Here is a 55,065-nt window from a genome sequence, read left to right as displayed (position 1 = left end):
TCCACGCGCACCAGGTCGGCGTCACACAACGGGGATGCCACCGCCCGGGTCACAGCGTGATCCCCCCGTCCACCTGGAACACCTGGCCGGTGACGTAGGAGGCGCGCTCGCTGAGCAGGAAGGCGACCATTTCGGCGACCTCGTCGGCCCGGCCGAACCGGCGTACGGGAATCTGGCCCAGCGCCTGCTCGCGGAGCCGGTCCGGGAGCGCGTCGGTCATTTCGGTCTCGATGAAGCCGGGCGCCACCACGTTGACCCGTACGCCGTGCCGGGCCACCTCCTTGGCCAGCGACTTGCTGAACCCGATGATGCCGGCCTTGCTCGCGGCGTAGGCCGTCTGGCCGACGTTGCCGTAGACCCCGGCCACTGACGACATGTTGACGATGGCGCCGCTGCGCTGCTTCATGAAGCGGAACGCCATGGCCCGGCAGACGTTGCGGGTTCCGGTGAGGTTGGTGGCCAGCACGGCGTCCCAGTCGTCCGCGGGGGCCAGCACCAGGGGCGCGTCGCGGGTGATGCCGGCGTTGTTGACGACGAGGTCGAACGTGCCGAGCTGGTCTTCGGCGGCGCGCACGAAGTCCTCGACGGCGGCGGGGTCGGCCACGTCGCAGCGCGCGAAGTAGCACGGCACGCCGAGCAGCCGGACGTCCTCCTCGGTACGCCGGGCGGCGTCGTCGCCGGTGTGGTGACAGCCGGCGACGGCGTACCCCTCGCGGGCCAGTCGCAAGGCCACCGCCCGGCCGATGCCGCGCGACGCCCCGGTGATCAGAGCCCGGTGCTGTTCGGCCATTTCGCCTCCGTCGTAATTTGCGCGCGAACCATTAACAGCCGCATTGATGAATTGGCCTTAAATGGTGGAGATCGCTACTCGCCTACTTTATCGGCCGACCGGCCGGGGTCCCTTCTCTCACGTTGCGACATCGCTTTTCAGCTCGTTGCGGATCTCCGCCGAGTCGGCGCCGGGCGCCGGTGCGCACCGGCGGATCCGGGTCGGGGTACGCGAGAATTTCACCGCCGGGCCGACGAGCGGCGCTGTGGTTCCGTCGCTCAGCACGGTGTCCTGGAGCATCCCGCGGGCCCGTACGTGCGGGTCGGCGACCGACTCGCTCAGCGTCCGGACCGGAGCGGCCACCAGCCCGGCGCCGGTCAGCACGTCGACCGCCTCGGTGACCGGGCGTCCCGCGCACCAGCCGGCCACGACGAGGTTGACCGCGTCGCGGTTGGCGATCCGCTGGTCGCCGGTCCGGAACCCGTCGGCGTCGGCCAGTTCGGGGCGGCCGATCGTGCGGGCCAGTACCCGCCAGTGCTTGTTCAGCGCGACGACGAGGTAGAGATGCCCGTCGACGCACGCGTAGACGTTCGACGGCACCGCGAACGGGGTCTCGTTGCCGTGCCTGCCGGGTGGGGCCCCGGCGGCGGCGAGGGTCGGCAGGCCGCTGCTACCGAACAGCAGAGCGTCCAGCATGGACACGTCGACGTGCTGACCCTCGCCGAACCGGTCCCGGTGGGCGAGCGCGGCAAGAGCCCCGATCGCGGCGTGCAGCCCGGCCAGCTCGTCGGCGATGAAGGTGGGCGCGCGAACCGGATCGCCGTCGACCGGCCCGTTGAGCGCCATCCAGCCGCCGGCCGCCTGCACCACCGGGTCGTACGCGGGTCGGTCCCGGCCGGGACCGTACTGGCCCCACCCGGAGACGGACACGAACACCACGTCCGGGCGGACGGCACGGCAGTCGGCGTATCCGGCGCCCCACCTGGCGAGCGTGCCCGGTCGGTAGTTCTCGACCACCACGTCGGCCACCTGGACCAGCCGCAGGAACTCGGCGCGACCCTCGGGCGTACGCAGGTCGAGGCCGAGGCTGCGCTTGTTGCGGTGCACCGTCTGGCGGAACCAGGACAGCGAGGTGCCCGGGATCACCGGGGGCACCTCGCCGTCGCGGCCGTGCGCCAGTTCCACCCGGATCACGTCCGCGCCCAGGTCGGCCAGGACGCAGGTGGCCAGCGGCCCGGACCACACCTTCGTCACGTCGAGCACGCGGACGCCGTGCAGTGGCCCGGACAGGTCGGTCCGCGCTTCGGCGTAGAAGTCCTCGGCCCGCATGTCAGAGCCGCTGCAGCAGTGAGGCGGTGCCGAGGGAGCCCCCGCAGCACATGGTGATCAGCGCCGACTCCCGGCCGGAGCGCTCCAGTTCGTGCAGTGCGGTCACCAGCAGCCGGGTGCCTGTGGAACCGAGCGGGTGGCCGAGGGCTATCGCCCCGCCGTTCGGGTTGACGCGTTCCGGGTCCGCACCGTACGCCGCCTGCCAGGTGAGCACGACGCCGGCGAACGCCTCGTTGACCTCGTACAGGTCGATGTCGTTGATCTTGCGCCCGGCCCGGGCGAGCAGCCGACCGGTGGCGGCGACCGGACCATCCAGCAGGTAGTACGGGTCAGCGCCGGTGACCACCTGGTGGCTGATCCGCGCCCGCGGGCGCAGGCCGGCGGCGCGGGCCCGCCCCTGGGACATCCACAACACCGCCGAGGCGCCGTCGGAGATCTGCGACGTGGTCCCGGCGGTGTGCACCCCTCCCTCGATGGTCGGCGCCAGCGCGGCCAGCCCTGCGGCGGTCGTCGGGCGCAGCCCTTCGTCGCGCTCGACCAGACGGACCGCACCGGTGGGGCTGCCGTCGCCGTTGAGCACCGGCGCGCGCACCGGCGTCACCTCCTCGGTGAACCGGCCATCGGCCCACGCCGCGGCGGCCCGCCGCTGGGACGCCAACCCGTACGCGTCGGCGTCGGCGCGGGTGATGCCCTCGCGCCGGGCGATCCGCTCCGCGCCACCGAACTGCGCCTGGGGCGGGTCGTCCCACGGATAGTCGGCTGTCTTGTAGTGCCCGGGGCCCTGGTAGAGGTTCGTGCCGACCGGCACCCGGCTCATCGACTCGACGCCGCAGGCGATGCCGACGTCGATCTCCCCGGCCGCGATCAGCGCGGCCACCAGGTGATTGGCCTGGTGGGCCGACCCGCAGGAAACATCCACTGTGGTGCAGCCGACAGCCGGGTCGTGCCCGGTGCTGAGCCAGGCGTTGCGGGTGACGTTGAGGCTCTGCTCCCCGGACTGCGTGACGCACCCGCCGATGATCTGTTCCACGTCGGACGGGTCGGTGCCGGTCTCGTCCAACACCGCCAGCAGCACGTGCCGCAGCAGTTCCACCGCCTTGAGACCGGCCAGCGCGCCACCCCGCCGCCCGATCGGCGTACGGGTGGCCGCGACCATGACCGGCAGTCGCTCACCGGACGCGATCACGCGTCGGTCCGCAGCGTGATGGCGAGCTTGGGGCAGCCCCGGGCCGCGATCTCCGTCGCCGGCCACAGTGCGGGCGCCGGGTGTTCCGCGCGGACCCGGAGCACGTCGTCCTCGCCCAACTCGAACACCTCCGGGGCGGCGTCGGCGCACAGGCCGTTGCCGTCACACTGGTCGAAATCGACGATGACGTGCACGAGTGCCTCCCCGGGTCCGTATCCGACGCCATCGTCGCCGCCCGGCCCGTACTGGCGCATCTTCAAAATTGCCGCCTCGCATTTCCGGTGCCCCTTCTTCTCGCACGTTGCGGAATGCGCCGACAAATGGCGACGCCGGCCCGCGTGGGCATTAGCGTGCCTCTATGCGGCTGGACGACAGCGACGAAGAAGGCGAATTCCGGGCCGAGCTGCGCGCCTGGTTGCGCGCGCATGTGCCGGCCCCCTCCGCGGGTCCGCCACAGCTGTGGCCGGAGCCGGAGATGCGGCAGTGGAGCGCCACCCTCGGTAAGGCCGGGTACGCCGGTCTGACGTGGCCGCGGGAGCACGGCGGGCGGGGCCTGCCACCGCTGTACCAGGCGATCCACGCCGAGGAGAGCACGCTGGCCGGCGCCCCGGACCACCTCAACGTCATCGGCCTGCACATGGTCGGTCCCACGCTGATCCGGTACGGCACCGCGGCCCAGAAGGCCGTCAACCTCCCGGGGATCCTGTCCGGCGACATCATCTTCTGCCAGGGTTTCTCGGAGCCGGAGGCTGGCTCGGACCTGGCCGCGGTGCGCACCCGGGCGGAGCGAACCGCGCACGGGTGGACGATCACCGGCGAGAAGGTGTGGTCGTCGTACGCCCATCTCGCCGACCGCTGTCTCCTGCTGGCCCGCACCGAACCCGACGCGCCCAAGCATCGCGGCCTGACCTGTTTCCTGCTGGACATGCGCGCCCCCGGCGTCGAGGTGCGCCCGCTGCGCCAGATCTCCGGTGACACCGACTTCAGCGAGATCGTGCTGACCGGCGTGGAACTGCCCGAGGACAGCGTGGTGGGTGCGCGCGGCGAAGGCTGGAAGGTGGCGCTCACGACTCTCTCGCACGAACGCGGCACGTTCGGCATCACGCTCACCGCTCGCCTGGCGGTGCAGCTGGACCGGCTGATCCGTACCGCGCACGCGGTCGGTGCCACCGCTGACCAGGCCGTGCGCCGGGAGATCGCCGATCTGCACGTGCGGCTTCAGGGGTTGCGCTTCACCGGTTACCGCGCGCTCGCGCAGCTGGAACGGGGCGGCGAGCCCGGCCCGGAGAGCTCGGTGCTCAAGCTGCGCTGGTCGCAGACCCACCAGCAGATGTGCCGGCTGGGGCTGCGGCTGGTGCAGGGCGACACCGTCGGACACGCCGGGCAGTGGGCGGCGTACTGGCGGCGGGCGCAGCTGCGCAGCCGCGCGAACACCATCGAGGGCGGCACCTCCGAGATCCTGCGCGGGATCGTCGCCGAACGTGTTCTCGGCCTGCCTCGGCACCGTTAGGAGAGCGCACCATGGACTTCGCCACCACCACCGAACAGCGGGACCTGGCCGACGCGGCCCGACGCCACCTGAGCGAGCGCTTCCCACCGTCCCGGCTCGCCGCGACGGCGGATCACGGCCTCCTCGATCCGGAGGACTGGGCCGCGCTGGACCGACAGGGCTGGCTGGACGCGGAGCTCGGACCTGTGGATCTCGCCCTGCTCGCCGAGGAGAGCGGGCGGGCGCTGCTCCCCCAACCCTGGGTCGGCACGGCCGGATCGGCTCTGCCGGTGTACCAGTCGGCGGGGCTGCCGCTACCCGGACCGGCCGCGCTGGTCGATTCCTCGGACACGTGCGCCGCGCACGATACGCCGGACTGGCGGATCAGCGGGAGCGCACCCGGCGTGGTCGACGCGCACCTGGCCACGGAACTGGTGGTGGCCGCCACGACCCGCCAGGGGGTGGCGCTGTTCGGCGTCGCGCCCTCGGAGGTCTCCATCGCCGAGCGGGACGACATCGATCCACTGCGCCGGTACGCCACCGTCCGGTTGCTGCACGCGCCCGCCCGACTGCTCGCCGACCCCGGCCGCACCGCCGAGCTGCTGCCCGCGCTGCGGTTGCGAAGCGCCATGCTGCTGGCCTGCGAGGCGGTGGGTGTCGCGGACGGCGCCCTGGCCGAAGCCGTGCGGTACGCCGGAACCCGGACCCAGTTCGGCCAGCCGATCGGGTCGTTCCAGGCGGTGGCACACCAGCTGGCCGAGGCGTACGCGGAGATCGAGACCGCACGGTCGCTGGCCTACCGGGCGGCGGTGACGCTGAACGGCGAGGGCGCCGCCGAGGCGGTGGCCTGTGCCGCCGTGGCCGGTCCTCGCGCGGCCGTGCTGGCCTGCGAGGTGGCCCTTCAGGTCTGCGGTGGCATCGCCATGACCTGGGAGTTCGGCCTGCACTTGCGCTACCGGCGGGCGCTGTGGCTGGACGCCCACCGGGTCACCTCCGTGCCACCGCACGACGTGCTCGCGGCCCTGCTGCTGAGCTGACCGCCGGCGCTCACCGCCGAATCGAGAGGACGACACATGTCGTTGCAGCTGCACTGGTTCCTGCCCACGCACGGGGACGGACGCGAGGTGGCCCAGCCGTCCTCCGGCCCGCCACCGCCCGGCGCGCGCCGCGACGTCGACCCGGACTACCTGCGTCAGGTCGCCCTCGCGGCGGACCGATTCGGGTTCACCGGAATGCTCGTGCCGTTCGGCATGTTCTGCGAGGACCCGTGGCTGGTGTCTGCCGCGCTCGCCGCGGACACCCGGCGGATCCGCTTCATGGTGGCGATGCGCCCCGGGCTCATCTCGCCGGTGCTGGCCGCGCAGTCGGCGGCGACCCTTCAACGTCTCTCCGGCGGCCGCCTCCAGCTCAACGTGGTCACCGGCGGCGACGCCGACGAGCAGCGGCGCTACGGCGACTGGTTGTCGCACGACGAGCGGTACGCCCGCACCGGCGAGTTCCTTGACGTGTTCCGCCGAGCCTGGACCGGTGAGCGGTTCGACCACACCGGCACGCATTACCGCATCCGCGCGGGCCTGCTCACCCGGCCGTACCCGGTCGCTCCGGAGATCTTCGTCGGCGGTTCCTCCGACGCGGCCCGGGAGGTGGCCGCCGCGCACGCCGATGTGCTGCTGGCCTGGGGCGAGCCGCCGGCGGCCATGGCGGAGGCGATGGGCCGGGCCCGCGAACTCGCCGGCGCGCACGGACGCACGCTGAGCTTCGGCACCCGCTTCCACGTCATCGCCCGGGACACCTCCGCGCAGGCCTGGCAGGTGGCGCGGCAACTGGTCGACGGCATGGACCCGGCGCGGATCCGGCAGGCGCAGCAGCGCTTCCGGTCCACCGAGTCGCAGGGGCAGCAGCGGATGGCGGCGCTGCACGGTGGGCGTACCGACGACCTGGAGGTCTACCCGAACGTCTGGGCCGGGTACGGCCTGGTCCGTCCCGGCGTGGGCACCGCGCTGGTGGGCAGCCACGAGGACGTGGCGGACCGGATCGAGGAATACCACCGGCTCGGCCTGGACCACCTGATCCTGTCGGCGCAGCCGCACCTCGAAGAGGCCTACGTCGTCGGGGAGGGCGTGCTGCCGCTGCTGCGCAAGCGCGGTGTGCTCGCCGGCTGACGCCGGCCCGGACCCGTCGGTGCCCCGGCCCGAAAGGGCCGGGGCACCGAATTTCTTGGATCAGACCTCCGAGGCGGTGCCGACGGCGTCGGGCTGCCACGCCGGCACCTCGGGTGCCGGACGGCGGCTGCGGGTCAGCACCCGGAGCATCATGGCGGGTCGCATCAGGGCCTGTGGCGGCTCGACCAGCCCCGCCACCCGCATGAAGGTCCGCGTCACCTGCGGGTCGCGGGTCGCGGCCGCCTGCATCTTGGCCATGTACGCGTTCGCCATCCGTACCTTGAACGGTCGCGGGCCCTGCACCTGCGGGAAGCTCAGGTCACCACCCGCCGAGATCTCCCAGGGCACGTCGGTCACCGCGGACACGGCCTGTTGGAAGTCGGTCGGCCGGGGTGCCGTGCCGCCGGCCAGGTGGTCGCGCAGGGTCAGCGCCTCCAACGCCGCCACTGTCATGCCCTGGCCGTAGACCGGGTTGAAGCTGCACGCCGCGTCGCCGAGGACCAGGAAGCCGTCCGGCAGCCGGGACAACCGTTCGTAGTGGCGACGGACGCTGGCCGGGTACCGCAGGGACACGGGCTCGTCCAGCGGCTCGGCGTCCTGGATGGCCTGGTAGATGTCCGGAACCGGCAGCGACTTGACGAACTCCAGGAATCCGGCCGGGTCGGCCGGCGCGCTGTCGCCGAGCACCCCGGTCAGAGAGACGATGCACCGGCCACCGTCGATACGGGACAGGAAGGCGCCACGGGGGTGCGACGGCGACGACACCGGGTTGATCGACAGGTCGCCCTTCAGAACATCGTCCGAGGCCAGGCGATAGAGGCGCGTCGTGTAGGTCAGGTCGATCCGGATCCGGTCCTCGTCCGGCCGGCTGTACCCCAGTTCCTCCAGCCAGACCGGGGTGCGCGACCCGCGACCGGTGGCGTCGACCACCAGGTCGGCGGTGATCGTCTCCTCGGCCGCGCCGTCGCGCCCCTGCACCCGCGCCCCGGTGACCCGCCGGCGGTCCCCGGTGGTGGTCAGCCCGACGATGTCGCGCTCTTCGGCGAAGCGTACGGCCGGAAGCTCGGCCACCCGTTGGCGCACCAACTGCTCCAGCACGGGACGGGCGGCCGACACGCAGGTCAGCCCGGTACTGGCCGGCGCCAGCGGGCGCCCGTTGAAGAACCACCGCAGCTCGCCCAGGTCGCCGGTCGGCACCCCGGCGGCCACCGCCTCCGCTGTGAAACCGGGAAACAGTTCGTCGAGGATCTGCTGGCCCCGGGCGAGCAGACCGTGTACGTGCCGGCCCTGTGACACGCCACGTCGGGCCGTGGAGACGCCGGTGAGCCGGTCGCGGTCGACGATGACCACCTCGGCGTACGCGTCGGCCAGCACCCGCGCCGCGAGCAGGCCCGCCATGCTGCCGCCGAGAACGACGGCACGCTCTCCCACCTGTGCGCTCACGGCTGCCCCTTCCTGGCCTGGTTGCTCACGACTCGCCGCGCGGGCTGTTCTGGTAAGCCGCCAGCAGCCACTCGCCGTCGCGCTCGACGAGGATCCAGGACGCCCGGATGGCCCGGGCCGGCGACACGTCCTCGGCGCCGGGCTCCAGGACACCGCCCTCGGTCGTCAGCACCGCGACGCCGGGCGCGATGAGGCGGGCGTCGACCGGCGTGCCGGTGACCCGGGTGCCCTTGAGCTGGCCCTGGAACGCCTGCTCCATGTATCCGCGGATCTTGTCCCGGCCACGGCAGAAGACCCCGGGCAGGATCATGGTCGCGTCCTCGGTGAACGTGCGGGCGAACGCGTCGGCGTCGTGCTCCGCCCACGCGGTGACGATGTGCCGCGGTACCGCGGCCACGGCGGCCTGAGCCTCGGCGTTGAAGGTGCTCGTGGTCATTCTGGTGTCCTTTCTCGGCGGCTCAGAGATAGAGGGTGTCGGGTTCGAGGCCGCACAGGATCCGGCCGTACAGCTCGGTGTTGGTGTCCGGGTTCATCAGCGCGTGCAGGTTGACCGCCTGCACATCGCGGGCGATGCGCTGGATGGGCACGTCGTCGTAGAGCGAGGAGCCGCCGCTGGCGCCGGCGAGGATGCCGACCGCCTCCCTCGCCAGGCGGCACGCGGCTCCCAGGTCGGCCCGGGCACGGGCGCGCTCGGCCAGGCTCCACGGCTGGCCGCCGGCCGACTTGTCGTCGACCTGCGCGGTGAGGCGGTGCACGTGGAACTCGGCCTCGTCGGTCTTCAGCTCCGCCTCGGCCACCTGGCGATGGGTCAGCGGCGCCTCGGCCTGCTTCTCGTACCCCGTGTAGGTGATCTTGCGCTCGGGCAGCCGCTCGAGGAACGTCTCACCGGCCGCGCGGGCCAGGCCCAGCACGGTGCCCACCGACGACGCGGAGGCAACCGGCAGCAGCGGCGCCCGGTACATGGCGGGCGCGCCAGCCGCGTCCGGTCCGGTCCGGCCCTGGAGCACCACCGGCAGCGGCAGGAACCGCTCCGCCGGCACGAACAGGTCCTGGGCGACAGTGCTGACGCTGCCCGTGCCGCGCAGGCCGGACGTGTGCCAGTCGTCGACGATCTGCAACTCGGACGTCGGCACCAGCGCCATCACCGGCATGGGCGGACCATCACCGCCGACCAGCACCGCGATGATCTCCTGCCAGTGGCTGTGCAACGCGCCGCTGATGAAGCCCCACTTGCCGTTGACGACGATGCCGCCATCGGCCGGGACCGCCATGGCGGACGGGCTCAGGGTGCCGCAGATCCGCACGTTCGGCGTGGAGAAGACCTCCTCCTGCACGGCCTCGGGGAACAGGCCGGCCATCCACGTCGGGATCCAGTAGACGGAGGCGGTCCACGCGGTGGCACCGTCGGCCCGGCCGAGCGCGGTCGCGACGTCGGCGAGCGTGCGGGTGTCGGCCTCGTAGCCGCCGAACCGCTTCGGCACCCGCAGCTTGAAGACCCCGGCGTCGGCCAGGGCCTCGATCGTTTCGTCGGGCAGTCGGCGGTCCCGCTCGGCCTGCACGCCGTTCTTGCGCAGCAGCGGGGCGAGGTCCGTGACGCGCGCGACGATCTCCTCGCGCCTGGGTGTGTCGGTGGTGGTCAGCACGGCGGCTCCCTGAGGTCGTCGGTGGATGTCAGGCGGCGGGCACGGGGGCGGTCAGCCGGACCGGCAGCGTCCGGTGGCCGTTCATGATGAAGGTGGGCAACGGCTGCAGGTCGGCGACCGGCACCGCCAACGCGATGTCGGGAAAGCGCTCGAACAGCGAGGAGAGGCCGGTGGTCGCGACCGCCCGGGCCACCCCGGCGCCGAGGCAGTAGTGCGGTCCGTGGCCGAAGGAGAGGTGCTCCTTGTCGGCGCGCTTCAGGTCGAAGCGGTCGGAGTCGTCGCCGTGCAGGGCGGGGTCGCGACCCACCGCGCTGTAGTTGATCAGGATGGGATCGCCCTGCGGGATCGTCACGCCGTCCAGCTCGATGTCCTCGACGGCGTACCGCAGCGGCAGGTGCGCCAGCGGCGACTCGACCCGCAGCGTCTCGTCGATGACGTCGTTCCAGGTGGCCTCGCCGGACAGCACGAGATCCCGCTGCTCCGGGTTGCTGAGCAGGGCCGTGATGGCGTTGTCGAAGAAGTTGATGGTGGTCTCGGAGCCGGCGCCGAGGATGGCGAAGATGGTGTCCGTCAACTCCTCCTCGCTGAGCCGGGAACCGTCCTCGTCACGCGCGGCGATGAGGTCGCTGGTGATGTCCTCGCCCGGGTTCTCCCGCTTGGTGGCGATGAGATCGGCCATCGCGCCGCGCCACCCGGCCAGCACGGCCTGCGCCTGCTCCGGGGTGACGGTGGTGTCGACCATCATGTCGATCACCTTCGCCGTCTTGGCGCGAGCCTCCTCGGACATGCCGATGAGGTCGGCCACCAGGCGGGCCGGCAACGGGTACGCGAACCGCTCACGCAGGTCCACCACCTCACCGGGGGCGGCGGCGGCCAGACCGTCGAGAAGTTCCTCAGTGATCTTGGCGATCCACGGCCGGATCGCCTCCGTACGCCTCGGGGTGAACGCCTTGCCGACCAGCTTGCGCAGCCGCACATGGTCCTTGCCGTACGCGGTGACCATGTTGTCCATCGCGATCCAGCTGATCATTTCCCAGTCCGGCGGGATCTCGCCGTTGATGAACGCCGGCCAGTGGTTGCGGGCGCTCTTCGTCACCCGCGGATCGGTGAGCAGTTGCTTGATCACCGCATAGCTGTTGATCGACCACGCCACCACGCCGCCGGGCAGAACCACCTGAGTAGCGGCGCCCTGCGAACGCAGCTTCGCGGCCTCACCGTGGATATCTTTTCCGGTGGTGTCCAGAGAAAACGGGCAACTGTCCATGGATGACTCCCAGTTTCGGCGGAGTGTTTCGGCCACGCGCCGGTCCGCCCGGCGAAGCCGATGTGCCCGTTCCGTGGGGCGCAGCGGATCGACCGGTGGCGTTGCACGAGCGTGTCATCAGCCGATCCGACGATGCATCTCTCGGTGTGCGCACTCGGCGACGGCCTGCGAGAACGCCCATGTCAGGTTCGGCGAGGCCAGGCAGAACACCCGCGCCGGGCTGAAGGACGATCGTGACGTCGGTCCGCTCAGCCGGGGTCGGCGCAGAGGTGGGAGGTCAAGGCGGGCCACTACAGTGGCCATCATGTCCGTACGTCCGCCTCTTGCCGAACAGTTCGATCTGCGCCCGCACCCTGAAGGCGGCTGGTTCAGGGAAACCTATCGGTCCGCTGTCACGTTCGAGCCCGATGGCTACCCGGGCAGCCGTGCCGCCGCGACGGCGATCCTCTTTCTTCTCGAGCCGGGTGACTCGTCGGCCTGGCACACCGTGCGGTCGGATGAGATCTGGTTCTGGCACTCGGGTGGTCCGTTGGCGCTGACAATCGGTAGGGACAGTCGGCCGACGATCCTGAGTGCCGAGTGCCCGCAGGTCCTGGTTCCGGCGGGCGAGTGGCAGTCCGCGAAACCGGCGGGCGACGAGCACGTCCTCGTCAGTTGTGTGGTGAGTCCGGGCTTCGATTTCGCCGACTTCACCATGCCGTGAGCACGCCCCCGAGCGTCCCCTCATCGCGCCGGGAGGGCAGCGCCGCGGCACCGCCACGCCCCTCCGTTCAGTCGCTGACCCTGCTGCGGGACTGGTAGACCAGATCCTGGTACTCGGGATGCCGGTCGATCCATCCCGCGATGAACGGGCAGGTGGCCAGGACGCGCAGATGCGCGGCACGGGCTTCGTCCAGAGCAGTGCGGGCCAGCGCCGACCCGACCCCCTTGCCCTCGTATTCCGGCGAGACCTCGGTGTGCACGAACGCGACGAGTTCCGCGGTGCGGATGTACTGTGCGACGCCGGCGACCCTGGACTCCCCGTCGACCCGGGCCTCGTACCGGTTGGCCTCGGGAGCGTCCGTCACTTCCACCATCTCGTGCCCTCCATACGACGCGCCGGAATCGACCTTGTCCGCGTACTCGTGAACGTCACAGTTTGTCGGTCCTCACCTAACAGGGCCACGGTGCCACCGGAGGGGGTCGTCCTCCAGCACGGAGCGGTCCCAGTTCCCGAGGTCCGCAGCGGCCTCGTAGGTGGTGCGGAGGAACTCGGCGACCGCGCGGTCGGGGTCCGGTGCGGCGCGGGCGACCTCGTAGGGCAGGAGGAACTGCTGGAACTCGGAACTGTAGTAGGCGCCGTCGGGACCGATCTGCCGCTCGGCGAACCCGTCGGGTGCGGGGTAGGCGTACGAGTAGAAGGCGCCTTCCTCGCCGCCGCCGGGCCAGAACCCGCAGCTGGACAGTTCGCGGGAGTAGCCCTCGACCATCACCCAGTCCCCGCAGTTGGGCACGCCCCCGGGGTGTGGCGGGGCCGACCGGCCGGAGAAGCGTGTGCAGGCGAGGTCCATCCCGCCCCAGAAGAAGTGCACCGGACTGACCTTGCCCACGAAATGCGACCGGAACTCGCCGATGACCCGATTCGCCTGCAACAGCTGACGCCAGAACAGGGCGGCCGCGTCGCCGTCGTAGGAGGCGTGGTCGTGGTCCTCAGCGAACGGGATCGCCGGGTCGACCTCGTTGGGGTACGGCCGGATCGGTGCCTCGATCCCGAGTTCGTCGAGCATGGCCATGACCCGCGAGTAGAACTCGGCGACCGGCATCGGCCGGAGTGCGAGGCTCCGCGCGCCGCCGCCGCTGGTCCGAATGTCGAGCCGATGGCCGATGAAGTCGAACTCGATCTCGAAGGCTCCCGTGCCGTACGGGATGGCGGACGTCGTCAACCCGCGCGGGCTCACGTACAGGGTCACCTGCCACCAGTGGTTGAGAAACGGAGCGTGGGCCATACGGATCTTGCCCACGATCTGGGTCCACATGTGCACCGTGTCGCGGGTGGCGGTCCAGTCCGAGACCCGCAGGCTCGGCCAGGTCATCGTTGCCGGGCTCGTCATCACTACTCACATCCTTGGCGCTGTCACGAGAGGGTGACAGAGGTCGTTGTCGTGGCCGGTCGTCGCGTCAGCGGTACTCGGGGTTGCCGGCGTCCGGATGTGCACCTGCCTCCCAGGCCGTGCGCTGGTTGCCGTAGGCCGGGAATCCACCAGCGCTGCGCATCATCGACGCGAGGTGGAGCAGGTTGTAGGTCATGAACGCGGTATTACGGTTGGTGAAGTCGTTCTCCGGCCCGCCGGAGCCCTCGTCGAGGTAGGACGGGCCGGGGCCGACCTCGCCGAGCCAGCCCGCGTCCGCCTGCGGCGGGACGGTGAAGCCGATGTGCTGCAAGCTGTAGAGGATGCTCATCGCGCAGTGCTTCAGGCCGTCCTCGTTGCCGGTGAGCAGACAGCCTCCGACGCGCCCGTAGTAAGCGTACTGGCCCTGCTCGTTGAGCACGCCGGAGTAGCCGTAGAGCCGCTCGATCACCCGACGGGTCACCGAACTGTTGTCGCCGAGCCAGATCGGCCCGGCGATGACCAGGATGTCGGCGGCGAGTACCCGGGTCAGCAACGCGGGCCATTCGTCGGCGTCCCACCCGTGCTCGGTCATGTCGGGTCGGACGCCGGTGGCGATGTCGTGGTCGACGGCGCGGATCTGGTCCACGGCGACCCCGTTCGCCTCCATGATCGCCGCACTGCGATCGATCAACCCCTGGGTGTGGCTACGCCCTGCGGAACGGTTGAGGGTGCAGTTGATGTACATCGCTCGCAACCCGGTGAAATCGGGCTTCTCGATCAACGACGCGGTCATGGGCGGGTCCTTCCTGGTTGTCGGTCGCGCCCCCGCCCGGCTCGGTCGGCTCAACGAGCGCCGCACCCTGGCAGGGTCCGACGACGCACCGTCCAGCTCCCGAGCGCGGCGGCGCATCCGGTGGATCAACGTAACGAGTGATGTGTCCTGACCTGCGCCGAATCGGCCGGTCAAGAGGTCGGCCACGGCGGACCGGACGCAGCGCCTACGCGCTGAGCGCCCCCGCAGCCGCCGCGATCGACGCGGGTGTGACGCGACGATCGTGCGGTGACCACCCCAGTATTCGGCGCTCACCAGCGAGCGAACAGTGACACCACGTCACAGGCGATCGTGACACCACGCCACTGGCACTTCGAGGAACGGCCAAGCTGCCCCGCCCCGGACGACCGCGTACCGGATCACGATCTGAACGCCGACCGGCCGGGCGGTCGGGGGCACGTCCGCCACGGGCCGCCCTGGGCTCGGGCCGCAACGCATCGCGTTGACCCGGCAGCACCCCGTAGTTAGCGTTAACAAGTCCGTCCAGTTTGGAGACAAACGTAACCGGCCAAGGAGGATCAATTGAGACTGCGACAGCCAAGACCACGTCTCGGGCGGAGTCGGAAGGGCAGAGGTGTCGCGGTCCTGGCACTGGGTGCGCTTCTTTCGGTCTCGATCGCGGCAACGCCCTCGTACGCTGCCGAGGAGCAGCTCACCCAAGGCCTGGTGCACCACTTCGCCCTCGACGAGACCAGTGGAACGACCTTGGTCAACTCGGGTAGCGCGGGTGCGGCAGCGAACGCCACGCTCGTGAATCCCGAGAAGGCGACCCTGACCGGCGAAGGAGTCAGGTTCAACCCCGACTCCTACGAAAGCGCCCTCGACGGCGCATACGTGGCGCTGCCGAACGACATCACCGCCGGCATGTCCAACCTCACCGTGGACTACGACGTGTGGGTCGACCCGGCGAACGTCGGCGAACACCAGATGTGGGGTTTCGGCCGTAAGTCCGGCTCGTGTGACGCCGACACCGGCGCCGAGGGCTCCATCTTCGCGTCGAACACCCAGCGGTTCCGCGTCGCGGTGGGTCCGACGAACCTCCAACAGAACCGGGTCCGCATGCTCGAAAAGGCGTGGACCCACGTCACCTACACCCAGTCACTGAACTCGGACGGGACGAGCTGGACCGGCAGGGTCTACCTCGACGGTGTGCTGCACGCGACGTCGACGAACCTGACGACGGCGCCGTCGGTGAACGCGGCGGGGACCAACTGCAACTTCCTCGGTCGCTCGCAGACAGCGGGCCACTACTCGTTCCGCGGAACGATCCGGGACTTCCGCGTGTACGACCGGGCCGTGAGTCTGGACGAGACACTCCTCCTGGCCGAGAAGACGGTCTCCGACGGCGTTCGCGCCGACGCCGCGGCCATCGACCTCGGCCGCACCAGCGCGGTCGTACGCGACCTCGTTCTGCCCAAGGTCGGCTCCGTGGCGGGCTCGGCCATCACCTGGACGAGTTCCGACCCGTCCGTCGTCGAGGTCAACACCCCGCCGGCCGTCGCCAGCGCACGCAAGGTCGCGGTGACGGGCAGGATCACCCGGCCCGCACAGGGACAGGCCGACGCAACAGCGACGCTCACGGCGACTGTCCGCAAGGGCGCGCAGGAGGTCACCACACGGGAGATCCCCGTGGTGGTGAAGGCCGAGTTCGACGATGCGCAGGCTGTCGACCGTGACGCCTTCGATCTGACAGTTGACGGCGCCGATGGCGTACGCGGAAACCTCGACCTCGCCGCCGAGGGCGAGTTCGGATCCACTATCACCTGGAGGTCGACCACCGGTCTCGTCACCCCGACGGGCGTGGTCAGCCGCCCGGCCTTCGGCCGTGCGGACGTTGCCGCCACCCTGACGGCGACCATCAAAAAGGGTAAGGCCTCGCAGAAGAAGTCGTTCCCGGTGACCATCACCGCCATGCCGCGATCGGAGGAGTACGAGCGGTACTTCATGGGGTACTTCAAGGGAGAGGGGATCGCCGACGGCGAGCAGATCATGTTCGCCACTTCCAACGGAAACACCGCTCTGGACTGGACCGGTCTGACCGGAGGGCGGCCGTCACTCATCTCCCAGCTGGGCGACCAGGGGCTTCGTGACCCGCACATCGTCCGCTCCCCCGACGGCGACACGTTCTACATGATCGCCACCGACCTGAACTGGTACGACCAGGGCGGGTACGCCATCAACGACACTCAGTACATCGAGGTGTTCGAGTCGCACGATCTGGTGAACTGGACCCCTCAGCGGCACGTGAAGGTGGCGCCCGACAACGCGGGCAACGCCTTCGCACCAGAGTCGCTGTGGGTCGAAGAGCTCGGCGCCTACGTCGTGTTCTGGGCCCAGTCGCTGTGGAACGATCCCGTGAACCGCACCGGTCAGGGGAACGCGCAGATGTGGTACGCCACGACGCGGGACTTCAAGACGTTCTCCTCTCCCCAGGTCTGGCAAGATCCGGCCCCGCTGTCGCGGATCGACACGACCGCGATCCGCGTCGGTGACCACTACTACCGGGTGACCAAGAACGAGGCCGGCAACCAGGGCTCGGACATCTTCTCGGAGAAGCACACCGACTTCCTGGACAGCAACATCGCCAACTGGACGTTGGTCGCGCCAGCTCTGGGGCGCACGACGTGGGTCGCCAACCAGGGGTACGAGGGACCGGTCGTCTTCAAGGCCAACCCCGGTGACACCGCCTGCCCCGGCCAGTTCTACCTCTGGGGTGACCGGTACACGAACGGTGGTGGGTACCAGGCCGCGTGTCACGAGAACATCGAGGCTCCGACGTGGAACGCCAAGGCGATCACGATGACCAACGCAGGTGTCGTCCGTCCCCGGCACGGCACCGTGATCCCGCTGACCGTCCGCGAGTGGAACGACATCCGCGGAATCCCGAACAGCGACGTCACCACCACCACAGAGGTGGCTGTCGAGCCGTACGCGAGCGGGGCCCAGACGACCACTGCCACAGTGACGGTAACGGCAGCTGACGGGTTCGAGACCGGGGGCCAGGTACGGATCAGCATCGGCTCGTGGTCGAAACTCGCCCACCTGAGCGACGGTACGGCGACCGTCACGCTGCCGACGGGTCTGCCCGCGGGTGCCCGGACGGTCAAAGCCGAGTACCTCGGCTTCGACTACCTGACGGCGTCGGAAGGTACGGCGTCGATCGAGGTGCCCTCCGGCCCGGCCGCCGTCAAGGTCAAGGCGAAAGCCACGCCGGCGTCCGTTGTCCGCGGGGACATGTTCAGACTGAACGTGACTGTCGGGCCGGCGGGCGGACCGAAGCAGCACGCTCCGACCCCGACCGGCGAGGTCACCGTCACCTTCGGCGGCATCGCGTACGTCGTGCCACTGGCGCACGGCAAGGCCGTCGTCGAACTGCAGACCGCCGACCTGCGGCCCGGGGCCTACCAGGTCCACGTCGCCTACTCGGGCAACCCGACCTATCAGCCCTACGCCGCCGACTACCAGAAGTTGACGGTACGTAAGTAGTAGGCACCCCGACGAGACGCGCCACAGTAGTGGGCGGGCGAGATCGATCTCGCCCGCCCACTGCCCGTCGGCCTGTGTCTCAGGTGACGGACCTGCGGCCGACCTCAGCCCGTTGACTCACGACCCTGGTGGGGAGCCCGTGCAGTCGGGTGCGCACCACCAGATCGTGCAGGGCGTTCACGGCTGCCGGATCTGCGCGTTCGGGCAAGACCGAGGTGTCCCGGGCCGTCTCCAGCTCGGCGCGCAGCCGCGACACGTCGGTAGCGAGCCACCCTGCAACACCCGCGGGGAGCGGGCCATGCTCGGCCTCTCGTTTGGCGGCAATGAGATCCGGTACGTACGACAACCTCGTCCCCAGCACGGCAAGGTTCGTCTCCACGCGGCCGGTCCGCATCAGGTGGATCCCGGTGAGCAGGACCCGCAGCGTATAGAGCGCGGGCTTGAGCTGCCCGGTCCTGGCGTACAACCTCTCCTGAGTGGCCGCGAAACCGAGGTAGTGGTGCGCATGGTGACGGGTGACCAGTCTCGGGGCCAGGGCGATGAGTTCGGCGTGCACCGCGGTAGTCACGACCACCAGCGGTGACAGCAACTGCTCCAGGACGTACCCGTTGCGGCTGTTCAACAGCTTGACGAACTTCAGCAGATCGTGGCTGACCACGTCCAACTCGACGCCGTCGCGCACGCCCATGTGTTGCAGCGTCTGCGGACCGGTGCGCAACCCGACGACCTCCTCGGCCCGGAGCAGGTGCACGGCACGCAGATCCAGATCGGAGTCGATGGACGCGAATCCGTACAGATGCGCACCGCTGACGGTGGCGAACAGCAGCGGGCGGGGCAGGTCGCGGGCTGCCTCGGCGGCCCACGACGGCACCTCGGTGGTCACTACAGGTTCCTCTCCCGTACGGCCGCGAGCAGCCGATCCACGTCAATCTGGTCGGGCTGATCGGGCAGCACTGTGGCGGCGGTCGCGTCGGCGAGCTCGGCAAGTAGGTCCGCCGCCCAGGCGGCAACCTCATCCCAGGGCAACTCGCCGCGCCGCACCGCGAGCAGACGGTCGCGCAGGTGACTGACGTCGACCAGCACCTCCCCCGTACGCAGCACATGCGCCCCGGCGATCAGCAGCCGTACCATGTGCATGGCCTGCTTGTGATTCGTCTCGCCGGTCCGCTCGCGGCGGGCCGCCACCCGGTTGAGCTGATCCCTGGCGTAGTTGCCGTAGGTCTCGGCCACCCGCCTCGACAGGAACGCCTGCCGTGCTGCCAGCAACCATTCCCCGTCGACGGTGATCGTCTCGACCAGCGGGGACCAGAGCACCTCCAGAACTGTCGGGTTGCCCTGCAAGGCCAGGACGCAGAAGCGTTCGAACTCCCAGGAGAACTGCTCCGCCGCCGGACCGTCGAGGTGGGTGGGCGGCTTGTCGAGGTGCCAGAACGCTCGTGTGGGCGCTACATACACACCACGGCGGTCGTAGTCGGAGGCCAGGTCGTGCAGCCCGTACGCCCGGGACCCGACCACAACGGCGAGTGCCGTATGCCGCTCGACAAGCTCGATCACGCCCGGGACGCTACCCAATCACCGTCCCGCACGCGCCACCCTTTTCGAACACTCAGCGTCGGTGACCTCGAACTGAACGACGGACGTCATTTTTGGTAGTACTGCACGACGCAGAACTCGTTGCCTTCCGGGTCGGCCATCACCAGAACCGCGCCTTCCGGGTAGTCGTGCCGTTCGCCGGTCCACCGGCCGCCCAGCGCCCCGATCCGGTCCACCGCTTCACCGGCGTCGGCGACAGCGATGTCCACGTGCAGACGCGCCTTGCCGACCTTGGGCTCCGGTACCGGTTGGAACGTCAGCACCGGCCCACCGTCGGTAACGATGACTCGCCGCCAGCCGGGTAGGGACTCCGTCACCCGGCCGCCGAGCACGGCGGACCAGAAGTCAGCCAGCTTCTGTGGGTCTTGACAATCCATCGTGACGCCGGCAAATCGGCCCAAGGTCGTCGTCATGGGCCCTAACGTAGCCGTGCCACAAGACCCTTGTCAGGGAGCACTCGACTCGGCAGATCAGTACACCGGCTTGGACCTACCGGCTCACAGCGCAGCGCTCGGCTGAGGCCGTCGGATGAACTGTCGGTCGCGGGCGGTCACCGAAGCGGTTGGGCCTGCCGCTCGAAGGACGACATCGAGGACCAGGTCGGGATCCGCTACGTAGGCGCCGCTGGCCCATGCGGCGTTTGCCTCGATCACGGCCCAGTGACCGTCGACCAGTCCTACGTCGACGACGATGGCGGAGGGCAACGTGTGCCCGTAGCCGGCGATGAGATCGGCGCCGAAGGCTAGCGCGTCGGTCGACGGAGGGCCGAGGTGCAGTCGACCGTGCGCGGCGTACTGACTGCCTGCGTAGACAACAGCGTCGAGCACGTGTAGCCGGTACTCGGCGCTGAAGTCGACGATGTCGCTGACGAGCACTGGAGTCCGCCGGTCGACAGCATCGGGGCCGGGCAGGCGGGAGCCATCCGTGTAGATCATCGCCGGGATGTTCTTGTCATTGGGCGACTTGATGAACGCCGGTCGACGGAGTTCGTAGGCCTCGCCGATGGCGACCAGGGTGATGTCGCGGCGGGTAAGTTCACGAGGAAGCCCAGTCAGCCAACCAGGTTCCGCTTCCAGCGGCGCGATCCCAAGCAACGGTGCGACGACATCCGCGAAGCTCGGTCCTGCATGAAGGTGATCAGCACGCAGCCCGGCGGGCACCTCGAAAGAGCCGAGCTGGACGGTGTGTATTCCGCGTCGATGAGCGGCGTCGCGCAAGCTCCGAGCCGAGGCCGTCAGACGCGGCGGCAGGACAAGTGTCACGGCTGATGATCCTGCCCCGATACGCCGTCACAGTTACAGCGGTTATCAGGCGTCCGGTGCCGCCGGCCACTATGCGACGCCGGGGGTGGGGACACCGGTTCGAACCGCCTCGGGAAACCTCTCGATTCGACCACCGGGGATCGACCACAATGCCACAGTGGATCGCGAGCGCCTGGTGAAGTTGAGCAAACGGATGTCGAAGGCCCTCCGGCACGACCCCGGCCGGGCCGGCCTGGTGCTCGACCCGGCCGGTTGGACTCCCGTCGACGCTCTGCTCGCCGCCCTACGGATCGAGCGGGCCGAGCTGGACGCGGTCGTCGCCGGCAACGACAAGCAGCGGTTCGCTGTCGAGCGCGGCACCGACGGTATGCTGCGAATCCGGGCCAACCAGGGCCACTCGGTCCCGGTGGACCTCGGACTGCCCTCGGTGACCCCACCGGACCGGCTCTATCACGGCACCAGCGCCGACGCGCTGGAGTCGATCCGGGCCACCGGCCTGCACCGCGGCGGCCGGCACCACGTCCATCTCTCCACCGACACCGAGACCGCCCATCGGGTCGGTGCCCGGCGGGCCGGTCGGGTCGTGATCCTCACCGTCGACGCGGCGGCGATGGCCGCCGACGGGCACGTGTTCCACCGCAGCGCGAACGGCGTCTGGCTGACCGACGCGGTCCCTGCCAGCTATCTGCTCGACTGAGCCCTGGCCTGGCCCGGGCCGCTGAGAGGGAAGCTGATGGCGATGCCGGCAGGTGCCGTTCGTGTGCTGTTCTTCTCCTTATTCGAATTCCTCGACGAGCCGCACGTCGGGCGCGGCGTCCGGGTGCAGGAAACTCAGCAGCGCGGCACCCTCGGCGGCCACCGCGTCGCGGTCGGCGGCCGTCAGCGGTACGAAGAGCCGAACGGTGAGCGCCGCGGCTGCGACCGTCCACGCTCCCGCCGTGAACCCGTCGACCAGTACCGCTCTGGGGACCGGACCGTGCCGGGTCACCGCCCGGTTGCGGAACTCGTCGGTGAGCACCCGCGTCCGGTCACGATAGGACAGCAGCAGGTTGTCGAAGTCGTACAGGTACCGCACCGGTGCCGGGGTGTCCGGGTCGGGCCGTGGCGCGTCGGGCAGGTCGACGTACCCGCCGGGGAACGTCCGCAGCCGCGTGCGACAGATCGCGCCCGAGCTGCTGTCGGCGACGGAGACGAAGGGAGTCCCCCGTTGACCGACGATCTCGACCGGCTGCGCGGCGTCATGACCGATGTGGCGGAGCACGGCGGAAGCACCGACCTGTATGAGCGCGCGCTGCACGAGTCCCGCCGACTGCGCCGGCGCAGCGTTGTCACGAGGAGCGCCGCCGCAGCCACGGGCGTGCTGGCGATCGTCGCCTCCGCGACGCTGGTCGGCGGCCGAATCTCTGGCCCCCCAGCGCCGCCGGCCACCGATCCGCCGACGGTTGTCCCCATCCCCCCACCCTCGACGGAGCCGACCTCCGCCTCGCCGACACCGTCGGCATCATCGCCATCACCGTCGGCGCCGACATCCCCAGCACGGCCTTCGAAGACGACGGCGGGTGGGCGGCCCGACCATGGCTGCCCGGTAACGGCGGCGACCTTGAACCGCGTCCCCGGTCTGCCGGGCGGTTACCGGATCAGCCCGGACAGGGTGGACTGCTGGAAGGACTGGGCGACCGGTTGGGACCCGAAGCAGCAGGGCGACGGCGCGTACCTCTTCCGGTACACGCCGAGCCGGGGCTGGCGCATCCATGGAGCGGGCAGCGCGTTCAACTGCGCGGACCTGGGAATCACCAGGGACCCGGACGACCCGCCACCGTTCTGCTATTGAGCAGCGGATACCGGTGTTCGGGCCGCGTCGGACAGCGGCGGTTGACCATTTTCTCGCGGTCGGCTGGCGGCAGGGTCAGGGGCGGCCGTGCTCAATCTGGTGTCGGGCGCGGGAGCGGGCGGCGGCGGCCGGGGTCGAGCCGGCGGCGCGGGCGGTGCGCAGGATGTCGGTGAGGGTGTCGGCGATGCCGTGGACCCGGGCGGTGGCCTGGGCGGACGTTTCCCGGTGTAGCTCGATGGCGGTGGCGTGGATGATGCCGCCGGCGCTGACGATGATGTCGGGCGCCCAGAGGATGCCGTGCTGGTGCAGCAGGTCGGCGGTGGCCGGAGTGTCGAGTTGGTTGTTGGCCGGTCCGGCGATCGCGGCGCAGCGCAGTGTCGGCACTGTGTGCGGTGTGAGCAGACCGCCGAGAGCGGCGGGGACGAGCACATCCACGTCGGCGGTCAGGCAGTCCTGCGGGCTGGCCCAGGCGGCACCCGCTGTGTCGGCGAACGTTCGCCTGCCCTCGTCGGTGTCGGCGGCCACCAGGGTCGCGCCGGCGTCGGCGAGTATGCGCAGCACGTGGCTGCCGACGCGGCCGAGGCCGAGCACGGCGAAGCTGCGCGTGGACAGGTCGGCTGACCCGAATCGCTCGGCGCACAGGGCATGCAGCGCGGCGACGACGCCGACGGCGGTGTGGCCGGAGGAGTCACCGCTGCCACCGGCCTGCACCGGTCGGCAGAACGCGTGCGGGGTCCGCTCGGCGATCGTGACCATGTCGTCCGGTCCGGTTCCCACGTCCGGGCCGGTGGCATAGGCGCCATCCAGGCCGGCGATGACGTCGCCCACGTCGTGCAGCACCGCCCGACGGGTGGCCGCGTCAAGTGTCCTGCCCGGGGGCAGTGCGATGACGGTCTTGCCGCCGCCGTTGGGCAGCCCAGCCAACGCGCACTTGTCCGACATCGCGGCCGACAGCCGCAGCGCGTCGGCGAGCCCGTCGCGCCAATGCGGGTAGTGCGCGAGCCGGCAGCCGCCGATGGCCTGACCGAGCGCTGTGGAGTGCACCGCGACGACGATCGGCAGGCCCGACCGTACGCCCCGCCTGAGGACGACGTGTTCGTGCATGGACTCGGTGTCGAGATGGGTCGCGACCATGATGGCTCCTGTCGTGTGCTCGCCGAAACGAGATCGACAGTAGGCAGGTGCGCGGCACTGACCGGCTCAAAGCGAACAACGTTCGGAGAACTGGCAAGATTTCGGTCGTGGACGAACTTGATACGGCGATCATCCAGCACCTGCAGACACATGCGCGGCAGACCAACCGCGAACTGGCCCGGGCAGTAGGCATCGCGCCGTCCACCTGCTTGGAACGCGTGCGCGCACTACGGGAACGCGGCGTGATCACCGGCTACCACGCCGAGATCAGCCTGGCCGCCCTCAACCGCGGCGTCCAAGCATTGCTGCACGTTCAGGTCCGGCCCCTGAGCCGCACCGTCATCGACGGCTTCAAGAAATATGCGATGGAGCTGCCCGAGGTGCTGTCGGTGTACGTCGTGGCCGGCGGCGACGACTTCCTCGTCCACGTCGCCGTACCCAGCGTCGACGGCCTGCACGCCTTCCTCATGGACAAGTTCAGCGGACGCCGCGAGATCGTCGGGTTCCGCAGCTCTGTCATCTATCAACACGCCCGAAAGCAGGTCATCGAACCGCTTGACCCGTAACGCTCGTTTGGTACGCCCATGCCTACCTCGCCGTCGGACCTCGGCACCTGAACACTTTCCCGCCTGATCGGCAATGTCAGGTTGAAGCGCGGATTTTTGCCGAGGAGGGCCATGGCTTCGGATGCGGATTTGATAGGCCGGTCGCTGGAGGGCGATGTCGACGCCTTCGTAGAGGTGGTCGAGCGTCATGAGGCCGCCGTCGGTTCGTACCTCGTTCGCCGGGTTGGGCGGGATGCGGCCGAGGACCTCCTGGGCGAGGTGTGGGTTGCGGCGTTCGAGTCGCGGCGCTCGTACGACCGGTCGTACAACGATGCGCGACCGTGGCTGTACGGGGTGGCATTGAATCGCTTGCGGCGCTACTGGCGGTCCCGGCCGGCCGAGGACCTGGTCGCGGACGTACCGGACGTGGCTACTGGATGGGATCCGTGGTCGGCGGTGGACCTCGGCGTGGACGCCCGGGCGGTGCTCCGGTCGGCCCTGACGCGGCTCAAACCCGAAGAGCGGGAGGTCCTGAGGCTCGTCGCCTGGGAGGACCTGACCGCAGCCGACGCCGCGCGGGCACTCGGCATACCGGCCGGCACCGCGCGGCGGCTGCTGAGCCAGGCCAGGACGGCATTGCGCGACGCCCCGGGGGTGTCCGCGCTTCTGAAGGACCGCAACAGCGCGAAGGAGAGACACCGATGACCGACGAGCTCGATCTGGTCGGTGCGTTGGGCAGCGCGGAACCACTACGCCCGGAGGCGTATCAGCGGGCGCGGGCGGTGCTGCGGGCGGCTATGGCCGATCCCGGAACCGTGCGGCTGCTGGGGGCGGTATCAGCGGAGGACACGACTATGGAGGCGACTTCAACCATGGAAACGACGACAACCACGCGGGAGCAGCGCCGCCGCCGGATCGGTATCGCGGGCCGATTGGGCATCGGCGCCGGGGTGGGGGTTGCCGCCGCGGCGGCAGTCGTCGCCGTGGTGCTCAACTCGTCGGCGACCGGGGTCACGGAGGCCAGCAAGGATTCGTCGGCCGCCACCTCAAGCTCGACCACCGTCGACCGGCCTGCCGAGCGCGCGCCGCTGATGACCCTGGCCGGGTCCATCAAGACGCTCACCCCGTCAGCGGGCGACGCGTGGCTGGTGAAGGCGACGCAGGTCCACGGCACCAAGACCATGCAGGTCGTGTACACGCTGTACACCGACGGTCACGCGATCTATTCGGGCAACAGCGTGCGGGACATCAAGCGCGCGATCGCCCGTCATCAGGATCAGATGACGGACGGCGGCTACGCTCCGCTCCTCAAGGCAGCCGTCGCCGCAGCGGACAGCAGCCCGGCCGACGGCCGGACCCAGATGCTCAAGGCAGCCGAGGACCCGCTGGTGGGCCTCGACCCCGCAGCGCAGAAGGCGGTGTGGGACAAGCAGCAGGCGGACGCCCAGGTGATCATCAAGCAGAAGGGCGGCAACGCCGAGCCGAAGCCGTACAGCCCTCAGGCCGTTCAGCGGCACTTCGACAATGCCCTGTGGACATTCAGCATCGAAGCGCTGTCCGCTGGCGACGGCAACACGCAGGTCCGGGCCGGTGTGCTGCGTCTGCTGTCCACCATCGCCGCGGTCAGCGTCAAGGACTCGACCACCCACGGCAAGGCCACGCTGACGATCACCGCCGGCCCCGAGGTGTTCGGCGGCGAGGTCAGCGAGGTGCTGACCATCGACGCCACGACCGGCATGCTGGTCAAGCACGTCTCCAACGTGCCGGACCTCCCCCGGGCCTCCACAACGTACGAGTCCTCCCGGGTGACGACGGCCGACCTGTAGGCCGGGAACTCGAACCCAACAGCGTTCTGCAGACGGGCGTAACGCGCCCAGCGTTCGATAACGGTGCGGGCCACCTGGAGGTGGCCCGCACCGTCGTTCTGTTGTTCGCACGGCCAATGTTCACCCGACAGAAGGCTGCTCACCATGCGGCTGGTACAGACCATGTGGGGCATCAGCCGGCATTAACATTCACTCGCCTCGAACTGCGGTCCGATTCGGGTCATGGCCGGCAATTCGGCCGACGCGGCGCCCTCCCGGGCGCCCTTCCTCAACACTGAAGGAGTCGATACGTGCGGAAAGCATTCAGCATGCTCGTGGCGCTGCTGATCATCACCGGCTCCGCGCAGGCCGCGCAGGCGGATGCGGGGCCGGTGACGAGACTGACGCTGACGAGCGGGAACAACTTTTACTCAAGAGTCGAGGAGCGCCTCCTGAGCCGAACGGTCACGCTCTCGGCCGGAGAGTCGAGGCACGTACGGGGCCGTCTTGAGGCGACGAGCAGCGTCACGCAGATCGTGGCGATGAACAACACGCTCAAGTGCGTGGACGCAGCCGGCACCGTGGTCGGCACCACCTCAACGTCGTCCCGCAACCACGAGGGCTCGGACACCACGTACTACGCCACGCCTGGGCATCTGCCGATCTACGCCGACCTGCTGTTCACCGCGCCGTCGGCCGGCACCTACACCTGCGGCCTCTACGGATACACGGCCTCCAGCTCGCTCACCGATTACCATCTGACCGCCGTCGCCACCAACACCTGGCTCGAGGTGAGCGACACCAACCAGGTGGGCGCACGCTGGTGGCAGAACCCCTCCTGCAACAGCACCGGGACGTCCAGCACCTGCACCTACGTCGGCGCGGGCACCTCCACGGCCTGGGTGTTCTACAACGACGGCACGCCCGTGTACAAGTGGAACGCGCACAGCAACGCCACCAGCGTCCAGGCGCTGGCCAATCTCGAGCTCACTACCTGCTACACGGGTACCGCCTCGTGCAACAGCAGCGTCGACGCCTACGAAATGCCGCGCGGCACGAACGCTGTGGTGGATGTGCGCTTCGAGATGATCCAGCTGGACACGACGGCGCACACCTGTCGCACGACGAGCACGGCGACGTCCCGCAAGACGATCCGCGACGACGCGCACCACTACGTCGCGAACTTCGCCCTGTCCGGCATCCCGGTCGACCCGACCTGCGGCACCCGTAACTTCATCATGCGGATCTTCGTGCAGCACGTCTCCGGCAACCCGATCAAGATCGACGGCGTACAGAGCACCACGTCGCTCACGAACGGCATCGCCATGAACATTTTCTGACGGGTCGCGCGGTCGTACACCGGTCCAGGAGCCCTCCGCGTGGGGGCCCTGGACCCGTTTCGGGTCTGGACGAATGAAACAAGTCAGACTATGTCGTTTATCAATGCGTGGGACATCGCCGCCGCGATCGGGACTATACGATCACCGCACCATCCGGGCACCTTCCACTAAGGAGGCTCCATGCGTAAAAGCATGGTGTTGCTCTGCTGCCTAGTCACCACGATCGCGGTCACATCGTCCCCCGCCCAGGCGAAGGAGTCTTCGGCCGGGCCGGCCCCGCAACCCGGCTTTGCCGCAGCAGTCGACGTCGAGGCGATGACCGCGCAGTTCCACCGACTGGAAGCCGCTGCCGCCGCGCACCCCGACGGCGCGGGCGGCACCTATTTCGACGAGGTGACCGGTCAACTGGTCGTCCGCCAGGTACAGAACGCCGACGGTGCCCGGCTTCGCTCCGCGGTCGGCTCCCGCTCGCGACAGGCCGGAGAGGTCCCGGTCCGGTTCGAGACCACTGCGGTACCGATCAAACGGCTGGAAGCCGCAGCCGAGCGGCTGGCAAACAGCCGCGCCTGGGCTGGCTCCCACGCCGCCAGCGTTGACCGCGTGAAGCTGGACCGCCTGGCCGGAGAGGTCGTCATCCACGCTTCCGGGGACGCGGACGCACTCGTCGCCGCCGCCGTCAAGGCTACCGGCGTGACTCCCCGGGTATCGGTCTCGCAGGCCGGGATCACGCCCGCCAGCCGCCGGGTTGACAGCATCCCGTACTACGGCGGGTTGGCGATGTTCAACTACAACGTCACCGCCGCGGGGGACAACCCGCGTAGCGTGAACGCGTACTGCACGACCGGCTTCCGGATGACTCGCGGGGGAACGAACAGCAACTGGGTGACGACCGCTGGGCACTGCGGTGCCAATGGCACCACCTTCTGGCACAACGGCGGCTGGAACCTCCGCGTCAGCTCGAACTACCTGGCCCTGGGCACGGACGTCTCCATGGTCGCCGGCGAGAACGGGGCCTACTTCAGCCGGTACTCCTGGTTCGGCGAGCGCGACACGTCGACAGCCAACCCGGTCACGGCGAAGCTGACCGGGTGGCCCGCCATCGGCTCCGCCGTCTACATTTCCGGCTCCAACGGCGGCCTGGTGTACGGCAAGGTCACCGACACCGGCAACACCGGATGCAGCGGCTCCCCGGTGGTGGAGGTCGACACCGTCACCGGACACGCGCAGGACGGTCCCGTGCTCGGCGGTGACTCGGGCGGACCGGTGACGAGGTGGAACACCGCCACCTCAGCAACGAACGACCTCGTCGCCGAGGGCAGCGTCACCTGTTCCGACCGTAGTAGTTACGCCGAGTTCGACCCGATCCACCGCATCGAGGCGGCGACGGGCGCCGTCGTCGTGGTCGCCGGCACCTGACGGAAGCTTGTGCGGGCGGTGTGCTGACTGACGCCGCCCGCACGTTCTCACCGCCCAACGCCGCGAACGCGCACCCATGCAGAGCCGCGTATGCCACGAAGTAACGCGGCCACCATCGACGTCGGTCCGCCTGCGGGAGGAGTCGCGAACGTCCGTCGGCTACGCCAGGTCGCCGAGCGCGGGGGACGATGTTCAACGAAGTTCGCGCTGGCGCTGCCCTCGGCGGTAAAGCCGTGCAGTCGCGGCGTCGATGTCGGCTCGCCTTACTTTTCCGGCAAACACCTCGTACGAGTTCAGAAAGGAGCTTTCCGATCCACGGTACTTCCGCTCCTCATAGACATGCGCCTGAATACAATCCCAGGTTCGTAACATCCGGTAAGTGGTCTGCACTGCGATGAAGTCCCAATCGGCCAGACCGTATTCCGCCAGATAGCTCAGGTGCTGGTAGTAGCAACTGACTTCGAAGGCGCGACCTCGGAGCGGCTCCGGGAGTCTGGTGAAGCCCAGGGCGACGTCATGCTTGGGCAGCTCCTCCCACAGCTCCGCCTCTCGACGCGTGAACTCTGGCAATCGTTGCGCCTTCAGTGCGTCGAGCACGATGGGCAGATGGTTGGCGTTCTGGTTCAAGCGAAGCGCTCGCCAGGCCAAGAACGACGATGTGACAACGGCGGCTAAAGCAACCACAAGGGCCAATACATTGGTCAACTGGGACATGTTCCTGCCACCCCCTGAGAATGCCGTGTCTATCAGGGTAGGCAGATCTCGCAAGGGCTGGAGCGGGCATGCCACGGCACGGGCGTCCGAAATCTTGTATCCACCTCCTCATCCAGGTACGGGTGGAGTTTCACCACCGAATAGAAGCACTTTTAAGGCGTACCCCGACATTGGCCACGTGATTCCGACCTGCGAGTCCCCTCGGACCCTGATGCCTCAACGCGGGACGGACGTGTGCGTCGGGCCGGCCCTCGCCAGCCCGACCCACGCCGTAGATGAAGCAGTCACACTTTCTCCGGCGGCACCCGGCCGACGGAGAAGCCGAGATGGGCCCCTCCGGACGCGTCGATCACCTGGCCGCTCACCCAACGGCCCGCCGGAGAGGCAAGGAAGGCGACCACGTCCGCGACATCCTCCGGTTCTCCAACACGGCGCAGGGGCGACAGCCCGGTCACGGCCTCGCGGAGTGCCGGCTGGGCGTCGAACCACGCCGCGTTGACCTCGGTGGCGGTGGTCCCAGGCATCACCGCGTTCACCGTGATACCCCTGGCACCAAGTTCCTGCGCCAACGTGAGGCTGAACGTGTTGATTGCCCCCTTCGTCATGGCGTATACAAGCGTGTCGGGTATCGCTATCCGGGTGGCGACGGACGAGACATTGACGATCCGGCCGCCGTCCCGCAGCCGGTCTACTCCACGCTGAACCACGAAGAACGGCGCCTTGACGTTGATCGCGAACAGTTCGTCGAAATCGTCCGACCGTGCGGTGGCCAGAGTCGGCGTGGCCCCTCCGATCGCCGCGTTGTTCACCAGCACGTCAACTCCGGGCCGTACGCCACGCTCGGCCAACCCGGCGTCCACGGCGGCCCAGAGTCGATCGGCGTCACCCACGACGCCGAGCTGTGCGCCGACCGCGAACGCCGCGCCACCCGCCTCGATGATCTGAGCAACGGTTTCCTCGGCACCAGACTTGTTCGTGCCGTAGTGCACGGCGACCAGCGAACCGTCCGAGGCGAGGCGCTTGGCGATCGCGCGACCGATGCCCCGGCTCGCGCCGGTGACGAGGCTGGTGGTGCCATCTATTGTTGGCCGCATGACACCCTGGACCGTCGCTCGGGAGGGCACAGTGGACCCGGCCGGGCACGCGGAAATCGCGGCCACCCTCCGGGCAGCGTTCCCGACCTACCCGGGCGCTTTCGAGGGGCGGCGGAGCTAGGCGCGTCGCCTGGCTGGCGCCGAGCTCACGGTCGGCGACCTGGGAGACCCCGCTTCCCTGGAGCGAGTCATGCGTGACGTCGATGCCGTGTTCAGCATGCAAGCCCTGGCCTACGAGCCCGAAACCCTCAAAGCTGAGGTACGGCAGGGCATGCTCGTCGCCGACGTCGCCCTGGATGCCGGAGTCGCGCACCTGGTCTACAGCTCGGTCGGTGGTGCCGAGCGGCACACCGGAATTGAGCACTTCGAGAGCAAAGCGGCAATCGAGTCCTACATCCGCGCTCTGGGGTTGCCCGCGACCATCCTGCGGCCGGTGTTCTTCATGGACAACCTGCTGCACTACACCGACGCCACAGGCCAAAGGGAAATGGAGCTCCCTGTGCTCCCCGACCGGCCGATGCAGCTGATCGCCACCGATGACATCGGCCGCATCGCCGCGTACGTCATCGACCACCGGGATGACTACCTGGGTGTGGAACTTGAGATCGCCGGCGACGAGCTGACTTTCTCCGAGGTGGCCGCAATCTACGAGAAGGTCACCGGAGTGCCAACGCGCCTCGTCGCCCTGCCGGTCGAGGGCAGGATGTTCGAGTGGTTCGCTGAAAGCGGCTACCAGGCTGACCTCACCACACTGCGCGACCTCTTCCCTGACTTGCTCACCTTTCAGCACTGGCTGGGCAGGCAGGTCCGCTAGGCAGTGTCTCGAAGTCATAGCCATTCGTTGATCGCGGTGCCGCCTGACCCTCCTCGCCCGCGAGGCCAACCGTTGGACGGTTGGCCTCGCAGCCAGCTCATCGTGTAGCACCGTGAGACCTGGTGCCTGTGCCCTCTCCAGCCGCCGCGATCCGCGCGACACGGTCCGGTTGCAGTGCCGCAGATCGTCCTGGCGGGTCCGCCTGCATGGCGGATAGAGGGCTTTCAGGCGAGACGGTCAGCCTTGGCGCCACTTCTGGTTGGCGGTGCCGGCGCAGTCCCAGATGATCAGGCGGGCACCGTCGTTGCCGTTCCAGCCGTCGATGTCGACGCACTTGTTGGCCTGCGGGTTCACCAGGTCACCGGCCGCCGACAGGACAAACTGCTGGGCACCTGTGCCGTTGCACGACCAGAGCTGAACGACGGCCCCGCTGGCGGTGGACCCGCCGGCGACGTCCATGCACTTGTTGTTCGCCGACCGCAGCGCCCCGCCACTGAACGTCCACGCCTGAGCGGCGGTGCCGTTGCATCCCCAGGTCTGTAGCGGCACTCCATCGGAGAAGTTCGACGACGGCACGTCGATGCATTTGTTGTTCCAGTTGCTGATCAGGCGGCTACTCCCCCCGCCGCCGGTGGTGACCAGACTGAGTCCATAGGTGCTGAGAATCTCGTTGACTGGCTGAAACCACATCGTGGCACCGGAACTGCAGTTTCCGGATCCTCCCGACGTCACACCCTGCGCCTGGTTACCCGAGATCCACGAGCCGCCGGAGTCTCCGGGCTCGGCACAGGCGTTGCTGCGGCTCAGGCCGGAAACGGCGCCCTGGGCATAGTTGATCGTCTCGTTGCGGCCCAGAATCGTGCCACAGCGCCAGCCGGTCGTGCGGCCTGATCGGCACACCGAGCTGCCGATCGCTGCGTCCTGCGAACCGGCCACGGTCACGTTGCCGCCGGAGTAGTTGTTGACCCACGGCTGGGGTGACCACGAACTGTTGGTACGGATCCACGAGTAGTCGTTGCCGGGGAATGATGATCCGGCGAAGCTGCCCTGGGCGACGTTGTTGTAGCCGAGGGTGGGGCTGCCGACGCCGCCACAGTGTCCGGCGCTGACGAAGCCGCCGACGACCGCGAAGCCGACCGAGCAGAGGGTGTTGCCGTTGATGACGTACTGGTCGCCACCGCGCACGTCGTACAGGGGGCGGGGTGCTTCCGGGGTCTCGACCACGGCGATGGCGTCGTCGTCGACGCCGCTCGCCCGGGCGAACGACCTGGCGGCCGATTCGCCTCCGGCCTCCACCCGTACGACGACCTGGTTGGTCAGGACGTCGACGTACCAGCCGTAGACGCTTCTGCCGGCCTTGGCGCCGTGCCGGTCGAACGCCGCCAGCATGGCGTCGAGCTGCTTCTCGTTGCGGGAGACGAGGCTGGCGTCCGCGCCCTGCGCACGTGCGACGGCGATGGCGGAGGCGTCGGTGACCGCGACGGTCAGACGATCGCCGCCCTCCGGGATCCAAGCGCCGGCGAACGACGCGCCAAGCCGCTCACGCAGCCGCCGTTCGACCGCGGGCGCGACGGCCTCGACCCGTACCCGCTTGAGGATCTGGGCGTCGGTGAGGTGCAGATCCCGGCGCATGGCGGCGGCCATCGCGGGATCCATGTCCAGGGTGGGCGACGCGGTCGGCGCGGCCGGAGCCGGCCCCGGGTCGGCGAAGCCGACGGTGGGCGTGAGGCTGAGCGTGGCGAGCACCACGGCGGCGATGCCGAGCATCCTCGGTAGAGATCGCATGACAATTCCTTCCAGCTCTCGGTCGCGCGAGGCCTGCGGACCGACGGTGGCGGAGGAGGCATGGAACAGGCGGAGAGCGCTCTCTCGCGAGTTGAGTGTGGTTAAAACATCTAAGCTTGTCAATCAGTTGTCGCTGCGGCAGCGCCCGGGCAGCCTTCCAGACCGGCTACAACGCCTTCCGGCGCTGCCTGCCGCGTATGGATCGCGGTCAGCTCCAGCCCTGCGGATGTTCGAGCACCCGGGATGGCCAGGCACTGCCGACCAGCGCAGCGTCTGCGCCAGGTCGGCTGCGGGCACTGCCGATCCGTACCGAACGACTGGTCCTGCGCGCGTATCGGCCCGACGACGTGGACGCCCTGCTCGCGTATTACAGCGACCCGCTCGTCGCCCGGTACATCCCGTGGGAGCCGTGGTCGCGGGAGTTCGCCGACAAGATCGTTACCCGGCGGCTCGGCAGCACCGCGATCACCGGACCGGAAGCCCGCTTCGCGGTCCTGGCGGAGCATCCGGGCAAGGTCGTCGGCGACGTGATCCTCTGGCCAGCCGACGACACGCTCTCGCGCGGCGAGATGGGATGGGCCTTTCACCCGGCAGTCGCCGGTCATGGGTTCGCCACCGAGGCGGTCCGCGCGGTCATCGGTGTGGCGTTCGCGCATTACGGGATGCACCGCGTCATCGCCCGCGTCGACGGGCGCAACACGGCATCGGCGCGGCTCTGCGAGCGGGTGGGCATGACCCGGGAGGCACATCTGCGCCGCGACGAGTGGGCGAAGGGCGAATGGACCGACACCCTGATCTATGGACTGCTCAGCGATGAATGGCTGACTTCCACGGAGCAAGCCTGATCACAGGGCCGGCAATCTACGGATGCGACTGGCCGGTGACAGCAACGGCGCGATCGACCACGAGGTCAGTCACCCCGTCGCCGGGCGTGACCCACACGGGAGCACCAGGCGGCGCCGATCCCGTCCCACAACCGAACCCCGTCGCCGAGCAACACCGTTGGCTGGTGCAGCTGCAGCTCGTCGAGCAGCCGTGCGGCGATGTCTTGCTGGACGATGCTGGCGCCAGCAGACAGGAAGACATCACGGCCCTCGGCCACGTCACTGGCTCGCTTGACGGCGGCATCAGGGCATGGCGCTTGACCCGCCCCGGCCTGACGCCGTGTCGATCACCTCGTCCAGAACCTCCCGCGCGCGGATCAGGTCGGTGATCATTCGATCGACGCGGGCCCGTTCTGTCGTGAGGTCCGCGACAAGCTGCGGAGTGGCGAATTCGGACGGACCGCCGTCCGTGTCCCGCATGCAGGGCAGCAGATGCGTGATCTTCGTGCTGTTGAGCCCGGCGGCGAAGAGTTCCTGGATGCGGATGACCCGGTCGACTGCACCTTCGGAATAGTCACGATGACCGCCGGGGGTGCGGTCGGCCATCAGCAGTCCCTGTTGCTCGTAATAGCGCAGCGACCGCTCGCTCACACCGGTGCGCTTGGCCAGTTCCCCGATTCGCATTCCTCCACCTCACCCGACTGGCGACTTGCAACTGACACTGATGTCAAGTTTTACCGTACCGACATGTCGAGCACAAATGGCGATCCGTCTTTTCAACCAGCCAGCCCACTCGAGCGCTCTACGCCTGCCCACTCGCCCCCCGGTGAGGCGTACGAGGACAGATTCCGGTTCTCCGAGCGCCACGGTTTACCAGGGCGGCGCACTCGCCTCCGCAGGCTCTCCCGGTGTGCCGCCTTCGCTGCCGTTGATCATTAGTAAGTATGAGGATTGAGGATTCGGACCATGGCCACCCGCAGTTCGCTGTCTGTCGATCCCCGTGCCGAGACCACGGGCCAGAGGCTGCCGATGGGGGCGCTGCTGGCGCTGGCCACGGCCGTCTTCATCACCAGCCTGACCGAGACACTGCCCGCAGGTCTGCTTCCCGCGATGCGCGCCGACCTCACGGTCAGCGAGTCGGCGATGGGGCAGTCGGTCACGGTCTACGCGATCGGGACCGCGTTAACGGCGATACCCTTGACCGCAGCCACCGCGAGGTGGCGACGCAAGCCCTTGTTGTTGACGGCAATGGCGGGTTTTGCCCTTGCCAACACGGTTACCGCAGTCTCGACGTTCTATCCGCTGACCATGATGGCCCGATTCGTCGCCGGGGTAGCCGCAGGCCTCGCCTGGGCGATGCTGCCCGGGTACGCCCGCCGCATGGCCCCTGTTCACCTTCAAGGCAGGGCCATCGCGATCGCCATGGCGGGCATTCCGATCGCACTGTCCCTTGGCGTGCCTGCGGGAACTTTCCTCGGAGAGGCGCTCAGCTGGCAAGCCGCTTTCTTGGTCATGACCCTGCTAACCGTCGTTCTACTCGCATGGATTACCGCGACAGTCCCGGATCATCCGGGACAGCGGCCGGAAAGCCGAACGCCGACACTGAGGACGCTCAGCGTCCCCGGCGTGGCACCGGTCCTGCTCGTCACTCTGATCTTCGTGCTGGCACACACCATCCTCTACACCTACATCGCCACCTTCCTCGACAGGGTCGGCTTGGGTGACTCCACCGGCCTCGTATTGCTGGTCTTCGGCGTCACCTGCCTACTGAGCATCTGGATCGTGGGCGCCCACATCCACCGGAGACTGCGTGTCCTCACCATCGCCAGCGCCCTCTTGATCGCCGTGGCAGCCGCCGTGCTGGCGGTGCGGGCCGACAGCCCCGCGCTGGTCTACGCCGCGGTGGTGCTCTGGGGCCTCGGCTGGGGTGGCGCTCCGACTCTTCTGCAGACCGCCGTCGGCGACGCGGGTGGCGAGTCGGCGGACGCCGCACAAGCCATGCTTGTCACACTCTGGAACGCTGCCATGGCCGGCGGCGCAGCCGCCGGCGGACTCCTCTTCAATCTCCTAGGTCCCCGGTCCTTCCCCTGGAGCGCCCTGGTGCTCCTGATGCCGGCACTGGTGGTGGTGATCACCGCCCGGGCACACGGGTTTCCAACCAGACGCGCGGCTGTGGCCACCGACCGCCGTTCTACTCCGCCGACTGGCAACACGCCGATCAGTACCAGGGCTTCTGATCGGTGATTCACTACTGCCCGTAGTGCCGAGGCGCGCCGCAGAACTGTGCCAGATGCAGGCCGTCATCGACGCGGCGGAGTCAACGGTGCTGTCAGTCGCCGGTCCGAACCCTCTGGGCGCTGGCTTTTCACCGCAAGCACCGCCTTCGACCTGTTGCTGGTTCCGCCGGGCGTGAGATACGCCCGGCGGAACCGCAGGTGTTTATCCGAGTGTGAAGCGGAAGAAGCGGGGGCGGTAGATGCCGGGGTCGCGGTAGTGGTCAGCGTCGGGCGAGACGCGGGTGTCCATGCTGTTGACGTTGTAGGAGGCGATGAACGTGTCGCCGGAACTGAACGCCGGGTGCACGTGGGCGTTGTACGAGATGACGTTCGGGTTCCAGTAGCTGCCGTATGGTCCGGGTTCGGGCATTCGGTAGACCGGGGTCTTCTGGGTGAAGGGACCGTAGGGTGAGCAGGACGTCCAGGCGTTGATCTGGCCGCTGAACGCCTGGGTGCTGTCCTGGCTGAGCAGCAGGAACTGTCCGCCCCAGGGGGTGACGCTGTATTCGTTGGCGATGCCGGTCAGCAGGTTGCGGGAGTTCTGCTCACGCATCGTCCAGCCCCACGGTGTGTGGTACTGCCAGGTGCCCGTGGCGAGGTCGCTGCCGTAGACGCGGGCGATGCGCATCTGCTTGTTGATCGGCGAGTCGTCCACGCCGTAGACGTAGGTGTAGCCGTCGCCGCTGCGGCTGGCCGGCAGCAGCCCCGAGCCCCAGGCGACCCCGCTGGCAGAGGGCAACTCCCGGACGCTGACCGGGGTCCGCAGGTTGGACAGGGCGAAGTTGGCGACGACGTTGCGGTTGAACCGCCAGTCCCAGGCGCCGGAGCCGAAGCGCTCGTACTCCTGGTATACCACCTGGAGTTGCCCGCCAGAGAGGTGACCGTCACCGACCCAGTACCACTTACCTGGTCCGGAGGGCGGCATCAACGCTCGCGGAGACCCGGCGGTGCCGCCCTGGTAGGTGGTCAGGGTCCCGCCGCTCTGCACCACGAAAGTGTTGTTCACCAGCGGTGCACTGACCGGTCGGGTGCCGTCGCCGTTGAGCGGTCCCATCCAGGTGTCGGAGAACAGCCAGACGATCTGACCGTCGGGCAGCTTCACCGAGTACGTGGAGTCACCGCCGGTCCAGCCGTCGCGCGTGCTGGCGGCGTACCTGTTGAAGGTGCCCTCCGGCTCGACGGTGGTCTCCACGCTGCGCACCGACAGCGGGCGCAGCACGCAGGAGCGGCCGGTGAGTGGCAGCACGCTTTCCACGTGGGTGGAGAACGTCCTCGGGGTGCTGTCCGCGTCGGCGGAGTGGATGTCCAGTTCGGTCCAGGTGCTCACCAGGGTAGCGACCATGGGAAAGGCGAAGGTGGGCACCGTGATCAGGCCACCGGCGTCGGGGTAGAGCACGGTCTGGATGCTCGGGTACTTCGCCAGCGTGCCGGTGCTGCCGGTCGGTGACCAGATGATGACCGCGGAGCTGCGGTTGGTGTCCTTGCTCGTATCGATCAGCAGCGTCGAGCAGTACCCACAGGCCGGGTCACCGGAGTTCTTCACCGCCCGGAAGTCGTGATAGACGGCGCCACCCTTACGCAGGATGTCCTGATACTCCACACGCGTACCAGCGGGCGTCGAGTGACTCTTGCGAGCCGGTCTCGCTCCGCCGAGGACGTCACTGCTCGTCCCGCTCAGGGCGCTGACGTTGACGCGCCACAGTCTCGTGTCAGCGTCGGTGTAGCCGTAGCTGCGCCACGCGTCCACCGTCGGGGCGGGGGCGGCGTTCGCCTTGGCCAGCCGATAGTTGGCGATGTGGTAGCCCAGCAGCATGTCCTTGAAGTTCAGGCCATAGCCCTGCGCGGCGTGCCGGATCGCCTCGATCGGCAGATGGTCGTGGTCCCGGATGCTTTCCCAGGTCCGCCGCACGAAGACCGGGTCGATCTGCTCGGTGAGATAGGTGGGCAGCAGGAACGCCCCGTATTGCGGGCCGCCACCCAGGCCACCCCACGAGTTGAGCGCTGAGCCCGGCATGCTGAGCACGTCGTAGACGTTGCGCGCATACAGCTCTTCCTCGCCGGGGATGGGCAGGTACGGCTCTCGGACGTAGGTCTGGTGGGCGGCCCACTCCGCGGTGGCCTCCATCCACCAGTTCATCGAACCGAACTCCTTGCTGCCAACATAATTGAAGACGAAGTCGACGGCTATGTCAGACTTGTCCCAGTACTGGTACTGCATGACGTGGAACAGCTCATGCCGGGGCAGGTAGTCCCAGTCGGTCTGCCCGTTCGGCACCAGGATGGTGGCCTGCTGATTGAGCCCGAACGGCAACACGAAAGGCGCGTCGATCGGGATGCCGAGCCCGCCGACGACAGGGATCTCGTCGACGCCGTAGACCAACACCCACGGCTTGCCGTCGCGCACCGGCAGCGGGTAACCCATCTCGCGATACTCGTCGACAGCGATCGCGAGCGAATTCAGTAGGTGCTGGACGGCCTTGGCCCGGCCGTTCGAATGGTAGTCCGCCGGAATGCCCGGTCGGCCTGCTCCGGCGATGTTGAACAGGATGAGGAACTCGCCGGCGGATGCCCGGCAGCGGTAGGTGACACCGAGATAGTCGAACGGGTCGGCGGCGCAGTCGTCGTAGCCGGCCCCCGCAGGGGCGGCAGCCGGCGCGGCGACGTCCGGCGCGATCATCCTCGCCGCCTCGGGCTCAACGCTCGCCGCCAGCATCGAGAGGTACGTCAGGTACCGCTGCGGGTCGCGGATGGCATCGGCCTGCCGTAGGTGGGCGGGTACCGCCCGGGGTGAGCGAAGCGCGGTGAGTCCGTAGCGCACTGCGTCGTCGCGGGAGAGCTTGCCCTGGTGGTACGACGAGAGGATCCGTTCGTTCGGTCCGAAGTCGGGCGGAGTGACTGCCTTGTGCGGCGCGATGCTGGGCGGGGCCTCCTCGAACGGCTTGGGCCTCGGGACCGGTGGGGTGATCGGGTCCGGCTCGGGGGTGTGCGGCGCTGGAGCGGTGCCGATGGCACGGCTGGCGGCTCGCGCGGTGTCTGGGTCGGGTGCCGCCTGCGCAGCGCCGCTGGTAGACACTGCCCCGGCCAGAACTACCGTCGCTATGACCAGAGCCAGGGTCTTCCTCATCTACCGCTCCTAGCTTGGAGGTTGTTGGACATATCAAGTTGCACGTGCGGATCGAGGGAGCCTTGGCAGGACACTGTGGACCGTCTCGATCCGATATGGGCCGATCCTCCACCCTTGGGTCGCCGGCAGATCACGAGCCCGCTCTCCGACGGCGTGTTCGGAGTTGCCGGCTACATCGCGACGATGCTGATGCCGATCATTCGTGCGCCGGTCTCGGTACGCGGGCGGTGCGTGCTGCCCGGAGCAAACACCACGTAGCTGCCCGGGCCCAGACGGTGGCCTCGATCGATGAACTCACCCGACACCACGTAGTAGCGTTCCTCGCCCTCGTGCACGTCCACCTCTGGCCACTCCGTGCCCGGGGCGAAGTCGTACATCCAGCCACGGGCCCGCTCGGTCGCCGGCAGGCGCCGCCGGATGATGCCGGGCACGACCTCGACGGGTTCCACCTCGTCGACCTGCAGGATCTGCACATCATCGGATGCATTGGTCATGCAGTCATGATCGTCGTGTTCGCGCCGCACCGGCTAGTGTCTGCAATGACGTTGACAGGTACATTCCTGCCATGATCATTCATCGGGTGGTCGCCCTGGTTCTGCCGCCGCAGTCCACCTTCGAACTCGCCTGTGTCGCTGAGGTGTTCGGCGTACGGCGCCCCGGTCTACCAGTCAATTACCGGTTCGACGTGTGTGCCGAGCAGCCGGGCATGGTGCCCACCCTTGCTGGTTACGACATGGCGGTCACCAGCGGGCTGCACGCGCTCAAGACCGCGGACACTGTGGTGATTCCGGGGTGGCAACGCAGGGAGCAGCCCGCGCCGGCCGCCGTGATCGATGCGCTGCGGCGCGCTCACCGGCGCGGTGCCCGGATCGTCGCCATCTGCTCCGGCGCTTTCCTGCTCGCCCACGCCGGCCTGCTCGATCAGCGCAGGGCGACGACTCACTGGCGGATGGCGGCCGAGTTCGCCGCCCGATTTCCAGGCGTGCAGGTCGAAGCCGACAGTCTGTACATCGACCTCGGCGACGTCGCGACAAGCGCGGGGACCGCGGCCGGCATCGACCTGTGCCTGCACCTGGTTCGCAATGACCACGGCGCCGCTCACGCCAACCAGATCGCCCGGCACATGGTCATGCCGCCACATCGCGAGGGCGGGCAACTGCAGTACGCGGCAGCATCCCGGACCGCGCACACTCCGGTGTCCCTGGGCCCAGTGCTCGACTGGGCCACGGAGAGATTGCAGGATCCGCTGACCGTCAACGACCTCGCCAACCAGGCCAGAATGTCCCCGCGTACGTTCGCCCGAAGATTCACCGCGCAACTGGGTGTCAGCCCAGGACAGTGGCTGCTCCAGCAACGGATCACGGCTGCACGAGCGCTGTTGGAGGAGACCGATCTGCCGGTCGAGACAATCGCGACCAGAGTCGGCCTGTCCACGGCCACCAACCTGCGCCGCCGTTTCCGCACCACGGTGAACACCACGCCAGCCGCCTACCGCCGCTCCTTCGGCCGCGGCGAGAGCACGTAGACCGCAGGCCACCACACCTGACCCAAGCTGCCCGTTCGGCACGTGGAGAGCGGGGGACCCTCGCGCCCGTGGCCCGGTCCGGCACCGCGATTTCGCAGGCCCTGGCGTATCAGACCGCCTCGCCATCCGAAGCGGCGTGCTTACGGCGGTCGTAGTGGCGCGCCACTCGCACCCGGTTCCCGCAGGAGTTGCCGCACCATTCGCGGTTGGGCCGGTCACGGAGGAACAGCAGTACGCATCCGGGCGCCGCACACGTACCCAGGTGGCCGGCGGCGACGAGGGCGACAGCGTCGGCGGCAACCTCGGCGATGACACCGGTCATGGCCGCTGCTCCGTGTCGCGTCGTCAGTCGTGGCCCCCTATCGGCAAAGGCGAGCTCCTGCCAGCGCGGCGCCAGTCGGGCGGCGGCGTTGAGGCTCCCGACGTCCACTGCGGCGGGAATCTGATTGGCCGAGACGGCACCAGCTATGGCACGAATGGCCGTTCGGATGCCTCGGGCGGCGGCCAGCTCGGCGGGACCTACGGCGCTCAGCGCCTCGGTGTCGACCGGCACGGCGCACAGGAAGCTGACGCGGCCAAGCCAAGCGGCGAGATCCGCAGGTGTCTGAAGCTCGTCACAGACCTCCCCCCGACGACTGCGGACGGTATTGGCGAGCTCGATCGCAAGACGCACGAACTAATGATACCTGCCCCTTGTGGCCATTAGCTCACCCTGTTAGCTTCTAACGGCCGCTGGTGAGACGACCATTAGGAAGGCTGCGAATGACCGATCAGAGCATCATCACGGGCCACGTCGGGTTGAACGTCACCGACCTCGACCGCTCGCTCGACTTCTACAGTCAGGCGCTCGACGTTGAGGTCATCGGCCGCTCAGATGTCGACGGCAGGCGCTACGGCTTCCTCGGCCGCCACGACCTGCTCATGATCACACTCTGGCAGCAGAGTGGCGCGCCGTTCGCGGCTGACCGGGCCGGCCTGCACCACCTCTCGTTCCAGGTCGCCGACGTCCCGGCCCTGAACGAGGTCGAGCGCCGACTGCGCGGGCTGGGTGCCGACATCCGCGACGACAACGGTGTGCCGGGTGAGCTGGCCGCCGCCGGGCAGTTGTTCTGCTACGACCCTGACGGCATCCGCCTTGAGGTGTACGCCTTCCAGCGTCCGCCCCGGCCGGCGACCGCCACCGGCGACGGCCCGCCGTGCGGCTTCTTCTAGGGGTACGGCATGAAAGTCCACTCAGGCGAGGTGTACGTCCAACGCAGGTCCGGCTACACACGCGACGGGCTCGGCTCGGCCAGCATCGGCGTGCGCCTTCCGGAGATCGCGCGCCAGTTCCTCACCCGCCAGCGCATGGTGGTGATCGGCGGACACGACAAGGCCGGAGCGTTATGGGCGAGCCCGTTGTATGGACCACCCGGCTTCCTGCGTGCCAGCGGCGAGCGCGGTGTGATCGCGGAGGCCGCGCCCGCCGCGGGCGACCCACTGGAAGCGGCGTTCGCCACCCCGGCTCCTCTCGGTGCACTCGCCATCGAGCCGGCCACCCGCCACCGCATGCGCATCAACGGCACAGGTCACATCCAGGGGGATCGGCTCATCATCACGGCCGACCAGATCTTTGCGAACTGCCCGAGGCACATCACCCGCCGGGAGGCCCACGGTGACGTCACCACAGGTACCTTTGCGGCCCCCAGCGACCGGCTTTCCGACGAGCAACTACGCGTCGTGGCCGGTGCCGACACGTTTTTCATAGCCACCGGCGCCGAAGGCCATGGAGCGGATGTCTCCCACCGCGGCGGCAGCCCCGGGTTTGTCGTCGGCCGCAGCGCCACCACGCTGTCCTGGCCGGAATACCGCGGCAACGCCATGTACATGACCCTCGGCAATATCCACGTACAGCCGCGTTGCGGCCTGCTGTTCATCGACTGGACCGGCTCCCGACCTGCCCTACAGGTGACGGGCAGTGCCTCCATTGACTGGAACCCCGGCCGGCTGGCAGATCACCCGGGCGCAGAGCGCATGGTCGACATCGTCATCGACAGTGTCGTCGAGACGCCGGGACACGCGCTGATGTGGCGTTCGCTGTGAGGTGGCCCGCACACCTTCCACCCCGGACCGGGATGCCGGGCCGATCGGCGACCGATGCATCGGATGAGCCGACACCACGTACGCCCAGCAGCAGCGGTCAGTTCGCTGCCGCCCCGGTGGGCGGCCCGGTCGGGACCTTCAGAACAGCGAGAAAGGCGTCTACCGCGGGGGTTCGACCCAGGCGGCTCCAGACGAGGTACTCGACACGGGCCGGCGCGTCGGCCACCTCAACGGTGCTCACGCCGCTGAGCCGTGGCACGTAGGCGGAGGGGAGCATGGCGACGCCCAGACCCGCGGCGACGAGCTCAGCCATCAGGTCAGCGGCGGTCACCTCGAACGCGACGTCGCGGACAAGGTTGGCGGCTGCGAACGCCTGATCGGTCTGGGCCCGCCCCGCGCTCCCGGCCGGAAAGTCGACGAAGACCTCGGCAGCGAGCCGCTGAAGGTCGACTGCCGGTTCGCACGCGAGCGGATGATCGGGGGCGATCACGGCGACGAGCCGGTCCCGGGCGAGTTCGTGAACGTCAACGCCCTTCGGTGGAACCCCTCCCGGCAGTCCCACGAACGCGATGTCGATGACGCCCTGCTTGATGTGCCCCACGAGTTCGTCACTTCCGCCGACACGGAGTCTTACGCGCACGTGTGGGTACCGCTCCCGGAACGCGCGGAGCGTGGTCGGAATGTCGACGGCCGCAACCGTGGGGATCAGACCCACAGTCACTCGTCCCCGCACCTCCCCCACCGCCGCCGCGACCTCTGCGGCCGCGCGCTCGGCGGCGTCCAGGCACTGGCGGGCGGCAGGGAGGAACGCCAGACCCGCCGGGGTCAGCCGCACCCGGCGGCTGGTCCGCTCGAAAAGCCTCGCACCGAGCTCACGTTCCAGGCGCGCAATTTGGTGACTCAACGCGGACTGGACGACCAGGCACCGTTCGGCCGCCCGGGTGAAACTGCTCGTCTCGGCGACGGCCAGAACGTAGCGCAGCTGATGGAACTCCATTGATCCATCTTTCCTGTCGATCGATCAGATGACAAACATGTGTTGGAGTCATCGATAAGCACGTGACCAGAATTTCAACATGACAAGTTCCGGAGCGGACAGGCTCCTCCGCGGAGCTGGCGGCGGCACGTTGCCCAGCAACCTGCCGCGCACTGCCCTGACCGCGCTCGCCCCGCTGGCCTGGGGCACCACCTACGTCGTCACCACCGAGCTTCTTCCGCCCAACCACCCGCTGTTCGCGGGACTCCTGCGCGCGTTGCCCGCCGGCCTGCTGGCGCTGGCGGTCACCCGCACACTGCCCAAAGGTGCCTGGTGGGGAAAAGCCGGCGCGCTCGGCGTACTGAACATCGGACTCTTCTTCCCGCTACTCTTCGTCGCGGCCGAGCGGCTGCCGGGGGGCGTCGCGGCGACCCTGGGCGCGGTGCAGCCACTCATCGTCGCCGTCATGGCCACGGCGGTCCTACAGGAGCGACTCTCCGTCTGGCGTACCGTCTGGGGCGCGACCGGGGTGTTGGGCGTCGGCCTCGTGGTGATCGGGCCAGATGCCGCACTCGACCTGGTGGGGATCGTGGCCGGCCTCGTCGGCGCGGCCACGATGGCGCTCGGGGTGACGCTAACCAGGCGGTGGGGACGTCCCGCCGGGGTGAGCCCGATGGCCTTCGCCGGCTGGCAGCTCAGCGCGGGCGGTCTCTTCCTGACGCCCGTCACCTTCCTCGTCGAAGGGCCGCCACCAGTGATCGATCCGCCCGCCATACTCGGCTACCTCTGGCTGGGCCTGGTCGGCGGCCTGGCCGCGTACGTCCTGTGGTTCCGCGGCGTCACCACGCTGCCCGTGACCGCCGTCGCGGTTCTCGGTCTACTCTCGCCCCTGGTCGCCGCGCTGCTCGGCGCCATCCTGCTCGATCAGACGCTCGGCCCCATCCAGCTTTGCGGGCTCGGGCTCTCGCTCGCCGCAATCGTCGCGGGACAGCTCCCCACTCCAGCCGGCCCACCCCAAAGAGGCGTGGAGGCAGCGACATAGCGCATCTGCCGCGTTGCTCGTCACCGTCGCCATCCGTCGGACGAGCACTGCGACGGTTTCCGAGGACGAGGTGGCCACCGCCGGGTGACCCGATGACGGCAGAAGGGCGAGCCCACCCTGACCCGCGGAGCTGCCGCCCGGCAGAGGGAACCGGGCGGCAGCCGCGTGGTGTCAGTGCGATGCCACCACGCGTGCGTTCATCGTCGCGGCCGCGACGATCGCGGCCACCAGGAAGACCGCTCCGCCGAGCAGCAGCCCGTCGACGTACCCGCTGGTCAGTGCGTCCGGGAGGGCGGTGCCCGAGGGCTGGGCAGCGGTCACTGCGGCGGCCACGCCGCTGAGCAGCGCAAGGCCGAGTGCGCCGCCGATCTGTTGACTGGTGTTGACCACACCAGAGGCGATGCCGGTGTCCTGCGGAGCCACCCCGTTGATCGCGACCACTGTGGTGGCCACGAAGGTAAGTCCCAGTCCGAAGCCGGCGACCAGCTGAGCTGGCAGCAGCGCGGTAAGGGCGTTCGACGTCGGGCTGAGCACCCCGAACCAGCCCATGCCGATGGCCGCCAGCACCAGGCCGCCCACCGTCAGGGCGCGGGCCGTCAGCCGGGACAGCAGCTGGGGACCGACGCCGCCAGCCGCTACCGCGATGCCGACGGTGAACGGCAGGTAGGCCAGGCCGGTCCGCATCGGGGGGTAGCCCTTGACCACCTGCATATAGAGAGTGAGGAAATAGAACAGGGCGAACATGCCGCCGCCTACCAGGAACATGGTGACGTACGCGCCGGTCCGTGCCCGGTCGCTGAGGATCCGGCCGGGCAGCATGGGCGCCGCTGCGGAGCGCTGGACGAGGACGAACGCGGTCAGCAGGACCGCGGCAGCGATTAGAAAGCCCAGCGTGACGGTATCGCGCCAGCCGTGCAGGGCCGCGTGGTTGATGGCGAACACCAGTGCGGCGAGCCCGGCGGTGGCGGTGGCGGCACCGGAGAGGTCCGCCCGACCGCGCTCGCGCTCTCCTCGTGGCAGCACCGATGTGCCGAGCAGCACGAGCACGGCGATGGGCACGTTGACGAACAGGACCCACCGCCAGCTGACGTACTGGGTGAGGGCGCCGCCGAGCAGGAGGCCGACCACCGAGCCCAGGCCGCCCATCGCCCCGTAGACACCCAGCGCCTTGTTCCGTGCCGGCCCGGCCGGGAACGTCGTGGCCAGCAGCGACAGCGCGGTCGGCGCCGCGATGGCGGCGCCGACGCCCTGCACCACCCGGGCGGCGATGAGGACGGTGCCGGACCAGGCGAAGCCACCCAGCAGTGAGGCGACCGTGAACAGGACCAGACCGATCCGGAAGACCCGCCGTCGACCGAACAGGTCACCGGCTCGGCCACCGGCTAGCAGGAGACCGCCGAAGGCGAGCGCATACGCGGTGATCACCCAGTTGAGGTCGGCGGTGGCCATCCCCAGTGCCCGCTGGATGCTCGGCAGGGCAACGTTTGTAATGGTGTTGTCCAGTACGAGCATCAGCTGGGCGGCCGCGATGACCAGCAGTGCGAGGCCGAGTCGTGGTGGTGGGCCCGTTTCCGGCTCCACCGCCAGCGAGGCCTTCGATTCTTCGTAGACAGGCATTGATTTTCTCCAGAGTCGGCGTTTGCGGATCAGCGAATGCGGGGGTTCCAGGGGCGGAGGTCGAGGTATTCGGCCCGCCACTCGGTGGCGTACGCCCTCTTGATTGCCTCCGGCATGCGGCCGAGGATGGCGGCGACGGTCTCCGGCGATGCCCCTTGGAGCAGCCAGGGCAGGTAACGCGCGGAGTCCGCGCCGACACGGTTCCGGTGGTCCTGACCGAACGCCGCCCACTCCCCCGGAGTGAGCACCGACTCGACGAGGTGCAGGCCCTCGTCCTCCTCGTGCCGCAGGTGCCCGGCGACGCTCAGATAGAGGGCGTCGACCACGTCGCCGAGGCGCTGCGGCCCGGACTCCCGATCGGCGATGGCGGCGTCCACGGCGTCGAGCAGCGGATCGATTGCCACGTGTTCCGCCTCCATGGCATCGAGCAGTGCCCTGTCCGGCTGGTCGGCCAGCCGGGTCTCCATCGGGCCCCAGACAGCGACGTCCTCGGAGGTGTGGTGCACCCGGAGGAACGACTTGAACATCTCCCAGCCGACCGCCGCATGCAGGATCTGCCGTGGATCGTCATTGGTGGTGGCGGAGACCCGGGCCAGCTGGGCCAGGTCTCGGCGCAGGGCGTCGTGCACCGCGAACATCATGGTCATGTCGAGGGTGTGGGTGGCCTCGCTCATGGTTCGTCACCTCACGATCAGTTCATTCATTGGTTGACCAAACGTTTGGACGACCAACGGTATCAAATCGTAGGTGTCACCAACAGACTGGTAGGATGGGTCCGTGGATCCATCCGTCCAGGACGAGACGCCGGCCCGACTCAGCGGCCTCACCAGCTGGTTGATGACGCAGACCGCCGCTCACGCGGGGCGGCTGGTCGCGGACGGGTTCGCCCGGGCCGGCGCGCGGGGTTACCACTACCGGGTACTGGCCTCGCTGGACGAGTTTGGTCCGGCCAGCCAGGCCGCACTGGGGCGGCGAAGCGGCATCCACGTCAGCGACATCGTGGCGACGATCAACGAGCTGGCGCAGACCGGGCTGGTGGAGCGCATGCCTGACCAGGCCGACCGGCGGCGCAACGTCATCACCGTCACGCCGGCCGGCCGCCAGCGGCTGCACTGGCTCGACGAGCAGATCCTCGACATCCAGAACGATCTGCTTGCGCCACTGTCCGAAAACGAGCGCGCGGAGCTGCGGCGGCTGCTCGGTCGACTGCTGAGCCACCACCGAGCTGAAGCCAAGCAGGAGCCCTGAGCGCAACCCATCGGTCCGGGCGGTCCTCGGACGGCGCGAGCCCACACCGCCGTTCTGCCGCGAGCTAACCCGCTTGTCTTGTTGGGGCCCGCTGCGGAGGATCGGTGGATGGATCTCCTGACCGCGGAACGGCAACTTCAAGCCGCCCAGCGCGCCGCTGACGTCGAGTCCCTCGACGCGCTACTGCACCCGCAGGTCGTGGGTGCCGGACCGGACGGCACGGTCTTTACGAAGGAAGACGACCTGGCCGGCTACCGCTCCGGTGCACTGCGGATCACCAGCCTGGTGGAGGAGTCACTCGACATCCAGGAAGACGGCCAGACCGGGGTGACACGCATGGTCGCTGCGGTGGATGCCGTTCAGAGCGGTGCCGCTGTGTCCGCGCGGTTGCGCTACACCCGACTCTGGGTGCGTGAGGACGACAACTGGCGGGTGTTGGCCGCCACCTTCGTTCCGGTCCAGTGAGGACGACCGGGCGCTGGGCGCACGCCGGATGGCACGCGCCCAGCCCCAGTCAACGTCAGAACGGCGGCGGCCAGCTCGTCCTCAACGGAGGCCGCCGTGATGGTCTTGCGGCAGAGGGCTGGATGACGCTGCGGTCCGTGGCATGGCGTCCCGGGTGCCGAGAGACCGCCGTCAGGGCTTTGTCAGCAGTTCGAACAAGCTCGAGAACCCCTGAGCGCCGAAGCCGTCGGCGATCCGGCGGTTCATCAGGTCCCTGACCTCTCGCATCCGCACGGCTTCCACGCCAATGGACTCCCGATGGCTGATCATGTCGTGCATCAGGGCGGCCTGGACGTTGAGCGGGCCGAGATCCGGCGGGTGTTCGCCGGCCTTGACCGCGTTGCCGATCGAGGTCAACAGCGGGGGCAGCGCGGCGACGGAGCTGGCAGCGCGCGATGATGATCTCGCCTGGCCTGTACCGAGACGGCCGCCGGCCCTACAGCATCTCCAGTGGTTGTGGGCCGGTAGGTGACGGGAATGCCATGTCGAGTGCCGTGATGTCCTCCTCGGTCAGGTGCAGGTCGCGCGCTTCCGCGTTCTCCCGGGTGTGTTCCGGGTTGGACGATCGAGGAATGGCCGCAACCATGTCCTGCCTCAGCACCCAGGCCAGCGCGACCTGAGCGGGCGTCGCCCCGTGCCGCGCGGCGACCTGCGCGACCTGGTCGTGGCCGAGTAGTCTGCCCTGTTCGATCGGGGAGTACGCCATCACCGGAATCCGGTGTTCACGTAGCCACGGCAGCAGGTCGTACTCGGGGCCGCGGCGGGTGAGGTTGTACAGGATCTGGTTGGTCGCGCAGTCGTCCCCGCCGGCCTCGAGCAGCTCGGTCATGTCGGAGAGGTCGAAGTTGCTCACGCCCCACTGTCCGATGTCGCCGGCGTCGACAAGTTCGGCGAACGCCTCGATCGTCTCCGCGAGTGGATGGTTGCCGCGCCAGTGCAGCAGATAGAGGTCGATGTGGTCGACGCCGAGTCGTTGCAGGCTACGGCGGCAGGCCTGCACGGCCCCCTGGCGGCTGGCGTTGGACGGCAGCACCTTGTCGACCAGGAACACATCGTCGCGTCGTCCGACAATGGCCTCGCCGACAAGCTCCTCGGAGGCGCCATCGCCGTACATCTCCGCAGTGTCGATCAAGGTCATGCCCAGGTCGAGGCCGGCGTGCAGGGCTGCCAGCTCATCCCGTCGCTTTGCGGGACGCTCACCCAGGTACCACGTGCCCTGGCCGAGCACGGGCATGGTCTGGCCCGACGGCAGTTGGATCGAAGCGGTAGGGAGTGTCATGTCGGCCTTTCCGAGGCCTCGGCGCCAGTGGGGTCAGTGCGCGTTACCCGCATCGACAGGAAGCAGTCTCCGTAGGGCGACCTTTCCTCCGCAGACCTGCCTGATCGGCGAGCAGGCCCATCCGTCCGCCCGTAGGAGCCTTCGATGACCTGTTTCCCGGTTCTGACACCGGGAAGGCGACCGCGAGCGAACGATGCGCTGCCGACGGGGCGGCGCCGCGAAGGGAAGGCCGCCACAATGGCGCAGAGCCAGCAGCCACTGACCGGCAAACGAATCGCTTGTCTCGCCGCGGACGGGGTGGAGGACGTGGAGTACACCCAGTCCCGAGCCGCCGCAGAGCAGGCCGGCGCCGAGGTCCACCTGATCTCACTGGATTCCGGTGAGATCCAGTCGATGAACCAGGACATCAACCCTGCCAACCACTACCGGGTGGACTGGACTGTCAACGAGGCCAGCGCGGCCGACTACGACGCCCTGCTGCTGCCGGGCGGGACGGTCAACCCCGACCGGCTTCGGATGAACCCACAGGCGATGGACTTCGTTCGGGCGTTCTTCCAGCAACAGAAGCCGGTGGCGGCGATCTGCCACGGCCCGTGGTCGTTGGTCGAGACCGGCATGGTCAACGGCCGGACCGTCACCTCGTTCCCCAGTCTGCGGACCGACATCCGCAACGCGGGCGGGAACTGGGTGGACCAACAGGTACAGGTCGACAACGGCCTGGTCACCAGCCGCAACCCCGGTGACCTTTCGGCCTTCTGCGCCAAGATGGTCGAGGTGTTCGCTCAGGGCGAGAACGTCCGCCAGACGGCGACGGCTTGACGCGACGGGGCTCAGGATCCGGCGCATCGGGGCGGGCCTGGGCCCCCACAGCGGTGGCATCCCTGACGCCGCGCTGAGCAGCGGAACAGGGAGCACCTCCATACCGCGACCGATGCGCGGATTGAGGTGATTTCCGAGGGGTATGCGGGCCTCTATGGGTTGCGTACCGGACTTCCACGAGCCGGAATGGCTCGGCCGGGGTGCGACCGGATACGGAGGCGACCCGTGACTCAACTAGCAACCCGAGAGGCCGCTCAGGCCAGGCAGGAAGACCTACAACGGCGAGGGCGCCGGCTCGGCTGGATGAGTCTCGGTCTGGGGATGGCACAGCTGGCGGCACCGGACACGGTGCGCCGAATCAGCGGGGTGGACGACTCCTCGACCTCCCGGACCATGGTGCCGCTGGTCGGGGCGCGGGAGCTGGTCCATGCGGCCGGGCTCCTGACGAGCCGGCGCAAGGGCATCTGGGCGTGGACCCGGGTCGTGGGCGACGCGATGGACCTCGCCTCTCTCGGGGTGGCCATCGCCCACCGAAGCGGGCACCGCCGCCGTCGCCTCGTCGGTGTCACTGGCGCCATCGTCGGGATCACGGTGGTGGACCTGCTGACCGCCGTCCAGGCCACCCGCGCCACGAGGATCGGTTCGGCGGTGCCGGTACGAGGCCCACGCGAAGGAGGATCCATGGAGCTGACAGCCACGACAACCATCCGCAAACCCCCGCCCACGGTCTACGCGTTCTGGCGTGACCTGGACAACCTCCCCACGTTCATGGCACACCTCGAGACGATCCGCGCCACCGGCGACCGTACGAGCCACTGGTCCGCCAGCGCGCCCTTCGGCAAGAATGTCGAGTGGGACGCGGAGATCACCGACGAGAACCCCGGCGAGATGATCGCGTGGCGGTCCACCGGGAACGCCGACGTGCCGAACGCCGGCACGGTCCGGTTCGTTCCCGCCCCGGATGGGGTCAGCACCGAGGTGCATGTCGTCATGTCGTACGACATCCCGGGCGGCCCGGTCGGCAAGGTGGTTGCCAGGTACTTCGGTGAGGAACCGCACCAGCAGCTGGACGACGACCTGCGCCGGCTCAAGCAGGTGCTGGAGACCGGCCAGGTGGTTCGATCCGAGGGGGCCCCGTGGGGCAAGCGGGCCCGCAAGGAGTTCCCGCAGCGTCCGGCGCAACCGCTGTCGGACTCCGAGCTCGCGAAGGGGGCAGACGCGTGAGGGCGAACACCTGGGCGGGCCGCAACAAGGTCAAGGTCCGTGACGTACCGGACCCGAAGATCCTCAACGACCGCGACGCCATCGTACGGATCACCTCCACCGCGATCTGCGGCTCGGACCTGCACCTGCTCGACGGGTATGTGCCCACGATGCAGGACGGCGACGTCATGGGTCACGAGTTCATGGGTGAGGTGGTGGAGGTCGGCCGGGGCGTCGACCCAGGTCGGCTGCGCCTCGGGGACCGGGTCGTGGTGCCGTTCCCGATCGCCTGCGGAGCGTGCGGTGCCTGCGCCGCCGAGCTGTACTCCTGCTGCGAGAACTCCAACCCCAACGCCGGGATCGCGGAGAAGATGTTCGGCCACCCGGTTGCCGGGATCTTCGGCTATTCGCATCTGACCGGTGGCTTCGCCGGCGGTCAGGCGCAGTACGCGAGGGTTCCGTTCGCCGACGTCGGTCCGCTGAAGATCGAGGCCGACCTCACCGACGAGCAGGTGCTGTTCCTCTCCGACATCCTGCCCACCGGCTACATGGGCGCCGAGATGTGCGACATCCAGCCCACCGATGTGGTGGCGGTGTGGGGCGCCGGCCCGGTCGGGCAGTTCGCGATGGACAGCGCCCGGGCGCTCGGCGCCGCGAAGGTCATCGCCATCGACAAAGAGCCGTACCGGCTGCAGATGGCCGAACGGGCGGGCCACACGCCGGTGAACTTCGAGGACGTGGACGTGCGGTCCCGGCTGCTGGAACTGACCGGTGGGCGGGGGCCGGACAAGTGCATCGACGCGGTCGGCATGGAAGCCAGCCACGGTGCCGCGCACGTGCACGCCTACGACCGGATCAAGCAGGCAGTCCGATCGGAGACCGAGCGCCCGCACGCGCTACGGCAGGCGATCCTGTCCTGCCGCAGCGGCGGCATCGTGTCGGTGATCGGCGTGTACGGCGGCTTCCTCGACAAGTTCCCGGCCGGGGCGTGGATGAATCGGGCGCTGACCCTGCGTACCGGTCAATGCCACGTGCAGCGCTACATGAAACCGCTGTTGCAGCGCATCGAACGTGGGGAGATCGACCCGACCCGGGTCATCACCCACACCCTGCCACTCGACCAGGCGGAACGCGGCTTCGAGATATTCAAGAACAAGCAGGACAACTGCGAGAAGGTCGTCCTCAAACCCTGACCACCACCCGCATCCGGCCACCGCGGCACGCCCGGTGGCCGGATGCGGCGTCTGTCCGCGGCCGCCGACCTTCTGCGGACGGCCGCACTCGCACCCCCGGCTCTCCATCTGTTTGCCATGGACGAGCCTGGGTAGGCGCAGTCGGTGAGCGGGCCAGACGCAGACCTAGGCACCCGGTCAGACACCAGCCGCGCGGTGGCGTTCAGCGACGCCATCTTCGCCATCATCATCACGTTGCTGGTCCTGGACCTGCGGGTGCCGGACGTTCCTCCTGGCCGCCTCCTCTCCGGACTCCTCGAGCAGTGGCCCTCGTACGCCGCTTATCTCGCGTCCTACTCGTATGTGGCCGTCGTCTGGCTCAACCACAAGGCGGCGTTCAACCGCATCCAGCAGGTCGATCGCGGCCTGCACTGGATGAACCTGTTCGTGCTGTTCAGCACGGCGTTGCTGCCGTTTCCGACCGCCGTCGTGTCGGACGCGCTTCAGGAGCACAACAACACGGACCAGCGGGTGGCCGTCGCCTTCTACGCGCTGATCGGCGCGTTGCTGTGCGCTACCTGGCTGGCGTTCTACCACTACCTGGCAAAGAACCCGGACCTGCTCAAGGACCAGGCCAGGGGCGGCTTCTTTCCCGTCGAGCGGCTCAGAGCCCTCGTCGGGGTCGTCCTGTACGTCCTCGCGGGGTTGGTCGGCTACCTTGTCGCGCCGTTGATCGGCCTGGCCATCTTCGTCCTTCTGCCCGTCTTCTACGCCATCACCAGCGCTGGCCTGTACCAGTCGCCCGTGACCCGACGTATCACCCACAGTCCTCCGCCCCGACCCTGAGGACGGACGAACCGCCGATTAACCCGGATTGCGGCGGGTACCCGCCGCAATCCGGTTAGAGAGGGGATCCGAGGTGAACTACAACGAGTTCATTCAGTCTGTGGCAGCACGACCCAAGGTTCCGCCCGAAAAGGCCGAACCGATCACCCGCGCCACGCTTGAGACCGTGGCAAAACGGGTCACCGGTGGCCAGGCAAGGGACCTCGCCTCCCAACTCCCCGAGGAGCTACGCGGCCTGGTGTCCAGGCCCACCGAAGATCCGCAACGGTTCGGCCTCACCGAATTCCTCCAACGGGTGCAGTCCCAGGCAAGGGTGGATCACCAGGTGGCCACCGACGGAGCGAGCCGTCTTGGACACCCTCCGTGAGGCTGCCAGCGCGAAGGAGTACGGGGACTTCGTCGACCAATTGCCGCAGGAGTTCTGGCAGTTGACCGGGCCGGGGTCGGGACAGCTTCAGCCCCGCCGGATCGGCACCTAATCCGTTCGGACGTCAGGCGATGCCCAAGGAGTGCGTGATGACCGAACCGGAGAGCCGGGACACGGGCGCACGGGAGTCGCCGGCGCAACCGCGTGAACGCGTTGATGGGCAGCGCGACGCCGAGGAAGGCGCAAAATCCGCCGAGCCGGGCGAGAGCCGCAGTGTCGCCGCCGGGCCGACGGGTGCCAAGCCCGGCGAACACCCCCTCATTCCGGAAAGTGGTGCGCACGGCCTTCCTCAGCCGGCTGGTGGGCGCAGCAGCAAAACAATGTCAGACCCAGACGTCGTCCTCCAGATCCCGCAGGTCAAGGTTGATCAGATCTACGTCGAGGTAGACGATCTGGACACCTCTGTTTCTCTGCGAGCACGGCTGGGCAGCCTGCTCCAACTCGACGTGGGCGTTCAGGCGCGTCTCGGCACGGTGAAGGTCGACATCAAGGGCGTCGAGGCCGAGGCGATGCTTGAGGTTCGGCTCGATGAGCTCCGGGGCATCCTCGACAGCGCCCTCCGCACAATCGAGCGGAACCCCCAGATCGTCGAGTCGCTGGTGAAGACAGTGGACAACGCCGTCAACCAGGTCGGGCAGACGGCGCAGGAGGCGCTGGGACCCGATGGACCGCTGTCGCAGACGCTGCAGCAGGCAACCCAGCAGGTCGGCCAACAACTCGGGCAGGCCACCCAGCAGCTCGGACAGAGCACCCAGCAGCTTGCTCAGAGCAGCGGGACGGTGGCTGGCGGCGGCATGGGGGGTCTCGGCGCCGTGCTGGGCGGATCTCCGGCCCACGCCGCGTGGCAACGGATGAAAAAGATCGTCAACAGCAGCCAGCCACTGAGGCAGATCACGACATGGCTGGCCGGACCGCAGGGGCAACAGCCGCCGAGCTGACTCGACGTCCGCGACGGTGGTGGCAGGACAACGAACCAGGTCACACCAGTTCCGCTGCCCGGGGGGGTGTCCCTATGGGTTTCGTCAAGCGGGGACGGGTGCCTGATCTGTCGGCCGTGGTTGGTAGGGGATCTTGT

The 55,065-nt window shown here is 68.8% G+C and carries 59 protein-coding genes and 1 pseudogene (1 of these 60 only partly in view); 29 read left to right on the top strand and 31 right to left on the bottom strand.

Features of this window, described 5'->3' with window-relative positions:
• The 5 genes from ACLQ3F_RS07905 to ACLQ3F_RS07885 all read right to left on the bottom strand — a co-directional run.
• On the bottom strand, positions 1-53 hold the beginning of the coding sequence (locus ACLQ3F_RS07905; RefSeq protein WP_425847472.1) for a 3-hydroxyacyl-ACP dehydratase FabZ family protein. The gene continues 343 nt to the left of window position 1, outside the view; only the first 53 of its 396 coding nucleotides appear in the window; its start codon is at positions 51-53; its stop codon lies beyond the left edge, outside the window.
• The gene (gene fabG, locus ACLQ3F_RS07900) at positions 50-790 is read right to left on the bottom strand and encodes a 3-oxoacyl-[acyl-carrier-protein] reductase (RefSeq protein WP_425847471.1); all 741 of its coding nucleotides are present in this window, start codon (positions 788-790) and stop codon (positions 50-52) included. Before fabG ends, ACLQ3F_RS07905 begins: the two co-directional genes overlap by 4 nt.
• Before the next feature lie 117 nt (positions 791-907).
• Positions 908-2,098, bottom strand: a complete 1,191-nt coding sequence (locus ACLQ3F_RS07895; protein ID WP_425847470.1) for a CaiB/BaiF CoA transferase family protein — start codon at positions 2,096-2,098, stop codon at positions 908-910.
• A gap of 1 nt (position 2,099) precedes the next feature.
• A complete protein-coding gene (locus ACLQ3F_RS07890; protein WP_425848198.1) occupies positions 2,100-3,254 on the bottom strand; it encodes a steroid 3-ketoacyl-CoA thiolase in 1,155 nt (384 codons plus the stop codon).
• Positions 3,255-3,280: 26 nt separating this feature from the next.
• A complete protein-coding gene (locus ACLQ3F_RS07885) occupies positions 3,281-3,478 on the bottom strand; it encodes a ferredoxin (protein ID WP_355008676.1) in 198 nt (65 codons plus the stop codon).
• Positions 3,479-3,642: 164 nt separating this feature from the next.
• On the opposite strand from ACLQ3F_RS07885, the gene ACLQ3F_RS07880 reads away from it, so the two are divergent.
• Genes ACLQ3F_RS07880 through ACLQ3F_RS07870 form a run of 3 tightly spaced genes read left to right on the top strand, consistent with a single transcriptional unit; the run spans position 3,643 to position 6,935 of the window.
• Positions 3,643-4,794 (top strand): acyl-CoA dehydrogenase family protein, encoded by a 1,152-nt coding sequence (locus ACLQ3F_RS07880; RefSeq protein ID WP_425847469.1) that lies wholly within the window; start codon positions 3,643-3,645, stop codon positions 4,792-4,794.
• Positions 4,795-4,805: 11 nt separating this feature from the next.
• On the top strand, positions 4,806-5,810 hold the full coding sequence (locus ACLQ3F_RS07875) for an acyl-CoA dehydrogenase family protein (protein WP_425847468.1): 1,005 nt from the start codon (positions 4,806-4,808) through the stop codon (positions 5,808-5,810).
• 36 nt (positions 5,811-5,846) lie between these two features.
• On the top strand, positions 5,847-6,935 hold the full coding sequence (locus tag ACLQ3F_RS07870; RefSeq protein WP_425847467.1) for an LLM class flavin-dependent oxidoreductase: 1,089 nt from the start codon (positions 5,847-5,849) through the stop codon (positions 6,933-6,935).
• Positions 6,936-6,995: 60 nt separating this feature from the next.
• Here the strand turns inward: ACLQ3F_RS07870 and ACLQ3F_RS07865 are convergent, their stop codons facing one another.
• From ACLQ3F_RS07865 to ACLQ3F_RS07850, 4 genes are read right to left on the bottom strand one after another with little or no spacing between them, the layout of a single operon-like run.
• Complete coding sequence (locus ACLQ3F_RS07865) at positions 6,996-8,378, bottom strand: FAD-dependent oxidoreductase (RefSeq protein WP_425847465.1); 1,383 nt, start codon at positions 8,376-8,378, stop codon at positions 6,996-6,998.
• A 25-nt stretch (positions 8,379-8,403) separates the two neighbouring features.
• Positions 8,404-8,814, bottom strand: a complete 411-nt coding sequence (locus ACLQ3F_RS07860; RefSeq protein ID WP_355008671.1) for an SgcJ/EcaC family oxidoreductase — start codon at positions 8,812-8,814, stop codon at positions 8,404-8,406.
• A 22-nt stretch (positions 8,815-8,836) separates the two neighbouring features.
• Positions 8,837-10,018 carry an acyl-CoA dehydrogenase family protein gene (locus tag ACLQ3F_RS07855; RefSeq protein WP_425848197.1) on the bottom strand — a complete coding sequence of 394 codons (1,182 nt, stop codon included), beginning with the start codon at positions 10,016-10,018 and terminating at the stop codon, positions 8,837-8,839.
• 31 nt (positions 10,019-10,049) lie between these two features.
• Positions 10,050-11,285: a cytochrome P450 family protein gene (locus ACLQ3F_RS07850; protein ID WP_357194157.1), complete on the bottom strand. Its 1,236-nt coding sequence runs from the start codon at positions 11,283-11,285 to the stop codon at positions 10,050-10,052.
• A 304-nt stretch (positions 11,286-11,589) separates the two neighbouring features.
• Here ACLQ3F_RS07850 and ACLQ3F_RS07845 point away from each other — a divergent pair, with 304 nt between their 5' ends.
• Positions 11,590-11,988: a cupin domain-containing protein gene (locus tag ACLQ3F_RS07845; protein WP_425847463.1), complete on the top strand. Its 399-nt coding sequence runs from the start codon at positions 11,590-11,592 to the stop codon at positions 11,986-11,988.
• A gap of 67 nt (positions 11,989-12,055) precedes the next feature.
• Here the strand turns inward: ACLQ3F_RS07845 and ACLQ3F_RS07840 are convergent, their stop codons facing one another.
• The 3 genes from ACLQ3F_RS07840 to ACLQ3F_RS07830 all read right to left on the bottom strand — a co-directional run bounded on the left by ACLQ3F_RS07840 (position 12,056) and on the right by ACLQ3F_RS07830 (position 14,168).
• Positions 12,056-12,361 carry a GNAT family N-acetyltransferase gene (locus ACLQ3F_RS07840; RefSeq protein WP_387350547.1) on the bottom strand — a complete coding sequence of 102 codons (306 nt, stop codon included), beginning with the start codon at positions 12,359-12,361 and terminating at the stop codon, positions 12,056-12,058.
• A gap of 72 nt (positions 12,362-12,433) precedes the next feature.
• The gene (locus ACLQ3F_RS07835) at positions 12,434-13,375 is read right to left on the bottom strand and encodes a DUF5996 family protein (protein ID WP_425847462.1); all 942 of its coding nucleotides are present in this window, start codon (positions 13,373-13,375) and stop codon (positions 12,434-12,436) included.
• Between the two features lie 67 nt (positions 13,376-13,442).
• Entirely contained in the window at positions 13,443-14,168 is a 726-nt protein-coding gene (locus ACLQ3F_RS07830; protein ID WP_425847461.1) for a flavodoxin family protein, read from the bottom strand.
• A 705-nt stretch (positions 14,169-14,873) separates the two neighbouring features.
• Here ACLQ3F_RS07830 and ACLQ3F_RS07825 point away from each other — a divergent pair.
• Positions 14,874-17,693: an immunoglobulin-like domain-containing protein gene (locus tag ACLQ3F_RS07825; protein ID WP_425847459.1), complete on the top strand. Its 2,820-nt coding sequence runs from the start codon at positions 14,874-14,876 to the stop codon at positions 17,691-17,693.
• Positions 17,694-17,772: 79 nt separating this feature from the next.
• Here ACLQ3F_RS07825 and ACLQ3F_RS07820 read toward each other — a convergent pair whose 3' ends face one another.
• From ACLQ3F_RS07820 to ACLQ3F_RS07805, 4 genes are all read right to left on the bottom strand, one after another.
• Positions 17,773-18,576: a nucleotidyltransferase domain-containing protein gene (locus ACLQ3F_RS07820; protein WP_425847457.1), complete on the bottom strand. Its 804-nt coding sequence runs from the start codon at positions 18,574-18,576 to the stop codon at positions 17,773-17,775.
• Complete coding sequence (locus ACLQ3F_RS07815; protein ID WP_425847455.1) at positions 18,576-19,247, bottom strand: nucleotidyltransferase domain-containing protein; 672 nt, start codon at positions 19,245-19,247, stop codon at positions 18,576-18,578. The genes ACLQ3F_RS07820 and ACLQ3F_RS07815 overlap by 1 nt, the downstream gene beginning before the upstream one ends.
• Before the next feature lie 86 nt (positions 19,248-19,333).
• On the bottom strand, positions 19,334-19,699 hold the full coding sequence (locus tag ACLQ3F_RS07810) for a VOC family protein (RefSeq protein WP_425847453.1): 366 nt from the start codon (positions 19,697-19,699) through the stop codon (positions 19,334-19,336).
• An 84-nt stretch (positions 19,700-19,783) separates the two neighbouring features.
• Positions 19,784-20,548 (bottom strand): ATP-grasp domain-containing protein, encoded by a 765-nt coding sequence (locus ACLQ3F_RS07805; protein ID WP_425847452.1) that lies wholly within the window; start codon positions 20,546-20,548, stop codon positions 19,784-19,786.
• A 157-nt stretch (positions 20,549-20,705) separates the two neighbouring features.
• On the opposite strand from ACLQ3F_RS07805, the gene ACLQ3F_RS07800 reads away from it, so the two are divergent.
• Entirely contained in the window at positions 20,706-21,245 is a 540-nt protein-coding gene (locus ACLQ3F_RS07800; protein ID WP_425847450.1) for an RNA 2'-phosphotransferase, read from the top strand.
• Between the two features lie 78 nt (positions 21,246-21,323).
• Here ACLQ3F_RS07800 and ACLQ3F_RS07795 read toward each other — a convergent pair whose 3' ends face one another.
• Positions 21,324-21,809 (bottom strand): DNA glycosylase AlkZ-like family protein, encoded by a 486-nt coding sequence (locus tag ACLQ3F_RS07795; RefSeq protein WP_425847449.1) that lies wholly within the window; start codon positions 21,807-21,809, stop codon positions 21,324-21,326.
• A gap of 339 nt (positions 21,810-22,148) precedes the next feature.
• On the opposite strand from ACLQ3F_RS07795, the gene ACLQ3F_RS07790 reads away from it, so the two are divergent.
• Positions 22,149-22,379 (top strand): hypothetical protein, encoded by a 231-nt coding sequence (locus ACLQ3F_RS07790; RefSeq protein ID WP_425847448.1) that lies wholly within the window; start codon positions 22,149-22,151, stop codon positions 22,377-22,379.
• 75 nt (positions 22,380-22,454) lie between these two features.
• Here ACLQ3F_RS07790 and ACLQ3F_RS07785 read toward each other — a convergent pair whose 3' ends face one another.
• On the bottom strand, positions 22,455-23,513 hold the full coding sequence (locus ACLQ3F_RS07785; RefSeq protein ID WP_425847447.1) for a Glu/Leu/Phe/Val dehydrogenase dimerization domain-containing protein: 1,059 nt from the start codon (positions 23,511-23,513) through the stop codon (positions 22,455-22,457).
• A gap of 47 nt (positions 23,514-23,560) precedes the next feature.
• Between ACLQ3F_RS07785 and ACLQ3F_RS07780 the strand changes: the two genes are divergently transcribed.
• The 5 genes from ACLQ3F_RS07780 (at position 23,561) to ACLQ3F_RS07760 (ending at position 28,619) form a co-directional block, all read left to right on the top strand.
• Complete coding sequence (locus tag ACLQ3F_RS07780) at positions 23,561-24,079, top strand: Lrp/AsnC family transcriptional regulator (RefSeq protein ID WP_425847446.1); 519 nt, start codon at positions 23,561-23,563, stop codon at positions 24,077-24,079.
• A gap of 111 nt (positions 24,080-24,190) precedes the next feature.
• Positions 24,191-24,763 carry an RNA polymerase sigma factor gene (locus ACLQ3F_RS07775; protein ID WP_425847445.1) on the top strand — a complete coding sequence of 191 codons (573 nt, stop codon included), beginning with the start codon at positions 24,191-24,193 and terminating at the stop codon, positions 24,761-24,763.
• A complete protein-coding gene (locus ACLQ3F_RS07770) occupies positions 24,760-25,884 on the top strand; it encodes a hypothetical protein (RefSeq protein WP_425847444.1) in 1,125 nt (374 codons plus the stop codon). Before ACLQ3F_RS07775 ends, ACLQ3F_RS07770 begins: the two co-directional genes overlap by 4 nt.
• A gap of 314 nt (positions 25,885-26,198) precedes the next feature.
• A complete protein-coding gene (locus ACLQ3F_RS07765) occupies positions 26,199-27,203 on the top strand; it encodes a hypothetical protein (protein WP_425847443.1) in 1,005 nt (334 codons plus the stop codon).
• A 180-nt stretch (positions 27,204-27,383) separates the two neighbouring features.
• Positions 27,384-28,619, top strand: a complete 1,236-nt coding sequence (locus tag ACLQ3F_RS07760; protein ID WP_425847442.1) for a hypothetical protein — start codon at positions 27,384-27,386, stop codon at positions 28,617-28,619.
• 192 nt (positions 28,620-28,811) lie between these two features.
• On the opposite strand, the gene ACLQ3F_RS07755 is transcribed toward ACLQ3F_RS07760, so the two are convergent.
• The gene (locus ACLQ3F_RS07755; RefSeq protein ID WP_425847441.1) at positions 28,812-29,333 is read right to left on the bottom strand and encodes a hypothetical protein; all 522 of its coding nucleotides are present in this window, start codon (positions 29,331-29,333) and stop codon (positions 28,812-28,814) included.
• Between the two features lie 284 nt (positions 29,334-29,617).
• Positions 29,618-30,427 (bottom strand): SDR family oxidoreductase, encoded by an 810-nt coding sequence (locus tag ACLQ3F_RS07750; RefSeq protein ID WP_425847440.1) that lies wholly within the window; start codon positions 30,425-30,427, stop codon positions 29,618-29,620.
• Between ACLQ3F_RS07750 and ACLQ3F_RS07745 the strand changes: the two genes are divergently transcribed.
• Together ACLQ3F_RS07745 and ACLQ3F_RS07740 are read left to right on the top strand one after the other, a co-directional pair.
• Positions 30,426-30,548 carry a hypothetical protein gene (locus ACLQ3F_RS07745; protein ID WP_425847439.1) on the top strand — a complete coding sequence of 41 codons (123 nt, stop codon included), beginning with the start codon at positions 30,426-30,428 and terminating at the stop codon, positions 30,546-30,548. The genes ACLQ3F_RS07750 and ACLQ3F_RS07745 overlap by 2 nt on opposite strands.
• A 9-nt stretch (positions 30,549-30,557) precedes the next feature.
• Positions 30,558-31,241: an NmrA/HSCARG family protein gene (locus tag ACLQ3F_RS07740; RefSeq protein ID WP_425848195.1), complete on the top strand. Its 684-nt coding sequence runs from the start codon at positions 30,558-30,560 to the stop codon at positions 31,239-31,241.
• A 237-nt stretch (positions 31,242-31,478) separates the two neighbouring features.
• On the opposite strand, the gene ACLQ3F_RS07735 is transcribed toward ACLQ3F_RS07740, so the two are convergent.
• Positions 31,479-33,026: a ricin-type beta-trefoil lectin domain protein gene (locus tag ACLQ3F_RS07735; protein WP_425847438.1), complete on the bottom strand. Its 1,548-nt coding sequence runs from the start codon at positions 33,024-33,026 to the stop codon at positions 31,479-31,481.
• A gap of 197 nt (positions 33,027-33,223) precedes the next feature.
• Between ACLQ3F_RS07735 and ACLQ3F_RS07730 the strand changes: the two genes are divergently transcribed.
• A complete protein-coding gene (locus tag ACLQ3F_RS07730; protein WP_425847437.1) occupies positions 33,224-33,871 on the top strand; it encodes a GNAT family N-acetyltransferase in 648 nt (215 codons plus the stop codon).
• A gap of 65 nt (positions 33,872-33,936) precedes the next feature.
• Here ACLQ3F_RS07730 and ACLQ3F_RS07725 read toward each other — a convergent pair whose 3' ends face one another.
• Entirely contained in the window at positions 33,937-34,128 is a 192-nt protein-coding gene (locus tag ACLQ3F_RS07725) for a hypothetical protein (protein ID WP_425847436.1), read from the bottom strand.
• A gap of 25 nt (positions 34,129-34,153) precedes the next feature.
• Positions 34,154-34,534 (bottom strand): MerR family transcriptional regulator, encoded by a 381-nt coding sequence (locus ACLQ3F_RS07720; RefSeq protein ID WP_425847435.1) that lies wholly within the window; start codon positions 34,532-34,534, stop codon positions 34,154-34,156.
• A gap of 282 nt (positions 34,535-34,816) precedes the next feature.
• Between ACLQ3F_RS07720 and ACLQ3F_RS07715 the strand changes: the two genes are divergently transcribed.
• Complete coding sequence (locus ACLQ3F_RS07715) at positions 34,817-36,094, top strand: MFS transporter (protein WP_425847434.1); 1,278 nt, start codon at positions 34,817-34,819, stop codon at positions 36,092-36,094.
• A 195-nt stretch (positions 36,095-36,289) separates the two neighbouring features.
• Here ACLQ3F_RS07715 and ACLQ3F_RS07710 read toward each other — a convergent pair whose 3' ends face one another.
• Positions 36,290-39,250: a hypothetical protein gene (locus tag ACLQ3F_RS07710; RefSeq protein ID WP_425847433.1), complete on the bottom strand. Its 2,961-nt coding sequence runs from the start codon at positions 39,248-39,250 to the stop codon at positions 36,290-36,292.
• 170 nt (positions 39,251-39,420) lie between these two features.
• Positions 39,421-39,744 carry a cupin domain-containing protein gene (locus ACLQ3F_RS07705; RefSeq protein ID WP_425741995.1) on the bottom strand — a complete coding sequence of 108 codons (324 nt, stop codon included), beginning with the start codon at positions 39,742-39,744 and terminating at the stop codon, positions 39,421-39,423.
• A gap of 71 nt (positions 39,745-39,815) precedes the next feature.
• Here ACLQ3F_RS07705 and ACLQ3F_RS07700 point away from each other — a divergent pair, with 71 nt between their 5' ends.
• Complete coding sequence (locus ACLQ3F_RS07700; protein WP_425847431.1) at positions 39,816-40,775, top strand: helix-turn-helix domain-containing protein; 960 nt, start codon at positions 39,816-39,818, stop codon at positions 40,773-40,775.
• 109 nt (positions 40,776-40,884) lie between these two features.
• Here ACLQ3F_RS07700 and ACLQ3F_RS07695 read toward each other — a convergent pair whose 3' ends face one another.
• Entirely contained in the window at positions 40,885-41,448 is a 564-nt protein-coding gene (locus ACLQ3F_RS07695) for a CGNR zinc finger domain-containing protein (protein WP_425847429.1), read from the bottom strand.
• Between the two features lie 89 nt (positions 41,449-41,537).
• Between ACLQ3F_RS07695 and ACLQ3F_RS07690 the strand changes: the two genes are divergently transcribed.
• Both ACLQ3F_RS07690 and ACLQ3F_RS07685 read left to right on the top strand, forming a co-directional pair.
• Positions 41,538-41,987, top strand: coding sequence for a VOC family protein (locus ACLQ3F_RS07690; protein WP_425847427.1), 450 nt, complete (start codon positions 41,538-41,540; stop codon positions 41,985-41,987).
• Positions 41,988-41,996: 9 nt separating this feature from the next.
• Entirely contained in the window at positions 41,997-42,857 is an 861-nt protein-coding gene (locus ACLQ3F_RS07685; RefSeq protein ID WP_425847426.1) for a pyridoxamine 5'-phosphate oxidase family protein, read from the top strand.
• 97 nt (positions 42,858-42,954) lie between these two features.
• Here the strand turns inward: ACLQ3F_RS07685 and ACLQ3F_RS07680 are convergent, their stop codons facing one another.
• Positions 42,955-43,854, bottom strand: a complete 900-nt coding sequence (locus ACLQ3F_RS07680; protein ID WP_425847425.1) for a LysR family transcriptional regulator — start codon at positions 43,852-43,854, stop codon at positions 42,955-42,957.
• Between the two features lie 79 nt (positions 43,855-43,933).
• On the opposite strand from ACLQ3F_RS07680, the gene ACLQ3F_RS07675 reads away from it, so the two are divergent.
• Positions 43,934-44,875, top strand: coding sequence for an EamA family transporter (locus ACLQ3F_RS07675; protein WP_425847423.1), 942 nt, complete (start codon positions 43,934-43,936; stop codon positions 44,873-44,875).
• Between the two features lie 171 nt (positions 44,876-45,046).
• Here the strand turns inward: ACLQ3F_RS07675 and ACLQ3F_RS07670 are convergent, their stop codons facing one another.
• Positions 45,047-46,492 carry an MFS transporter gene (locus ACLQ3F_RS07670; protein WP_425847421.1) on the bottom strand — a complete coding sequence of 482 codons (1,446 nt, stop codon included), beginning with the start codon at positions 46,490-46,492 and terminating at the stop codon, positions 45,047-45,049.
• A 29-nt stretch (positions 46,493-46,521) separates the two neighbouring features.
• A complete protein-coding gene (locus ACLQ3F_RS07665) occupies positions 46,522-47,166 on the bottom strand; it encodes a hemerythrin domain-containing protein (RefSeq protein ID WP_425847420.1) in 645 nt (214 codons plus the stop codon).
• A gap of 103 nt (positions 47,167-47,269) precedes the next feature.
• On the opposite strand from ACLQ3F_RS07665, the gene ACLQ3F_RS07660 reads away from it, so the two are divergent.
• Complete coding sequence (locus tag ACLQ3F_RS07660) at positions 47,270-47,740, top strand: MarR family winged helix-turn-helix transcriptional regulator (RefSeq protein ID WP_425847419.1); 471 nt, start codon at positions 47,270-47,272, stop codon at positions 47,738-47,740.
• A gap of 108 nt (positions 47,741-47,848) precedes the next feature.
• Complete coding sequence (locus tag ACLQ3F_RS07655) at positions 47,849-48,205, top strand: nuclear transport factor 2 family protein (protein ID WP_354878882.1); 357 nt, start codon at positions 47,849-47,851, stop codon at positions 48,203-48,205.
• Positions 48,206-48,376: 171 nt separating this feature from the next.
• On the opposite strand, the pseudogene ACLQ3F_RS07650 reads toward ACLQ3F_RS07655, so the two are convergent.
• Positions 48,377-48,637 (bottom strand): annotated as a pseudogene (locus tag ACLQ3F_RS07650) (hypothetical protein); the annotation flags it as partial.
• Positions 48,638-48,680: 43 nt separating this feature from the next.
• On the bottom strand, positions 48,681-49,523 hold the full coding sequence (locus ACLQ3F_RS07645) for an aldo/keto reductase (RefSeq protein ID WP_425847418.1): 843 nt from the start codon (positions 49,521-49,523) through the stop codon (positions 48,681-48,683).
• A gap of 237 nt (positions 49,524-49,760) precedes the next feature.
• Between ACLQ3F_RS07645 and ACLQ3F_RS07640 the strand changes: the two genes are divergently transcribed.
• The 7 genes from ACLQ3F_RS07640 to ACLQ3F_RS07610 all read left to right on the top strand — a co-directional run bounded on the left by ACLQ3F_RS07640 (position 49,761) and on the right by ACLQ3F_RS07610 (position 54,928).
• Positions 49,761-50,342 carry a type 1 glutamine amidotransferase domain-containing protein gene (locus ACLQ3F_RS07640; RefSeq protein WP_425847417.1) on the top strand — a complete coding sequence of 194 codons (582 nt, stop codon included), beginning with the start codon at positions 49,761-49,763 and terminating at the stop codon, positions 50,340-50,342.
• A gap of 303 nt (positions 50,343-50,645) precedes the next feature.
• Positions 50,646-51,566 carry an SRPBCC family protein gene (locus ACLQ3F_RS07635; protein ID WP_357263966.1) on the top strand — a complete coding sequence of 307 codons (921 nt, stop codon included), beginning with the start codon at positions 50,646-50,648 and terminating at the stop codon, positions 51,564-51,566.
• Positions 51,563-52,738, top strand: a complete 1,176-nt coding sequence (locus ACLQ3F_RS07630) for a zinc-dependent alcohol dehydrogenase (RefSeq protein ID WP_357194234.1) — start codon at positions 51,563-51,565, stop codon at positions 52,736-52,738. Before ACLQ3F_RS07635 ends, ACLQ3F_RS07630 begins: the two co-directional genes overlap by 4 nt.
• 195 nt (positions 52,739-52,933) lie before the next feature.
• Positions 52,934-53,563 (top strand): TMEM175 family protein, encoded by a 630-nt coding sequence (locus ACLQ3F_RS07625; protein WP_425847416.1) that lies wholly within the window; start codon positions 52,934-52,936, stop codon positions 53,561-53,563.
• 73 nt (positions 53,564-53,636) lie between these two features.
• Entirely contained in the window at positions 53,637-53,930 is a 294-nt protein-coding gene (locus tag ACLQ3F_RS07620; RefSeq protein ID WP_425847415.1) for a DUF2267 domain-containing protein, read from the top strand.
• Positions 53,914-54,042: a hypothetical protein gene (locus tag ACLQ3F_RS07615; protein WP_425847414.1), complete on the top strand. Its 129-nt coding sequence runs from the start codon at positions 53,914-53,916 to the stop codon at positions 54,040-54,042. The genes ACLQ3F_RS07620 and ACLQ3F_RS07615 overlap by 17 nt, the downstream gene beginning before the upstream one ends.
• A 37-nt stretch (positions 54,043-54,079) precedes the next feature.
• Positions 54,080-54,928, top strand: coding sequence for a hypothetical protein (locus ACLQ3F_RS07610; protein WP_425847412.1), 849 nt, complete (start codon positions 54,080-54,082; stop codon positions 54,926-54,928).
• Positions 54,929-55,065: the final 137 nt, after the last annotated feature.

The organism is Micromonospora sp. DT15 (assembly GCF_049841475.1).
Lineage (GTDB): Bacteria > Actinomycetota > Actinomycetes > Mycobacteriales > Micromonosporaceae > Micromonospora.
Note: the sequence above shows the minus strand (reverse complement) of the source record. Positions and strands in the feature narration are given on the sequence as shown.

Coding starts and splice junctions, on each gene's coding strand:
- fabG (WP_425847471.1), bottom strand. CDS start 790: ATGGCCGAACAGCACCGGGCTCTGATCACCGGGGCGTCGCGCGGCATC.
- ACLQ3F_RS07895 (WP_425847470.1), bottom strand. CDS start 2,098: ATGCGGGCCGAGGACTTCTACGCCGAAGCGCGGACCGACCTGTCCGGG.
- ACLQ3F_RS07890 (WP_425848198.1), bottom strand. CDS start 3,254: ATGGTCGCGGCCACCCGTACGCCGATCGGGCGGCGGGGTGGCGCGCTG.
- ACLQ3F_RS07880 (WP_425847469.1), top strand. CDS start 3,643: ATGCGGCTGGACGACAGCGACGAAGAAGGCGAATTCCGGGCCGAGCTG.
- ACLQ3F_RS07875 (WP_425847468.1), top strand. CDS start 4,806: ATGGACTTCGCCACCACCACCGAACAGCGGGACCTGGCCGACGCGGCC.
- ACLQ3F_RS07870 (WP_425847467.1), top strand. CDS start 5,847: ATGTCGTTGCAGCTGCACTGGTTCCTGCCCACGCACGGGGACGGACGC.
- ACLQ3F_RS07860 (WP_355008671.1), bottom strand. CDS start 8,814: ATGACCACGAGCACCTTCAACGCCGAGGCTCAGGCCGCCGTGGCCGCG.
- ACLQ3F_RS07850 (WP_357194157.1), bottom strand. CDS start 11,285: ATGGACAGTTGCCCGTTTTCTCTGGACACCACCGGAAAAGATATCCAC.
- ACLQ3F_RS07845 (WP_425847463.1), top strand. CDS start 11,590: ATGTCCGTACGTCCGCCTCTTGCCGAACAGTTCGATCTGCGCCCGCAC.
- ACLQ3F_RS07840 (WP_387350547.1), bottom strand. CDS start 12,361: ATGGTGGAAGTGACGGACGCTCCCGAGGCCAACCGGTACGAGGCCCGG.
- ACLQ3F_RS07835 (WP_425847462.1), bottom strand. CDS start 13,375: ATGACGAGCCCGGCAACGATGACCTGGCCGAGCCTGCGGGTCTCGGAC.
- ACLQ3F_RS07830 (WP_425847461.1), bottom strand. CDS start 14,168: ATGACCGCGTCGTTGATCGAGAAGCCCGATTTCACCGGGTTGCGAGCG.
- ACLQ3F_RS07810 (WP_425847453.1), bottom strand. CDS start 19,699: ATGACGACGACCTTGGGCCGATTTGCCGGCGTCACGATGGATTGTCAA.
- ACLQ3F_RS07785 (WP_425847447.1), bottom strand. CDS start 23,513: ATGGTCGCGACCCATCTCGACACCGAGTCCATGCACGAACACGTCGTC.
- ACLQ3F_RS07775 (WP_425847445.1), top strand. CDS start 24,191: ATGGCTTCGGATGCGGATTTGATAGGCCGGTCGCTGGAGGGCGATGTC.
- ACLQ3F_RS07770 (WP_425847444.1), top strand. CDS start 24,760: ATGACCGACGAGCTCGATCTGGTCGGTGCGTTGGGCAGCGCGGAACCA.
- ACLQ3F_RS07760 (WP_425847442.1), top strand. CDS start 27,384: ATGCGTAAAAGCATGGTGTTGCTCTGCTGCCTAGTCACCACGATCGCG.
- ACLQ3F_RS07755 (WP_425847441.1), bottom strand. CDS start 29,333: ATGTCCCAGTTGACCAATGTATTGGCCCTTGTGGTTGCTTTAGCCGCC.
- ACLQ3F_RS07745 (WP_425847439.1), top strand. CDS start 30,426: ATGACACCCTGGACCGTCGCTCGGGAGGGCACAGTGGACCCGGCCGGG.
- ACLQ3F_RS07750 (WP_425847440.1), bottom strand. CDS start 30,427: ATGCGGCCAACAATAGATGGCACCACCAGCCTCGTCACCGGCGCGAGC.
- ACLQ3F_RS07735 (WP_425847438.1), bottom strand. CDS start 33,026: ATGCGATCTCTACCGAGGATGCTCGGCATCGCCGCCGTGGTGCTCGCC.
- ACLQ3F_RS07730 (WP_425847437.1), top strand. CDS start 33,224: ATGGATCGCGGTCAGCTCCAGCCCTGCGGATGTTCGAGCACCCGGGAT.
- ACLQ3F_RS07720 (WP_425847435.1), bottom strand. CDS start 34,534: ATGCGAATCGGGGAACTGGCCAAGCGCACCGGTGTGAGCGAGCGGTCG.
- ACLQ3F_RS07715 (WP_425847434.1), top strand. CDS start 34,817: ATGGCCACCCGCAGTTCGCTGTCTGTCGATCCCCGTGCCGAGACCACG.
- ACLQ3F_RS07710 (WP_425847433.1), bottom strand. CDS start 39,250: ATGAGGAAGACCCTGGCTCTGGTCATAGCGACGGTAGTTCTGGCCGGG.
- ACLQ3F_RS07705 (WP_425741995.1), bottom strand. CDS start 39,744: ATGACCAATGCATCCGATGATGTGCAGATCCTGCAGGTCGACGAGGTG.
- ACLQ3F_RS07700 (WP_425847431.1), top strand. CDS start 39,816: ATGATCATTCATCGGGTGGTCGCCCTGGTTCTGCCGCCGCAGTCCACC.
- ACLQ3F_RS07690 (WP_425847427.1), top strand. CDS start 41,538: ATGACCGATCAGAGCATCATCACGGGCCACGTCGGGTTGAACGTCACC.
- ACLQ3F_RS07685 (WP_425847426.1), top strand. CDS start 41,997: ATGAAAGTCCACTCAGGCGAGGTGTACGTCCAACGCAGGTCCGGCTAC.
- ACLQ3F_RS07680 (WP_425847425.1), bottom strand. CDS start 43,854: ATGGAGTTCCATCAGCTGCGCTACGTTCTGGCCGTCGCCGAGACGAGC.
- ACLQ3F_RS07675 (WP_425847423.1), top strand. CDS start 43,934: ATGACAAGTTCCGGAGCGGACAGGCTCCTCCGCGGAGCTGGCGGCGGC.
- ACLQ3F_RS07670 (WP_425847421.1), bottom strand. CDS start 46,492: ATGCCTGTCTACGAAGAATCGAAGGCCTCGCTGGCGGTGGAGCCGGAA.
- ACLQ3F_RS07665 (WP_425847420.1), bottom strand. CDS start 47,166: ATGAGCGAGGCCACCCACACCCTCGACATGACCATGATGTTCGCGGTG.
- ACLQ3F_RS07655 (WP_354878882.1), top strand. CDS start 47,849: ATGGATCTCCTGACCGCGGAACGGCAACTTCAAGCCGCCCAGCGCGCC.
- ACLQ3F_RS07645 (WP_425847418.1), bottom strand. CDS start 49,523: ATGACACTCCCTACCGCTTCGATCCAACTGCCGTCGGGCCAGACCATG.
- ACLQ3F_RS07640 (WP_425847417.1), top strand. CDS start 49,761: ATGGCGCAGAGCCAGCAGCCACTGACCGGCAAACGAATCGCTTGTCTC.
- ACLQ3F_RS07635 (WP_357263966.1), top strand. CDS start 50,646: ATGAGTCTCGGTCTGGGGATGGCACAGCTGGCGGCACCGGACACGGTG.
- ACLQ3F_RS07610 (WP_425847412.1), top strand. CDS start 54,080: ATGACCGAACCGGAGAGCCGGGACACGGGCGCACGGGAGTCGCCGGCG.